Origin of the sequence: Pseudoalteromonas sp. DSM 26666, from assembly GCF_900116475.1 — a bacterium.
Taxonomy (GTDB): domain Bacteria; phylum Pseudomonadota; class Gammaproteobacteria; order Enterobacterales; family Alteromonadaceae; genus Pseudoalteromonas; species Pseudoalteromonas tetraodonis.
Map to the genome: position 1 here is coordinate 1 of NZ_FPAR01000006.1, position 57,671 is coordinate 57,671.

General features: G+C 38.2%; 50 protein-coding genes, 1 rRNA gene and 2 pseudogenes (1 of these 53 running past the window's edge). 13 read left to right on the top strand and 40 right to left on the bottom strand.

Features of this window, described 5'->3' with window-relative positions; all coding sequences use genetic code 11:
• Together BM380_RS11910 and BM380_RS11920 are read right to left on the bottom strand one after the other, a co-directional pair.
• Positions 1-167, bottom strand: a 16S ribosomal RNA gene (locus BM380_RS11910); the annotation flags it as partial.
• A 614-nt stretch (positions 168-781) separates the two neighbouring features.
• On the bottom strand, positions 782-1,639 hold the full coding sequence (locus BM380_RS11920; RefSeq protein WP_090494505.1) for a tetratricopeptide repeat protein: 858 nt from the start codon (positions 1,637-1,639) through the stop codon (positions 782-784).
• Positions 1,640-1,748: 109 nt separating this feature from the next.
• Between BM380_RS11920 and BM380_RS11925 the strand changes: the two genes are divergently transcribed.
• Complete coding sequence (locus BM380_RS11925; protein ID WP_090494507.1) at positions 1,749-3,059, top strand: M20 metallopeptidase family protein; 1,311 nt, start codon at positions 1,749-1,751, stop codon at positions 3,057-3,059.
• 28 nt (positions 3,060-3,087) lie between these two features.
• Here BM380_RS11925 and BM380_RS11930 read toward each other — a convergent pair.
• The 7 genes and pseudogenes from BM380_RS11930 to BM380_RS11955 all read right to left on the bottom strand — a co-directional run.
• Positions 3,088-4,707: pseudogene (locus tag BM380_RS11930) on the bottom strand (DNA topoisomerase 3); the annotation flags it as partial.
• Positions 4,708-4,896: 189 nt separating this feature from the next.
• Positions 4,897-5,112, bottom strand: coding sequence for a hypothetical protein (locus tag BM380_RS11935; RefSeq protein WP_090494509.1), 216 nt, complete (start codon positions 5,110-5,112; stop codon positions 4,897-4,899).
• A gap of 19 nt (positions 5,113-5,131) precedes the next feature.
• Positions 5,132-5,479, bottom strand: a complete 348-nt coding sequence (locus tag BM380_RS11940; protein WP_090494511.1) for a hypothetical protein — start codon at positions 5,477-5,479, stop codon at positions 5,132-5,134.
• Positions 5,480-5,509: 30 nt separating this feature from the next.
• On the bottom strand, positions 5,510-5,683 hold the full coding sequence (locus BM380_RS18335; RefSeq protein ID WP_175527464.1) for a hypothetical protein: 174 nt from the start codon (positions 5,681-5,683) through the stop codon (positions 5,510-5,512).
• A 13-nt stretch (positions 5,684-5,696) separates the two neighbouring features.
• Positions 5,697-5,999, bottom strand: a complete 303-nt coding sequence (locus tag BM380_RS11945; RefSeq protein ID WP_090494513.1) for a hypothetical protein — start codon at positions 5,997-5,999, stop codon at positions 5,697-5,699.
• Positions 6,000-6,026: 27 nt separating this feature from the next.
• Positions 6,027-6,233 carry a hypothetical protein gene (locus BM380_RS11950; protein ID WP_090494515.1) on the bottom strand — a complete coding sequence of 69 codons (207 nt, stop codon included), beginning with the start codon at positions 6,231-6,233 and terminating at the stop codon, positions 6,027-6,029.
• An 18-nt stretch (positions 6,234-6,251) separates the two neighbouring features.
• Entirely contained in the window at positions 6,252-6,455 is a 204-nt protein-coding gene (locus BM380_RS11955; RefSeq protein ID WP_090494517.1) for a hypothetical protein, read from the bottom strand.
• A gap of 328 nt (positions 6,456-6,783) precedes the next feature.
• Between BM380_RS11955 and BM380_RS11960 the strand changes: the two genes are divergently transcribed.
• Positions 6,784-8,088, top strand: a complete 1,305-nt coding sequence (locus BM380_RS11960; RefSeq protein ID WP_090494518.1) for a hypothetical protein — start codon at positions 6,784-6,786, stop codon at positions 8,086-8,088.
• A 302-nt stretch (positions 8,089-8,390) separates the two neighbouring features.
• Here BM380_RS11960 and BM380_RS11965 read toward each other — a convergent pair whose 3' ends face one another.
• Positions 8,391-8,924 (bottom strand): hypothetical protein, encoded by a 534-nt coding sequence (locus tag BM380_RS11965; RefSeq protein ID WP_090494520.1) that lies wholly within the window; start codon positions 8,922-8,924, stop codon positions 8,391-8,393.
• A gap of 95 nt (positions 8,925-9,019) precedes the next feature.
• Here BM380_RS11965 and BM380_RS11970 point away from each other — a divergent pair, with 95 nt between their 5' ends.
• Positions 9,020-9,322 (top strand): helix-turn-helix domain-containing protein, encoded by a 303-nt coding sequence (locus tag BM380_RS11970; RefSeq protein ID WP_090494522.1) that lies wholly within the window; start codon positions 9,020-9,022, stop codon positions 9,320-9,322.
• A 539-nt stretch (positions 9,323-9,861) separates the two neighbouring features.
• Positions 9,862-11,718: a retron Ec67 family RNA-directed DNA polymerase/endonuclease gene (locus tag BM380_RS11975; RefSeq protein WP_254772068.1), complete on the top strand. Its 1,857-nt coding sequence runs from the start codon at positions 9,862-9,864 to the stop codon at positions 11,716-11,718.
• 7 nt (positions 11,719-11,725) lie between these two features.
• Here the strand turns inward: BM380_RS11975 and BM380_RS11980 are convergent, their stop codons facing one another.
• On the bottom strand, positions 11,726-12,481 hold the full coding sequence (locus BM380_RS11980) for a metallophosphoesterase (protein ID WP_139232431.1): 756 nt from the start codon (positions 12,479-12,481) through the stop codon (positions 11,726-11,728).
• A 14-nt stretch (positions 12,482-12,495) separates the two neighbouring features.
• Here BM380_RS11980 and BM380_RS11985 point away from each other — a divergent pair, with 14 nt between their 5' ends.
• Positions 12,496-13,296, top strand: a complete 801-nt coding sequence (locus BM380_RS11985) for a hypothetical protein (protein WP_090494526.1) — start codon at positions 12,496-12,498, stop codon at positions 13,294-13,296.
• On the opposite strand, the gene BM380_RS11990 is transcribed toward BM380_RS11985, so the two are convergent.
• The 11 genes and pseudogenes from BM380_RS11990 to pomA all read right to left on the bottom strand — a co-directional run bounded on the left by BM380_RS11990 (position 13,277) and on the right by pomA (position 26,153).
• On the bottom strand, positions 13,277-14,470 hold the full coding sequence (locus BM380_RS11990; RefSeq protein WP_090494527.1) for a hypothetical protein: 1,194 nt from the start codon (positions 14,468-14,470) through the stop codon (positions 13,277-13,279). The two genes, BM380_RS11985 and BM380_RS11990, sit on opposite strands and share 20 nt — an antisense overlap.
• Positions 14,470-15,387: a serine/threonine protein kinase gene (locus BM380_RS11995; RefSeq protein ID WP_090494529.1), complete on the bottom strand. Its 918-nt coding sequence runs from the start codon at positions 15,385-15,387 to the stop codon at positions 14,470-14,472. The genes BM380_RS11990 and BM380_RS11995 overlap by 1 nt, the downstream gene beginning before the upstream one ends.
• Before the next feature lie 542 nt (positions 15,388-15,929).
• Entirely contained in the window at positions 15,930-17,861 is a 1,932-nt protein-coding gene (locus tag BM380_RS12000; RefSeq protein ID WP_090494531.1) for a DNA topoisomerase III, read from the bottom strand.
• Positions 17,858-18,322 carry a hypothetical protein gene (locus BM380_RS12005; protein WP_090494533.1) on the bottom strand — a complete coding sequence of 155 codons (465 nt, stop codon included), beginning with the start codon at positions 18,320-18,322 and terminating at the stop codon, positions 17,858-17,860. The genes BM380_RS12000 and BM380_RS12005 overlap by 4 nt, the downstream gene beginning before the upstream one ends.
• An 8-nt stretch (positions 18,323-18,330) precedes the next feature.
• Positions 18,331-20,232, bottom strand: coding sequence for a site-specific integrase (locus tag BM380_RS12010; RefSeq protein ID WP_090494535.1), 1,902 nt, complete (start codon positions 20,230-20,232; stop codon positions 18,331-18,333).
• A gap of 2 nt (positions 20,233-20,234) precedes the next feature.
• The gene (locus tag BM380_RS12015) at positions 20,235-22,031 is read right to left on the bottom strand and encodes a site-specific integrase (RefSeq protein ID WP_090494537.1); all 1,797 of its coding nucleotides are present in this window, start codon (positions 22,029-22,031) and stop codon (positions 20,235-20,237) included.
• Between the two features lie 4 nt (positions 22,032-22,035).
• Entirely contained in the window at positions 22,036-23,361 is a 1,326-nt protein-coding gene (locus tag BM380_RS12020; protein ID WP_090494539.1) for a tyrosine-type recombinase/integrase, read from the bottom strand.
• A 75-nt stretch (positions 23,362-23,436) separates the two neighbouring features.
• A pseudogene (locus BM380_RS12025) lies at positions 23,437-23,754 on the bottom strand (toprim domain-containing protein); the annotation flags it as partial.
• 75 nt (positions 23,755-23,829) lie between these two features.
• Entirely contained in the window at positions 23,830-24,315 is a 486-nt protein-coding gene (locus BM380_RS12030; protein ID WP_090494543.1) for a hypothetical protein, read from the bottom strand.
• Between the two features lie 147 nt (positions 24,316-24,462).
• A complete protein-coding gene (locus BM380_RS12035) occupies positions 24,463-25,383 on the bottom strand; it encodes a flagellar motor protein MotB (RefSeq protein WP_028834921.1) in 921 nt (306 codons plus the stop codon).
• Between the two features lie 2 nt (positions 25,384-25,385).
• Positions 25,386-26,153, bottom strand: coding sequence for a flagellar motor protein PomA (pomA, locus tag BM380_RS12040; RefSeq protein ID WP_016900636.1), 768 nt, complete (start codon positions 26,151-26,153; stop codon positions 25,386-25,388).
• Between the two features lie 303 nt (positions 26,154-26,456).
• Between pomA and xseB the strand changes: the two genes are divergently transcribed.
• The 3 genes from xseB to dxs all read left to right on the top strand — a co-directional run bounded on the left by xseB (position 26,457) and on the right by dxs (position 29,567).
• A complete protein-coding gene (gene xseB / locus BM380_RS12045; protein WP_008110204.1) occupies positions 26,457-26,699 on the top strand; it encodes an exodeoxyribonuclease VII small subunit in 243 nt (80 codons plus the stop codon).
• Positions 26,700-26,701: 2 nt separating this feature from the next.
• Positions 26,702-27,589: a (2E,6E)-farnesyl diphosphate synthase gene (gene ispA / locus BM380_RS12050; RefSeq protein WP_013464235.1), complete on the top strand. Its 888-nt coding sequence runs from the start codon at positions 26,702-26,704 to the stop codon at positions 27,587-27,589.
• A 115-nt stretch (positions 27,590-27,704) separates the two neighbouring features.
• Positions 27,705-29,567, top strand: coding sequence for a 1-deoxy-D-xylulose-5-phosphate synthase (gene dxs, locus BM380_RS12055; protein WP_090494545.1), 1,863 nt, complete (start codon positions 27,705-27,707; stop codon positions 29,565-29,567).
• Between the two features lie 62 nt (positions 29,568-29,629).
• Here the strand turns inward: dxs and BM380_RS12060 are convergent, their stop codons facing one another.
• From BM380_RS12060 to BM380_RS12125, 14 genes are all read right to left on the bottom strand, one after another.
• Positions 29,630-32,716, bottom strand: coding sequence for a ligand-binding sensor domain-containing diguanylate cyclase (locus BM380_RS12060; RefSeq protein WP_024600857.1), 3,087 nt, complete (start codon positions 32,714-32,716; stop codon positions 29,630-29,632).
• Between the two features lie 31 nt (positions 32,717-32,747).
• A complete protein-coding gene (locus BM380_RS12065) occupies positions 32,748-33,233 on the bottom strand; it encodes a phosphatidylglycerophosphatase A family protein (protein ID WP_008110211.1) in 486 nt (161 codons plus the stop codon).
• Entirely contained in the window at positions 33,230-34,204 is a 975-nt protein-coding gene (gene thiL, locus BM380_RS12070; RefSeq protein ID WP_008110214.1) for a thiamine-phosphate kinase, read from the bottom strand. Before thiL ends, BM380_RS12065 begins: the two co-directional genes overlap by 4 nt.
• 84 nt (positions 34,205-34,288) lie before the next feature.
• Positions 34,289-34,702, bottom strand: a complete 414-nt coding sequence (gene nusB, locus BM380_RS12075) for a transcription antitermination factor NusB (RefSeq protein ID WP_008110215.1) — start codon at positions 34,700-34,702, stop codon at positions 34,289-34,291.
• A gap of 15 nt (positions 34,703-34,717) precedes the next feature.
• The gene (ribE, locus tag BM380_RS12080) at positions 34,718-35,182 is read right to left on the bottom strand and encodes a 6,7-dimethyl-8-ribityllumazine synthase (RefSeq protein WP_008110216.1); all 465 of its coding nucleotides are present in this window, start codon (positions 35,180-35,182) and stop codon (positions 34,718-34,720) included.
• Between the two features lie 93 nt (positions 35,183-35,275).
• Positions 35,276-36,388, bottom strand: a complete 1,113-nt coding sequence (ribBA, locus tag BM380_RS12085; RefSeq protein WP_013464232.1) for a bifunctional 3,4-dihydroxy-2-butanone-4-phosphate synthase/GTP cyclohydrolase II — start codon at positions 36,386-36,388, stop codon at positions 35,276-35,278.
• 28 nt (positions 36,389-36,416) lie between these two features.
• The gene (locus BM380_RS12090; RefSeq protein ID WP_008110218.1) at positions 36,417-37,070 is read right to left on the bottom strand and encodes a riboflavin synthase; all 654 of its coding nucleotides are present in this window, start codon (positions 37,068-37,070) and stop codon (positions 36,417-36,419) included.
• 24 nt (positions 37,071-37,094) lie between these two features.
• Positions 37,095-38,222: a bifunctional diaminohydroxyphosphoribosylaminopyrimidine deaminase/5-amino-6-(5-phosphoribosylamino)uracil reductase RibD gene (gene ribD, locus BM380_RS12095; RefSeq protein WP_090494547.1), complete on the bottom strand. Its 1,128-nt coding sequence runs from the start codon at positions 38,220-38,222 to the stop codon at positions 37,095-37,097.
• Between the two features lie 2 nt (positions 38,223-38,224).
• Positions 38,225-38,674, bottom strand: coding sequence for a transcriptional regulator NrdR (gene nrdR / locus BM380_RS12100; protein ID WP_010390928.1), 450 nt, complete (start codon positions 38,672-38,674; stop codon positions 38,225-38,227).
• Between the two features lie 107 nt (positions 38,675-38,781).
• Positions 38,782-40,038, bottom strand: coding sequence for a serine hydroxymethyltransferase (gene glyA / locus BM380_RS12105; protein WP_013464229.1), 1,257 nt, complete (start codon positions 40,036-40,038; stop codon positions 38,782-38,784).
• A gap of 268 nt (positions 40,039-40,306) precedes the next feature.
• Positions 40,307-41,590: a threonine synthase gene (gene thrC, locus BM380_RS12110; RefSeq protein ID WP_090494549.1), complete on the bottom strand. Its 1,284-nt coding sequence runs from the start codon at positions 41,588-41,590 to the stop codon at positions 40,307-40,309.
• An 11-nt stretch (positions 41,591-41,601) separates the two neighbouring features.
• Entirely contained in the window at positions 41,602-42,537 is a 936-nt protein-coding gene (gene thrB / locus BM380_RS12115) for a homoserine kinase (RefSeq protein ID WP_090494551.1), read from the bottom strand.
• A gap of 9 nt (positions 42,538-42,546) precedes the next feature.
• Positions 42,547-44,964: a bifunctional aspartate kinase/homoserine dehydrogenase I gene (gene thrA / locus BM380_RS12120; protein WP_090494553.1), complete on the bottom strand. Its 2,418-nt coding sequence runs from the start codon at positions 44,962-44,964 to the stop codon at positions 42,547-42,549.
• 230 nt (positions 44,965-45,194) lie between these two features.
• Positions 45,195-45,563: a response regulator gene (locus BM380_RS12125; RefSeq protein WP_024601555.1), complete on the bottom strand. Its 369-nt coding sequence runs from the start codon at positions 45,561-45,563 to the stop codon at positions 45,195-45,197.
• Between the two features lie 376 nt (positions 45,564-45,939).
• On the opposite strand from BM380_RS12125, the gene BM380_RS12130 reads away from it, so the two are divergent.
• On the top strand, positions 45,940-47,706 hold the full coding sequence (locus BM380_RS12130) for an ATP-binding protein (protein WP_013464224.1): 1,767 nt from the start codon (positions 45,940-45,942) through the stop codon (positions 47,704-47,706).
• Positions 47,707-47,779: 73 nt separating this feature from the next.
• A complete protein-coding gene (gene rdgC / locus BM380_RS12135) occupies positions 47,780-48,691 on the top strand; it encodes a recombination-associated protein RdgC (protein WP_008111993.1) in 912 nt (303 codons plus the stop codon).
• Positions 48,692-48,922: 231 nt separating this feature from the next.
• Here the strand turns inward: rdgC and BM380_RS12140 are convergent, their stop codons facing one another.
• Positions 48,923-49,762, bottom strand: coding sequence for an HDOD domain-containing protein (locus BM380_RS12140; RefSeq protein WP_090494555.1), 840 nt, complete (start codon positions 49,760-49,762; stop codon positions 48,923-48,925).
• Between the two features lie 281 nt (positions 49,763-50,043).
• Here BM380_RS12140 and BM380_RS12145 point away from each other — a divergent pair, with 281 nt between their 5' ends.
• Positions 50,044-51,744, top strand: a complete 1,701-nt coding sequence (locus BM380_RS12145; RefSeq protein WP_090494557.1) for a dipeptidyl-peptidase 3 family protein — start codon at positions 50,044-50,046, stop codon at positions 51,742-51,744.
• Positions 51,745-52,128: 384 nt separating this feature from the next.
• On the opposite strand, the gene BM380_RS12155 is transcribed toward BM380_RS12145, so the two are convergent.
• Positions 52,129-52,659 carry a protein tyrosine phosphatase family protein gene (locus tag BM380_RS12155; protein WP_090494559.1) on the bottom strand — a complete coding sequence of 177 codons (531 nt, stop codon included), beginning with the start codon at positions 52,657-52,659 and terminating at the stop codon, positions 52,129-52,131.
• Between the two features lie 31 nt (positions 52,660-52,690).
• A complete protein-coding gene (locus tag BM380_RS12160; RefSeq protein ID WP_013464220.1) occupies positions 52,691-53,089 on the bottom strand; it encodes an HIT domain-containing protein in 399 nt (132 codons plus the stop codon).
• Between the two features lie 107 nt (positions 53,090-53,196).
• Here BM380_RS12160 and BM380_RS12165 point away from each other — a divergent pair, with 107 nt between their 5' ends.
• Both BM380_RS12165 and BM380_RS12170 read left to right on the top strand, forming a co-directional pair.
• The gene (locus BM380_RS12165; protein WP_069439227.1) at positions 53,197-55,422 is read left to right on the top strand and encodes a S9 family peptidase; all 2,226 of its coding nucleotides are present in this window, start codon (positions 53,197-53,199) and stop codon (positions 55,420-55,422) included.
• Positions 55,423-55,695: 273 nt separating this feature from the next.
• Entirely contained in the window at positions 55,696-57,333 is a 1,638-nt protein-coding gene (locus BM380_RS12170) for a methyl-accepting chemotaxis protein (RefSeq protein WP_090494561.1), read from the top strand.
• 80 nt (positions 57,334-57,413) lie between these two features.
• On the opposite strand, the gene BM380_RS12175 is transcribed toward BM380_RS12170, so the two are convergent.
• Positions 57,414-57,671, bottom strand: the final stretch of a protein-coding gene (locus BM380_RS12175) for a M17 family metallopeptidase (RefSeq protein WP_090494564.1). The gene runs 1,278 nt beyond the window's last position; the window shows 258 of its 1,536 coding nt (coding positions 1,279-1,536); the start codon falls outside the window, past its right edge — the gene reads right to left on this strand; the stop codon is at positions 57,414-57,416.

The following is a 57,671-nucleotide window of genomic DNA, read 5'->3' on the forward strand; positions in this document are numbered from 1 at the left end:
GCAGTCGTTTCCAACTGTTGTCCCCCACCTCAAGGCATGTTCCCAAGCATTACTCACCCGTCCGCCGCTCGTCAGCAGATAGCAAGCTATCTCTGTTACCGCTCGACTTGCATGTGTTAGGCCTGCCGCCAGCGTTCAATCTGAGCCATGATCAAACTCTTCAATTAAAAAGTTTTATGTCTTTCGACAGCTCAATGAATTCTGAATTTATTTAATATCTTTCGATATTGAATTGACTGTGCTGAATAATTACCGAAGTAACTATTCTGTTGGTCACTCAGTTTCAATTGAGACTCTAAATTTGTTTGCCTCGTTACTTGCTCAATAAAGAGCGAAGTAGCTTGGCTGTTAGAACTCAATCTGTACGAGTGCCCACACAGATGATTGCTTTATATTGTTAAAGAACGTTGCGATTAAAGCGTTTAACTTTATCTCGCTAGGGCTGCACATATTACGCTTTCCTATTTTTTTGTCAACACTTAATTTTGTTAAACTTAAAAGTTTTTGAAACTAAGTTTTACTCGACTAACTAAGTAACTCGTGCCTCGCTAAGCGTTGCCGTCCCCCGTCTCAGTGGGGTCGCATTATAGGGCGAATCGATTTTAACGCAAGCGTTTTTAAAGGCTTTTTTGCATTTAATTTTTACCCCAAAGATACCCCACCTAGACACACACGTTACCCACAAAACCCTGTGGATAACCCTGCATTTATCCTCTTTTTAAATGTAGAAAACAAAAAAGCATCTTTAGTTAGATGCTTTTATAAAGGTTCTAATTAGCCGTTAATATAAAATACTATAGAGCTTGCGGCGATATTTAGCGGCTAATGCATCGCCGTCAGGTAAAGAGGCGATTATTGCTAAGAAGTTTGGTTTGGCTTCATCATAGTTAAGATCCTTTTTAAGGATAGTAAAGAGTGCTTCTAATGCCTCTTCTTTCCTTCCCGCTTCATTTAAAAGGTTACTTAGCTGCATTTGCAAATCAAGTTCATTTGGATGTTTAGCGACTTTTTCTTGAAGTTCTTTTATCTGCGGTGAATCGGTTGCCTCTAATGCGGCCTCACATTTTGCCTTAATATTATTAAAGTATGCATCTTGCTCTTTTACATCTATTGTTTCTATTAACGCAGCGGCTTCATCGAGTTTGTGGATTTGTATACATATATCTGCCAGTACTAATTTAATCCTCGCATTTCGACTATCAAGTTCATACGCTTGTTTGGCATAAGTAAACGCGGCATTTAAGTCGCTATTAATCAGTGCTTGCTTAGCCTGCTCTAATAATAAGTCTTGTTGAGCTGGTAAATGTTTAGATAATGCATCACGAACTTGGCTTTCTGTTTGAGCACCCGCTAATACATCAACTGGAGCTGAGTCTTTTAATAACACTAAAGTAGGTAAGGTTTGCAATCCAACTTGTTGGGCAAGTTGAGAGGCAAGTGCCTGCTCTGCATCGCAGTCTAAGTTTGCGACTACTATATAGTTTCTGTATTCAGCAGCTAACTTATCTAAAATAGCTACTTGGCTAATACACTCTGGGCTTTGTGGAGAAAAAAAGTTAAGTAGTACTAACTTTTGTTGTGATGTTTCACCCAATACTTGCTGAAGGTTTTGTGCGTTAAGACTAACTATATTGCTCATTGAATTATTGCCATGTTCATCTATTTAGGTTTTTATATGGTGATGAAGATAATAATTACAAGTCATCTGTTTAAATCATTTAAATACAATAGAAGGTAGTGAGGGAAATATGAAATTAGCGTATGTAAGTGCATTGTGTTTATTAGTCAGCCCATTATTGAATGCGCAAGCACTTAAGTTGGATCTTGATACCAGCATGCCGGCAATAGAAAAACTTTACTTAGACCTACATCAATCACCTGAATTGTCATATAAGGAAAAGCAAACAGGTAAAAAAATCGCTGAACGACTTCAGAAATTAGGGTTTGACGTAACCGATAATGTAGGTGGCTATGGTGTAGTCGGAATTTACAAAAATGGTCAAGGCCCTACCGTCATGATCAGAACTGATACTGATGGCCTGCCTATAACAGAGCAAACAGGCAAAACTTACGCATCAACTATTACCACAATTAATGATCAAGGTAGTGAAGTTGGCGTTATGCATGGCTGTGGTCATGATATTCATATGAGCTCTTTTATTGGTACTGCTGAGCAATTAATTACGCATAAAAATAAGTGGCAAGGTACTTTAATGATGGTTGCTCAACCCGCTGAAGAAGTAGGCGGTGGTGCAAAAGCAATGCTCAAGGAAGGATTATTTAACAAATACGCTAAACCAGATCATATTATTGCTTTGCATGTAAGCGCTAGCGTTGCTGCGGGTAAAGTGGCAATGAAAAATGAATACACCATGGCCAGTGTTGATTCTGTTGATATTAGTATAAAAGGCAAAGGTGGCCATGGTGCTTACCCGCATACAACTATCGACCCTGTGATCATCGCAGCTCGAACGATACTTGCACTACAAACAATTACTAGTCGTGAGCTTTCTCCACTTGAGCCTTCAGTGATAACGGTGGGTTCCATTCATGGTGGCTCTAAACACAATGTTATTTCTGATGAAGTTAAGTTACAACTTACGCTACGCAGCTACAATCCAGATATACGTAACGCACAAATAGCGGCAATTAAACGTATTACTGCAGGTATAGCACAAAGTGCAGGCCTTGAGGAAACTCTCTACCCTGTAGTGAAAGTTCATGAAGATGAATCAATTCCATCAACTTACAATAACCCAGTACAAACTAACCTTGTTCGAAACGCTATAAAAAGTGCGATAGGTGATGCAAACGTGCTCGAAACAGAAGCGGTAATGGCCGGTGAAGACTTTGGATTATATGGGCGCACCGACGAAAATATTCCTATCACCTTATTTTGGCTAGGTGGCGTTAACCAACAACAGTACGCCAAGGCAATAAAAAATAACGAAACACTGCCCTCGTTACATTCAAGTAAATTTGCGCCTGATTATAAAGTAGCACTGCCTACAGGAATAAAGGCTATGAGTAACGCCGCTGTGGCACTATTCAATCAGTAACCTTCAACGCTATATGTAAGCCCTGCGATTAATTTACCGCAGGGCTTTTTTTATAACTCGACTTTTTATACGGCGCTTTTTTTGTACGTTTGGCAAAGCGCTTTTTAGGTGACGTTTTAGGTAACAGTGCAAATGCCTGACTATTGCAGTTCGCCGCTTGGCTTACAAAATTAGTTAAATCGGCTAATAAAGGTTGTATAAACTGCTGATAACTCATTGCTTGCTGTGCAATATCACCTAAACTCGACTCCCATTTTGCAGTTAAGTCGGGGCTTGATAATCCCTCTGGTAATACACTAATTAATGCCAGACCTGTTTCAGTTGCTTTAATTGCTTTTCCCTCACGTTTTAAAAAGCGACGTTTAAATAACAGCTCAATAATGCCGGCACGCGTTGCTTCTGTACCGAGGCCATCTGTTTCTTTTAATATTTTTTTGATTTGCAGGTCTTTTACATAACGGCTAATTCCCGTCATAGCAGCAAGTAAGGTTGCATCGGTAAAATGAGCCGGAGGAGATGTATGCTTTTGCACCACTTCACCTTTAGTACAAGTAAGTGCCATGCCTTTTTCTAAATAAGGTAATGTAGCTTCTTCTTTAAGTTCCGACTTACCCATGAGCAATTTAAAACCTAAGCTTACATCTTGCTTTGCACTTGCTTTAAATAAACCACCGGCTATGGTTACCTCTACTTTACTTTCGTTGTAAATGTAGTCGGGATAAAACTGAATTAAATAGTGTCGACTTATTAACTGATAAATTTTTGCTTCATCATTGGCTAAACTCACACTTTTTAACTGTTTAGCTGTCGGCACAATGGCGTGATGAGCGGCCACTTTTGCATCATTAAAACATTTACTACGTTGTTTTGCATTTGCCTCATTTACCAGCTCTACTGACTGCCCACCATTTACGGCTATCGCTTTTAAAATAGCAGGTGCATCTTGGTGATGCTCTCTCGGTAAGTAACGGTTATCTGAGCGTGGGTAGGTAATTAATTTATGACGTTCATATAAAACTTGGCAAATATCGAGTACTTTTTGTGCTGGCATCCCAAAAGCTTTAGCAGCATCTATTTGTAAAGCAGATAAGTTATAAGGAAGCGGCGCGGCTTGTTTTTTTTGCTTTTGCTCAAGCGCTGTTACATTTGCGGGCTGATTAGCAATGCGTGAAGTCACATTTTCGGCTAAGGCTTTATTAAGTACTCTGCCCTCTTCATCTTGATATGGTTCGCACGCTTTACTCGGTATCCACTTAGCAGTAAATGATTGCTGCTCAGGTGTAACAAGATGAGCAAGTACTTCATAAAATGGTTTGGATACAAAATTTGCGATTTCATTATCACGATTTACAACTAAACCTAAAATAGGTGTTTGTACTCGCCCAACCGACAACACATTACCAAAGCCCGCTTTTTGCCCAGCTAGCGTATAAGCTCGCGTTAAATTCATACCAAACAACCAATCAGCACGAGACCGCGCTAAAGCAGATACACTCAAAGGGATAAAATCACGGTTAGCCCGCATAGAGTTGAGTGATTTTTTTACCGCAGTTAAGTTTAAATCACTAATCAATAAGCGTTGAATACTTTGCTTTTTGGTTTGACTAATTTTTGTTTGCTCGATTACTTCATCAACCAGTAGCTGACCCTAAGCATCAATGTTACAAGTTATTTTTTATAAAATGTTTAAATAATTGTTTTATATTAACTATTTAAAATTTCATCTTTTTCCTGCTTTTCAAGTTTTTATACAATAAAAAGAGTGAAAAGCAAGCCGTGAACTACGTTAAGTTTCACACTTACAAAATATACTTTAGTTATTCAAACCGCTCCAGAGCTAATCATTAGAGAAAGTTACTTTTGCAAGTTCAATATTTTCAGCAGGTCTCACGCCAAAAATGGATTCACGGACATAGAGGAAGTTAAAAACTTTATCTGTATAAAACGCGCGATTAGCAATATAGTCTTTCTCTAGCAGCTCTTCTAATTCATCTGAGTACTCTATGTCTTTTGTTCGTTCACAATACTCAAGAACGAGTTTAGTTTTGCTCATACCCTGTTTCTCAATATGTTTAATTTGAGTTGTCTGACAATGACTTTACAGCTTTTTTAATAGAGAATGGTCTTACTTCATCATTAGAAAAATGAGTTTTATAACATGGATGTGTTGCCCAGCCTCCATTTACAATACGTTTTTCATACTCAACACTGAAACCAGCAATCAAGCGACCGTTCAACTCATAACCAGGCGAGTTGTTACAGTAACGTTCATAAAGATCTTTTAAAGCGTCGAAAAAATTCCCCTCCTTCATCATACCTTCTGGTAGTAACTCTTTTTTCTGGTTATTGAAAAAATTCACTGCATCGCCTTGTGTATCAAAGTGTTTCCCTGCAATAGTTACTGGCTTGGCTTTACCCATAATTAGATTCTCCTGTATTGTTCCAATGTCCTATTCATCAATATCTTCAGATGATGCTTCGAACTGAATGAATGTATACGGTGGCTCATGGTAAACTTGTGTGATGCTCTGGGGCATCCAATCTCCACCAGTTACAACCTCAGAATCAAAAGGAACAGATTTGTCTATTTCTTGTAGCTGCTTTATTAGTTCGGATAATTTCATTGATCTTTCTCTTTTATAATTGGATCTTACTAACTTCAAATTGAATGTAGGTATAGCCAGTTAAATTAACAGCCTTTGCAGCTTCTCTAGCATCAGTTTTTTTCATAAATAATGGAAGGCCAGCTTTCAGTAAAGTTTTAACACAACGCTCATGCTCAAGAACAACCTTTGTAAAACCACCAAAGGCCATAGATATTCCATTTGTGCTTTCAAGCTCGCCTGCATGAGCAAATCTTAAATCACCAACAATCTCATACTGCTGCGACTGAAAGTTATAAAACTTCAATGCTTTATCTACTTTTATAACCGCCCACATAATTAAATCCCTTTTAGTTTTCAGTGCTTAGTCACTGTTTGTATCTAGCAGTACATAGTTTATGCCATTTGATAAAAAATAATCTAAAAGTGCGTTAACTGGTTTTGTTTTTCTATAAGTTTTTGCATCCGATATGTCAGTTGTTCCTGCGAAGCTTTTACTGCCTCTTTTAATGCTTTTCACATACCAAAACTTGATGCTATCACTTGGAGTAAGAACTTTAATTTTGAACATAGTTATATTCCTATAAAGCTAAGGAGTAAAATCTTCGTCAGAATTTTCTAGCTGAGATAACTTTTTGTTTTTCAGTCTATTGGCTAAATTTTCGTCTTCCTTAAGCTTTTCTATCAATGAGTTAGCTTCTTGCTCTGTTGGCTTTAGCCCTATAGGTACGCCATCAATAAATACAGTGTACTGAAGCGACTCTTCGCTTGCTTTATTTTTACTAAACTCCATGTTTCTTCCACTATTATCTGTTTGTTAATTATTTCACTACCATAAAATCGATTTTAACTTTCTAACGTAAGAAAAGTTGGCGATTTTGATAATTTACGTTTGTAGCACCCAAATATAAAGTTTTCAATCCAACAATCATACTGGTGAGCTTTTCTCTCAATTTTAAAAACAATTATTTTTATATCCTTCCTCTATTGCCAAATATGAGAGCACATCTCATTTTGCATACTGCACAAAATTTTATTGGCGCTCACTTTATTTTTACAATAAAAGAACTAACTTTATAAGCAGTACAAATTTCAAACAGAAAAAATTTAGGATAGTTCAAATGGATTTAATAAAAAGCTCAAACCTAACGCTCGTCACGACATTAATTCTTGTGGGATGCAGTACTCCCCTTGATAAAAACTCTAAAACAGACTCTGAAAGTACGGGGAAGAGTAAAGTTGTTAAAGTACAGTTTTTAGATGTATTACAATTCACTAATATCGAAGAAATTAAAGAGGAAACAGCATCCACAATACCGATGAATGGCTTATATACTCGCTTAAAAATATTACCTATCTATTCACAAAATGATTGTAATGATGATAATTGCGCAAGTACCCCTTACCCTTACTCACAAAGGAGTGGCTTTGCTCGATTTTTTATTAACAAGAAAGTATCCATTAATGCAAACATAATTTTTTCTGCAGGCAATTATAAAAGCACCATCCCGCTAACAACTATTGAAAACATCAGCACATGGAGTGAAGGCAATAGCTGGTTAAGAAGCCTTACTTATTCAAATACCCACGAGCCACTATTTTTAGTCCCAAATGGCACTACTTCAGCAAGCACCACTTTTCGACTTCAATCTGTAGAAGAAAATGCTCCACAGTCCAGCGCTATTTTAGGTTTAGCAGTAAATGCTATTGATCTTGTAGCTCCAACAGCCGGTATTCTTACGAGCATTAATCAAAATGATTTTAAAGCTAAAGCAGCCGCAATAGACTCAACACTTGAAGGCGTCTTTTCAAAAGATTTAAAAGAAGATGTCACATTTTCGATCAATCTTGCAAATTGGTCTGATGAAAGAAAATATTATGCCCAGCTTGAGCTCCCCTTAGAAGGTGAAGGTTGGGACAGTACAGAGAGAGGTGTTGTTGGAAAGTGGGAGATCGCGGCAGAAGCACCTAAACCCAGCATCTTTTACGACATTCATATCTGCCCAGATGGCAAAAAGTTAGGATTAATATGCGAGTCTAATACAGATAAAGCGGTCTCAGCCGTATTTAAACAATTTAAAGCTGCGCCAAAATACGCTGAAGTCTTAGGTAAGCCACTCGGTGCAAAAGATACAGATGAGTTTACCTCTATAAAAAGTATCGTAATACAATTACCAGAAGTATTTAAACTCCAATCTAGTAAATATATTAAAAGTTTAGATCAAGAAAAACTAACTAACATTAATGCTGCATGCGCTGCTATCGCAAACAAAATGCACTCCATAGGCTTATCACAGTTTGATAGCCAGCTAGTAATTTGGTCAACCTTAAATGGCATCCCTAGTATTCCATTAATGCCCAGTGAACTCATTAAGAACAAAGAAAAATTGAAAGCCTGCAAAATCACAATAAACAATCTCAGTTAACGGGGTCAATTCCCCTTAAACCATCAAGTATTAAATCCTGAAAATCAGTTGGGTTCAATGCTCGATAGCTTTCTTGTCTAGCTGTTATAATTTACTGCTCCTTGTAAGTAGTTAACAGAGGAGGCTAATTTAGCGAAGTTAAGAGCTTGACTAACAATACAGTAACACAAGCTTAATTAACCTGTAGATACATCATCTATCTCTAATAGTTTCCTCTTGATGCAAGCTAGTTAAATCAGCCAACGCACTTATTAGATGCATTACTGCGCAAGTTAGGTTGTTTTTTAGAATTTTTAATAACTTTATTCCTCAACCACAGCTTGTTGGATGTTATTCAATGCTGCTAACCTTCCCTTAATTGATAGCAGACGTACTTGCCCTTTTTCCAAAAACACTACTATTGCATCATAGCAGTTAGGGTTTGCTTCTATAAGCCGCTTATACTCTTCGAGCTCACTAACTAATACAGCCATTTCTGACTCATGTGTTTTTATAGCTTCATGAAGCTCATTGTTAAAGCTTTTATCAATAACTTGAGATTGTGAAAGGTTTGTAATCGAGTCATTTGTTACGCTAGTGAATATTGATGTTTTAAATAACGGCGTTTTACTATATTGAGCCCGTTTAGGGCTTGGGTTTTCATCCCTAACTAGCAAACCTTTATTAACCAAGCGCATTACCTGCCTGTAAACAAAGCGCCTAGCCTCATCTGGATTTTTATAAGTATCATTAAGCGCTTGCAAAGTATTGCGCAGTGCAGTGATAGTGAAATGGTTAAAATTTTTTTCTACTAAAAGATGATAGATATCTTCATTGAGCTTAATTGCTTTGATCATTTGGAGTCACCAACAGAACTTAGGATTGCTAAGTATACTAATATAAGTAAAACTTAGACAATCTAAGTTATTCAGGTGAACAAGATGAAAGCTAAGTGTCTAAACCAAACCCTATTCCAATCAGGCTTAAAGAAGCTCGTAAGCGAGCGAACATGACTCAAAAAGAATTAGGTATTCGTATTGGCATGGATCAAAGTTCAGCAAGTAGCAGGATGAACCATTACGAAAAAGACAGGCACACTCCTGACATACAAACATTACAGCGCATGGCTGATGAACTAAAAGTACCTTTGAATTATCTATTTTGTGATAGTGCAGAGTCAGCTGAACTTGCCTGCTTAATAAGCAATCTATCAACTGAAGAAAAGAAAAAATTAATTAAGCTGCTAAGTAAATAAGTACACTTAACTTCTAAAATTTTATACTTTTGCTTTATAAGACGCATTATATCGGTTAGATAGTCCAAAATAATTGCCAGAATACAGCTGCACTTGGGATTAATTATTTTTGGGTGAGTTTGATAGAAGGCGAGTTTTTACATTATGTTGACCACTTAAAGCGTAAAAACGATAATTCAATAAAAATTACTACAATTAGAACGCCTCACATTATACCCAAGCCATAATTGACTATGATTACTAATCAACATTATGGTTCTGTTTTTTTGTATTTAAAACCATGTAACTCATTGTATTAAGATTCTTTAATGTGTTTTATCTCCAAATTTATCACCTTTGGGTTATGCCTAAAAAACTATAAACATAAACCTGTATTTATGTTAGTTTATATTCTGGTTTATGGGCAGATTTTTGGTCGCGTCTCGCGATCTGTGAAAAAATTGTTCGAAAGAACTGCCTATTAGTAGATTATCATCATTATGAGGCTACCTGACGAAAGTGCCTAGGAGTGCCCATAAACCACTATTGAAAAGGAATTAATGTTGAGTAGGCTCAAGAATTTAAAGGGTGCAGTAACTAAGCCTCAATTGGCTGCTATTTTGAATGTAAGCCCTGTTTTTCTTACAAAGTGTTTGTATATTATTAAGCCTGAGAACCAATATCATCACTTTGAAATAAACAAAAAATCAGGTGGTAAAAGAAAAATAACAGCCCCAAATGAAGATCTCAAAAGTCTTCAATCAAAACTATCTGAGTTATTGATGGACTGTATTGATGAGATAAATGCATCAAAATACCCGAAATCACAGTTAGCATCTCCCAAAAAAAACACCTCAAAGAAAAATGATTCTTCCGCTGAGGTTTTGAAAGTTAAAATTTCAAATGCAGCTATGAAACAACCCTCATTGTCACATGGCTTTACGCGGCAACGTTCTATATTGACTAACGCAATTATGCATTTAGGACAAAAGAATGTGTTAAATATTGATCTTGAAAACTTTTTCGATTCTTTTAACTTTGGTCGTGTAAGAGGTTTTTTTATAAAAAATAAAAATTTTGAGTTATCACCATCTATTGCAACAGTAATTGCCCAAATAGCTTGCTACAAAAATACGTTACCTCAGGGGAGTCCATGCTCTCCCGTAATCACCAACTTGATCACACATCATTTAGATATTCGCTTGGCTTCATTAGCTAACAGATACAAATGCACATATACGCGTTATGCCGATGATATTACTTTTTCAACTAGATTATCCGTGTTTCCGCCGGAAATAATGTGTGATGAGCTCAATGGGTTTGTTGCAGGAAAAAGACTTAAAAGAGCGATTAAGCATGCAGGATTTTGTATTAATGAAAGAAAAACTCGCATTCAATATAAGAATTCTAGACAAGAAGTGACAGGTTTAATTGTCAACAAAAAACCAAGTGTGAAAAAAGAATATTGGCGTACAGCAAGAGCCAAATGTAATTCATTATTTAATAAAGGTCATTTTACTACAGAGAAAGGTGGAAAGTTAGTTGAAGGTAATATCAATGAGCTTGAGGGACAGCTTAACTTTATAGATCAAGTTGATCATTACAATCGAATGAGACAAAAGCCCCCATTAATTCCAGAGTACTCTCTTAAGAGCTACGGTAAGCGTACAAATGGTTTATTATCAGGAAGAGAGGTCGTTTTTAGTAAATTTTTATTTTACAGATTATTTTATGCTAATGAAAAGCCAACTATATTGTGTGAAGGTAAGACCGATAATATCTATTTGAAGTCTGCAATTAATAAGCTACATGATCAATATAAACAATTAGTTAAAACAGATGGGGACCAGTATGAGTTACTAATTAGATTTGTAGAATATTCGAAAAGAACAAGGTTTTTATTAGAGCTTTATGGAGGAGCTGATTATCTAAGAGGTTTTATCGATACATATGCAGTAAAAAGTAAGGTTTTTAAAGCACCAAAGCCACAAAATCCAGTAATTATTTTTATAGATAATGATGATGGGCCTAAACAAATAGAGAATTTATTACAATCTAAAAGTTTTAATAAAAAGACAACTTTGCTCCCTAGTACTTTAGACCCTAAAAAAGACGTAAGAAAAGCTGAATTTATACATGTTATTAATAATCTATATGTCGTTTTTACACCGCGAGGAGTCAATGATGAGGACACTGATATTGAATACTTTTTTGGAGACGATGCTAGACTAAAAAAACATACAAATGGACTGTTCTTTAATTCCATCCATAATCGGGACGAATCGAAAGACCTCAGTAAGGACGCATTTGCAAACCATATAATTAAAGCCCAAAAAAAACATATCAGTTTTAATGGACTCATTCCTTTATTAAACCGTATTGTAAATGTAATAAATCATTACAACTCTATAAAGTGATTGGATTTCAACCATCTATTGAAATATATTTTGGCTCATAACCTAAAGAATGTAGTTTTAGGTGTTTTTCACTTACTTCACATATGCTTAAGTGAGGTGAGTAAATGCTTTCATTTGGAGGAGAGCCCGCGCCAGTATCAAGGAATAATTGATTACCAAGTAAAACAGGAAGAGCGACACTAGTATGACCTGAAATTATTAGCTTAGCTCCTTTTGTATAAAATACTAACTTGTTCTTTATAATGTTTCTTCCCCACAGTGCTTGATGTAAAAGCTCTTTATCTAATTCACTTATATCTTCCTTGGGCCAAGTTCTAAAAGGGTACTCAGCATGTATAATACCGACAAGCCCTATATGGGTATTAACAGTTAAAGTTAGTTTCATATTATTTACTATTAACTGCCTTGATAAGATCTTTTCTTCATCTGTAATGGAGTGAAACCAGCTCCCGCCATTTTTTTTCCAGATCATGTTTTTATATAAATTATCATCATCATATTCCAACAAAAAAAGTTCATGGTTACCTAATACAGAAAAAAACCAATCTTGATTTAAAAGCTTCAAGCATTTGAGGGAGTCGCTCCCTCGATCAATTAAATCTCCAGTTGCAAACAATCTATCACTAGAGAAATTAAAGTTAATTTGTTTAAGTAATTGTTGTAGCTCTTTAAACTCGCCATGTAGATCACCAACAAAAAAATCACTCCCTCTTTTGTTTTTGGGAAAATACTCATGACATCGTACTGGAGGGCTCGTATACATAAAGATACTCACTAGTGACTAGGTTTATAGAAATTCATAGCTTAATAGCCTATAATAACTCCTCAAATATTTACTTTAAACAAGAAAATTTAAAAATGGATTTATCAGTTAAAACAATAGGCTGTGATTATGTGTTTGATGATAAACCTGAGCCATTTACAACTGAATTAGAACTAGTTGATAAATTTGAAAAATTGCTTGATGTATTTTCTCACAAAAAAGTGTTAGTTGAGCGTGAATTTGATTGTGGTTATGGGATTGCGGACGCTGTAATATTTAACTATAAAAGTGATTCTTCATTACTTGATTTATCAAAAATTCAAGACGACTGGGCCTATACTTTAAAATCACTACCATATAGACAAAATTTTGATGTATACCTTTTGGCTGAAATGTCAGGAGCCTCTTTAGCTGTGTCAAAAAAAGCGCTTAAAAAATTCATTGAGGCAGGGTATTGCGAAGAAAGAAGTAATGGGCTCTATGTTAAACTTCGTCAACCAAAGTTACTTTGTACATCTATGATAGCAATTGAAGCTAAGCTTAGGGATTGGAAAAAAGCTATTTGGCAAGCAAACAGATACAAAATATTCTCAAATGAATCATGGGTTTTGTTAGATAAAAAACACTCCAGTGCAGCCATTAAGAATTTAAATGAGTTTAAAAGGTTCAATACTGGACTCGCAACATTTTCTCCCAAAGGTTGCTATGAAGTGCACTTCTCCCCTAAAAGAGAAGCACATAAATCGGATTTTGCTTTATGGCGAGCAAATACTTTATTAGCTAAATCCTTAATAGCTAAAGATGATTCTTTTTAAATATCTCAATTGCATTTTTCCACGGTATTAAGTGAGAATCATCACCATGTTTATCTAGCTGGATGTTTATATTATCTATCAGTTTGTGTAACTCTAGCGATTTTTGTATCCAGTTTTTGATTAATTCATACCTACTTATTAAATCTAAGGAGGATAACTCATTAAGTTGTTCAGAGAATGTTTGAAAGTAATGTTTGTAAAGTATCGGGTTATTAAATGTCGGTGACTTAGTCAATTTGAGCGCTTTTTCTGAATTATCTGTTTCCGTATATATTTCATCCCAAACTTCAGGGCTATGCTCTTTAATTAATTTTGCATCTTCAAAATTAATCCAATTTAATAACTTTGGCATATAGATTCTTGCTTTCGGCCCTCGTCTTTCTTCATCAGATACAACAAACTTGTCTAATGAAAAGATACGAGTGTTTTCAAAAGCACCGATTGTTAGAGAAAGATCTTGACCTGCCAATGAGTAAAGTAAGGCCTCAGTGTTCGTATATCCCACTATAACCTTTAAATCAGCTTCTATAGTTGAGCGAATTACATTCATATATTCTATTAGAAATTTAGCATCATCAATTTGTTTTTTTGGTCTATCAAATTGGCAAATAAAATAAACCCCATCAATTTCAGGGTAACTCGTGAGCCAATTCAATATGTTTGTTTTATATTCCTGTATGTTAAGCATATGAGACGTTATCGGTACAGTAAGGTATATCTCTTTTGTACCTAAAACCCCAGATTTTCTAATAGCATTAAGGAATGGACTCACAAATAGTTCACTTTGCTGTTCAGTATACTTTGGGTTAAGCTGCTCATAAAAACGAGCTGGTATAACAATATTTTTAAAATTATTTTCAACTTGGAAAGAAATGCACCTTTTAGCTGATTCATTTGCAACTGAATTATAGTCAATAGTATTGAATCCCTGCTCCCCAAGAATTGTATTAGGAAAAAAATCATAAGACTTAAATTTTGGTTTCTCAGAGCTTGGTAAATAAAATTGAGGGTCAAAAATAGATGTTTCTTTTAAGCTCTTTGGAAGATCTTTCAGTTTGTTAGAAAGGATATGAACTGGGCTGTAAATTAAACCAGTACCTATTTTGTCTTTTTCAAAGGAGTCACGATTCCAATTTGAATTGTGACCAACTTGATGAAGTAATTTTATTGACATTATTTTTCCTTAAGTTTATTGATATCACAAATCAATTTATCTGTAGTTCTATATCTTTTATATGGTTCTTTGTTCATCATCTTAGAAATTATATCTGATAGCTCTTTAGATACACCGTAGTCTTCAAGTCTGAGCGGGAGCAACGAACAAACTCTCTCAAGAATTTCATCAACCAAATTATTACCATCGTTATTGAAAAAAGCTTTTTGTCCAGAAAGCATTTCATAACAAATAGTCCCTATTGAGAACTGATCGCTTTTAAATGAAATGTTCTTCTTGTCATTAATTGCTTGTTCTGGGCTTGCATAAAATGGTGTGCAAGGCCCTATAGGAAATAAGCTATTAGTAACACCCTCAGAGCCTTCCTCTCTCAAAATACCTAAATCAATAATTACCAAAGAATAATCATCTTTTATTAATAGGTTGTCTGGCTTCAAATCACGATGTACAAGCTTTTTGGGATGTTCCCATAATTCTTTCATTGCTGTTAATATTTGAGTCAAAAAATTAACCACCTTTTTTTCATTATTATATTGAATCATAATATTTGATAAGGGAGTTGCATCTATTTTCTCTTCGATACTTATAAACCTTATTGGGGAAATAGGGTCATCTGTAATTGGATCTTTTGCTACCACTTCAGTAAACAATAACTTAGGGAAGTAAATACTTTCCAGTGAATTAAGAACTTCAGCCTCTTTCTGGATATATGAGATTGCTGTTCTTGAAGTTGCCTCACTTATTTTCAGAACTACTTCACCCCAAGCGTTACATTTATCTGGTTCGTATTTTGTTCTCGAAGTAAAGCGACCAAAGAAAACTACTCTTTGCCCTGATTTTTTTGCAACATCCATAATGACGAAACTGGGATATAAGCTTTTTATAAATATTCTTAGACTATCGGAGTCTTCTAACACATGTCTTCCTTTCAGGTTAGTTATTTACAGCGATGTTGTTGCTATAGTAATTAAAATCTTAGTATGAAATTTATTCTACATATAGTTTGAAATAAATAAAGATATTAAAGTTTTAGCTTTAGCTTTTTTGCATATTTTTTGCTTTATCTTGATACGCTTTAGTTACATTTTTTTCATCAAACTATATTTAATTTCTTTTTTGTCAGTTTTAACTACTAAGGTGTATTGGGCCAGACATAGGAGTGCATATGTGCTTTCCCATGTCTTAAATGCCAAGTTTAATCAAATTTTTGATTCCGAGTATCTATTACTATATCAATTACTTTAAAGCTTTAAGACCTGATAAGAACCTGTTACAGGGATATTACTTTTAAACAAGTTTATTAACTTACGAATCCAATGCCCCTCACGCCAAATTTTTTTACTTCGTGATGAGGGGTATCTAAATTTGCAGAAAATCATAGGCTACAAGCGGCTGAAAATAGAACCCAAAGAGATTTAATGAAGATGAAAACACCACGTTAATTTTAAGGGTGTAAATTTTACAACTTAAGCTTCGTTTTTTTCGCTTTCTGTTTAAAAGACCCTCTAGGTTTATAAGGCTTTCCCTTACCTTTTAACCCACTAAAAGTGACTGTTTTCACCTCAGTGATAAGCGTATCTATACTTTGCGTAATTGGATCCATAAAGTGAGCGTATTTAATTTCTTTTTGGCTGATAGCCTCTAATTGAGATTCCCAGTGAGCTGTCATATCAGGTATTGTCATTCGTTCAGGCAAAGAACATATTAATTGCGTACCAACATCAGTTGCTCTTATATCCTTACCTTTACGAGTCAAAAATTGACGCTTAAATAACAGCTCAATTATCCCAGCCCTTGTAGCCTCAGTTCCCAATCCATCAGTATCACGTAATACTTTTTTAATTGAAGCATCAGTTACATACCGAGCTATACCTGTCATAGCTGAAAGTAATGTAGCGTCAGTAAAGTACTTAGGTGGTGTAGTTTGCTTTTCTATTAAGTCAGCTTGCTGGCAATGTACTTCATCATTTTTTGAAACATTTGGAAGACTAACGGCTGAAAATTCACTTTCACCCTGTGATTTTTGTTTTGAAGGGAACAAAATTTTCCAGCCTTGTGATACCACATCTTTTTGTTTTGAAATAAATAAACCACCCGACACTTCCGTATCTATTTGCTTATCTACGTACTCAAACGGAGGGTAGAACTGAATAAGATACTGGCGAGCAACCAGTTCATAAATATTATTTTCAGCAGGTGATAAGCGGCTTAAATCAGTTGATTTTGATGTAGGAATTATCGCGTGGTGGGCACTTACTTTTGAGTCATTCCAGGCTTTACTTTTTAGACTAAGATTCGCGTTTTTTGCGGCATCACTTAAAGCTGAGCAAGATTTACCAATAGCGCCTACGACTTGCTTAACATCATTCAAATGTTCTTTAGGTAAATACCGGCAATCTGAGCGAGGGTAAGTAATTAATTTATGTCGTTCGTATAATTGCTGACACGTATCAAGTACTGATTGTGCGCTCATACCAAACCTTTTTGCCGCATCAATTTGTAAAGCAGATAAACTATAAGGCAATGGCGGAGGGGTTGCTTTTTTTGCTTGAGTTACATTAACTACTTTTCCTGCTTTATTTTGTACCTTTGAAATAACATTTAATGCTAATGCTTTAGACAGCACCCGATTATCTTCATCCATGTAAGGCTCACATGCTTTACTTGGCCTCCATTTAGCCTGATACGCCTCACCTTTTAAAGTAAGAAGCGTACAGATAACCTCATAGAATGGTTTTGATACAAAATTCGCAATCTCTTGGTCTCTGTGGACAACTAAACCTAAAACAGGTGTTTGTACCCTACCAATTGATAAAACGCCATTATAGCCAGATTGGCGGCCTTGTAGCGTGCATAGGCGAGTCATGTTGATGCCATAAAGCCAATCAGCTCTTGCTCGTGCTAATGCAGATGTAGCAAGCGGAATGAAGTCTGTATTTTTACGTAAATTGTTTAACGCCTTTTTTACTGCTGCGGGATTTAAGTCACTAATTAAGCACCTTAAAACCTGTGTTTTTTTTGCTTTAGACACACCACAATGATTAATCACTTCGTCAATCAGGATTTGACCGACTCGATCTGGATCGCCCATATTAACTAGCGTATCGGCTTTTTTTATTAATGTTTTTACTACTGTAAATTGCTTTCTTGTTTTACTTTTAACAACAAGCTTCCATTCATTAGGAACAATCGGTAAATGCTCAACTGCCCATTTTTTATAATCAGGGTTATACGCCTCTGGCTCCGCTTGCTCTAATAAATGACCTATACACCAAGTAACAACATCGCCATTACCAGCGGTGATATAACCATCACTTTTTTTATGTGGTTTAGGTAATATATCTACTAGTGCCCTACCAAGGCTTGGTTTTTCTGCAATAAACAATCTCAAACTTTTTTACCTGTAATTGGACTAACTTTATATATTTCTAGTTGTTGCTCTAACAAAGATATTTTTTCTAACGCTTCAAAAAGCGTGAATTCAAGCTGAGCGTTATGAGCTACAACTTGATCACTAAAAGCTTTTATCTGGTCGCGCTGCGTTTTATAACGCTCTTTTAATTCTTTTTCTTTATCACGCTGTTCACGTAACTTACTTTCAACCTGTTTACTTTTTTCACTTTTACCTACAGCTAAGCTTTGCTTTAATAACTGAATTCTTTGATTAGCAACTTCTACAAATTCTGAATAGTAATAAATACCACCAGAACTTAAACCAGCTTCATCATTGATTCTTTTTAAGCTAATGCGTCCATCTGGTTTAGTATTTAATGGCTTACCTTCAATAAGCCTATTTAATGCTTGCTCTAACCTGATTAAGGTTTCTCTGCCTCTATCTGATTGTTCAGTCATAGGTGCTCTTATAAAAGTGTTTGGTTAATGTCATGTGTGAACACATCAAAGGTAATATTATGATCTTTAAAACATTGTTCTATCGATTTAATCTCATAATAAAGCTTCGACAATATGTTAGGCATTTTCAACCCAAACTCGATTAATGATTCAAATTTGGTGATCAATAATTGCCTTTTGGGGATAAGCTCTAATGCTTTAGCTTTAGTGACAACCGCATACTTACAGACTGGCGCATCACAAATACGATCACATCGAGGGTTAGTACAATGGCCGACAGGTGTTTCTATTATGGACATTTGGCCATCTCGAACTTGCCTTGATATTTCATCACGACTCAAATAAATGGTACTTCTATCATCACCACGTAAGTTTGCGATTCGTTTACCTTCAGCACCAGACAAAGACTCTGCTTCATTATAGATATGGTAAAAAGTGTCGGTCATGAAATCATGATTTTCTTGTGCTATGTCTAAAAGTAATTCTTTATCTAGCATCATATCGAAATAGCCTGCGACATTGGCTTGGTTAGAATACCAAGATGTCATAGCTATATTGATATGTTTAAATTGATATTTTAACTCTAAAAGTGACGCAAGTTTATTACGAACAAGGAATACAGCAAAAGTTCTTCTGAAACAGTGCGGGTTTGGCGTTAACAATTCGCCAATTTTTAATTCACCTTTTCGTGATGGATTTAAAAGATTAAATTCAGCAACATCATGTGGGTTAGCTCTATAATTAACATACTTAACAAAACTCTTTAAAGACTTATCGATTGCTTGCCTGCCTGCTGCAGGATATTTTGCTGTAGGGGAGTATGATAGAAAAAGGGAGTCGGCTTCTTGAATCATTTTATTTTGCTCATCTATGTGAGAACAAAGCAGAGCACGCTCTTTCCAATTTTTTCTTGAGAACTCATAAATATCCCATATAAGCTCAATTGCTAGTTTAACAGCAGGAATAGTCACCCAACTTGTTTCTCTTTCTACCCCTGCGATATTAACTTTGGTATGAACCCCATTAACGATAGGGATAGTCATACCCGCATATTTTTTTTCTTGGTAAGACTCTTTGGTTAAAGACTTAATTTCACCATCTCTACAGCCAGTAAAACCAGCTATTACAGTGTAACAAGCACCTCTTATCCAAGTTAACCATACGCCTGTTAAATCTAGTTTGAACTCTATTGTTTTAGTTTGTTCTAGATAATTTTTTTGAGCATAACCCCTAGCTGTAGGAACACCATACCCTCGCTGAATATTTTTATTATAATCCTGAATAAAGCTTTCATATGTATCACTAATAATTTTTCTACTTGGGTGATACTTAGCAACAATATCTAATGCAGCTTTAAAATAATTAGATGCTATTTTTTCTGGTAAAGCTATTGTTTGATGTGAAATCCGCTGGCTATTTGAGAGTAAAACAGCTAATTCATCAGCATTATCAATTACTCTGGTGATAATTTTTTCTTTTTTTAAGACGCTAAGAATTATTAAGTAGTTTTTCCATGTTTTGTATTTTAAATTATGACTTTGGGCTACTTTTATAAACTCTCTAAATCCTCTTTCTGAATTTATAAAAGTAAAATCAGTACCGCCACATTCAATAATACACTTATCAAAAATTGAAAAAGCTTGTATATACTTCATACCTATACTTTTTTTACTAATGAGATCATCACTATTTAACAATTTAAAAATCAATCTTTTACAAACTGATTTAAACCCATCACTAAGATTTCCAAAATTCAACTTAACGTCTTCATTAATAATTAACCAAATATCATCTTCGTAATGACTGAATGGTTTTCCATCTGAAGAGTAAGAAACAACTGTGTTATCAGTATTCATTACTTTTGGATGTTCGGTATTAATGGAGTCTAGAGGCTTAATTAACTCATTCATTATTAATTTAACTCCATCAAGACATTAAAATCCGTTTTATCAGCCCAAAGAGGATGCGGAAGCTCAGAATATTTCACCTCAGCACTTTTATATACGCGTGGAAACTCTCGCCTCAACCGCTCTAAAATTGACTCTACGGTATTAGTAACCTTGGCTAATGTAGTAGTGGGTATTGAGTTAATTGATGGCTGACAGGCGACCTCAAGGATTACATCTCGAAATGAAAGCATAAGCCAGATATCGTCGACTTCAGCAATAACTGCATGATACGGGCAACCAAAACATTCTAAAAACTTATGACATGCGACTTTATTTTTTTGCTTAGCTAAACCCGCTTTAACGAGTGATTTTTTTAGCTGCTTAGCTTTTTCACCGAAAGAATCCTTACAACGGAGTCCATTGGATAGAGTATTTGGTATAGTTAATTTATTTTTTAAGTAAAATTGCTCTCTCACAGGATCTTTAAAGTGATAAGCGCTTTCAATAACCGCTTCATCTAATGTCTCCCCTTGAAGTGTCCGCTGCCTAACATCAAGTGCTCCTGCAATCGAGAACTCCATTAATTCAGGTACACCATTAGAATAATGTTTTGATACAGTATCAGGACTATTATTTAAGCCTTCAGCAACAGAAAAAATGCTTTCGGTTGCTCTCATTATTAAAGTAGCTTTAGTTTTTCTAAATCGGTTTGTACGTAGTGCCGGTAATTCAAAATATCTAAGCTTTTTATTGATCGAAGTGGCAAACTGATTTTCTAACATTACGGTATACTTTTTCTTTGAGTAAACTGAAAAAACATAATCTGAGGTATTATTTGTTATCAATTTACTTAAAGACAACCATGTATCAAAAAATTCTTTCGCTCTTTTGCTAAAACCCACTGTCGTAATATTTTTTCTACCGCGCTGCCTGTACTTTGTTGTAGATAGCTTATAAACACCATCAGATGTTCGTTCAAAATGCTCATTTGAAAAATCAGAAAACTTAATTGCTAACAGTTGGCTTTCATTTAATCCCGTGTAAAAAGACGTCAGATAAAGAGCTACTTTCACAAGCTCATTCTGCCAAGTATAGCTAGGCCTCACGACGGAGAAAATATGCTTTCCGTTAAACGGGTTACCTAAGAAGTCATTTCCTAAATCATCACACAGTAAAGGATGAACTGTAGGGTTAGTCCCATTAAGTAAATGAGTTCTATACTTATTAAATATCACGTAAAGTAGTTTAACAATTTGTTTTAATTCTAAATCAGTATATGGCTTGGTACATTCATGACTGTCTTTTATAAATAGAAAATCACCTCTTAGCTCATGAGTTAAAACTGGCTCAATTTCATTTAAAAACATTTTAAATGCGCCTAAAGTACTATTTATCGTCGTACCTCTAATGTTTTCTAGACAACGTTTTTTTAAGTCGTTAATAAACGGAATAATAGTTGTATGGTTGAAACCAACTTCGAGCTCATTTTTATCGCAATATTGAAAAAAAACGACTAAAGAATTAAAATAGACGACCTTAGTGCGATCCCTTCTGTCCATTAGTAATATCGCATTATAACAATGTCGAATTAACTCCCATCGTCGCATATCAATTAACTCAGCATTAGGTGAAAGTTTAAACTCTTGGCCACTTGTACCAATCTTTATTTTTGGGCAATTTTTATAAGCTAGACGTTTAAAAAAACAATTCCTGTTGCCAGCACTAATCACCAACTTGTCTATTGGTAAAGGTAACACCGCTGGACTATCGGTTATTTCAGCATTAATAACTTTGCGCTTTTCATTTCCGATAAAAGCCATAGACCTACTCCTCGACCTTTAAAACCAGATCAAGGGCTCGCTCATAAACTTCATTAGCCTTCAATGTTTGGTGACAAAATTTTAAATAATGCAGAAGTGTACTTCTTGATTTATGTCCCATTACAGATTGAATGTAATCAAGAGCGTCACCTTCTTTTACCCCTTGATTTAACAGTTCTTTCAAACGAGTTACTGCATAGGTTGAACGTAAGTTATGAAATTTATGATTAAAACTTGGATGGCTGTTTTTTACCGTATTTCGAACTTCGCACCACCGAGCATTAAATGTCCTAGAGGCGTAATGATGTCCATTCTGTGAAATGAATAAAGGTGGATTGTTTAATTCATCGGGGTTATTTACTTCGAAGAGTTTTCTACGTTTTATGTAACGCTTTGAATTAATATATTGATGTAATTGAAGCATTACCGATGAAGGCATCTCAATTGTTCTACTACCAGAGCCTTTAGTGTTTACTCCCTCTTGCGGTGAGATGTGCACGCCATTTGAATGGATTAAATACTTCTGACGAAGCTGCTCAGCTGTTGGCTTATAAATAAACTTTGATCTAAAAGTAACAATCTCTTCTCTACGTAATCCTGTATGTCGTGCTAAAGCTACGGCAAGCTTAAATTCCTCTGATAGATTTACGAAAGCAGCTCCACTTGAAGTGTTTGAATTTACCTTTCCCTGACGACATATTTCATCGACCAAAGTCCATTCGTGTTCACTCAAAGGAACAAGCTCTCTTGGCATACCAAAGTTACTTTTATCCTTAGGTAGGTTAAGCCTGATGTCTGTCGAGTCGACAAAGACAAACTTACCTCTGCTAAACTCATGCCCACCATCAACATTCACTTTAAGCGTTTTATAGTTAAATGGCTTATTTATAAATTCGTAGCCTTTGTTTAAATAAAATTTATAAAAACTGACAATTGAGCCTAGGTAATTATTGGCTGTTGTTCTAGCAATAGCTCCATTCATCACCGCATCTTTAAGATGTTTACTGAACTTATACGTAGGTTTATTTCTTGAAGTGATGGGCATCTCGTCCCACTCAAGCCCTATTTCATCTAGAAAGATAAAGTAATGCAGTAATGCCTGAGCTTGAGTATTTACGTGTTTTCGATGTATAGAAGTTTTTAGATAAATAAGCCAATTATTTACAACACTAACGGGTAAACCATTGTCTTGATATAACAATACTACATCCTGAAGATCGTGGCCTTTTCCATTAAAGTTAAAGCTGATTTCACCCGTGTCTGAATTAACTGACTTAGATAATTTTTGGTCAATAGTTAAACTTGGTACTGTCCATAAAATGTAGTTCATAAGTCAGATCCTACTTCACACTTTTAACGATATTTATTGTAACAATGAGTTTTCATTAAAATATCGTAACAGTGCACGATCAGGATCGCCAGCATGTACGAGTGTTGTTGCCTGCTTAATTAATTTTTTTAAAATGGTAAGCTGCTTACGGGTTTTTGTTTTAGCTTTTAATTGCCAGTGTTCAGGCACAATAGGTAAATGCTCAAATTGCCATTTTTTAAAACGCTCATCATAGTCATCGGGTTCTGCTTGCTCGAGCAAATGACCTATGCACCAAGACACACAATCACCATTCGCCACTTCAATATAACCATCGTGTTTTTTATGAGGTTTTGGAAGCGCATCTGCAATAGCACGCCCTAATGAAGGTTTTTCAGCAATATAAAGTTTCATAATCAAGCTCTGACACTGTTCATATAAACAGTAGTCTAGCATATCATTTTAAAACGAGGGGTATTTTTGTAGTTATTAGCTTAAAGCCTTATTTCGTTTATTAACAAAAATATATAAAAGAGGCAGGTAACACACTATAACTGTGCCAACATTAATGAGTGGCAGTAAAGTTTTATAAATATAAGTGCTATATGATAATTCCCAAAGATGGCGGTCGACTAAACGAAACAATTGTAAAATGGGTGCACCAATAACCACAAGCTGACCCAGTACGCATTGCCACAAATAAACTTTATCTTTGATACCTAAATAAGCAATCAAAGCCATCCAAGATAGATCGTTTAATGCCCAAACTACATAACGGTATATGTAAGTGCCGTCATCAAACTCTTTGAGCGATGAATGAATTAAAGCACCAAAAAGAAAAAAAGAAGCCGTTATTAAAGTAAACCTTAAAGCACAGAGATCTTTTCGTAAATAAAAAACAAAAATAGCTGGGCTCAAAATAAGCACCCAGCTACTGTTTAAAATTTCTAAAATTTTATCAAACCAATCAGGCATGATTACTTAGTAAAATTCGTTTTTTTATCATCGTCATCGCCAGTACCGTTACCAGGCATACTACAATACTTAGTCAACATATTCGCCCCATTACATTTGTTAAGAATGTTGCATTCTATGCTAAAAAAGGTACATAGCCAAGTCATTCTATCTTACATCAATTGGCGCTGACTCTTTTGCCTTGCCTTGTAAAATTGATATTTCCACACGGCGGTTACGTCTTCGATCTTCGCGGGAATCGTTCGGCACTAAGGGCCTAGTTTCTGCACGTCCTACCACCATCATTCTGGTTTTATCAAAACCTGGAACTTTTTGTAATTCACTCGCTACCGCAACTGCGCGTTTAGATGATAAATCCCAGTTATTAATGTAAAGCTCGTTGGAAACCTGAAAATCATCCGTATGACCAGACACCGTAATTTCACCGGGTACATCTTTAAGTAATCGGCCAATATCTTGAATGATAGGTTTAAATTGTGGTTGTAAAAATGCACTCCCCGATGGAAACGAGCCATTTTCTCTAATACGAATTATGATTTGCTGCCCTAAAGATTCAAGCTCAATAGCCCCATCAATAATTTGCTTTTCAAGCTGTTGCGCAATTTTTTTAACTAAGTCATTTATTTGCTCTTGATCAGCAGCAGACACTGCCGTAGCTGCAGCAACTTCCTCTGAGGTACTACTTGATTCACCACCTCGCTTTTCACCACGTTGCTCTTGACGTCCACCTGCGGAGCTTTCATCTCCCGCCTGAAACTCAAGCATTTGTTGGGTCATTTCAACCGTTTGTTGCTGAATGGTTTCTATAGGAGTTGGCTCAGGTTTACCCGGCGTAAACTCCATAGCAATAACAGATGTCCCTTTTGGAATGTCTTTTACTTCTATTTTATTTTGTACACCAAAAGCAAACTTCATTGAGCCTGCAATTTGTTTAAATTTAAGTACATCCATTTCAGAAAATGCGAGTAAAAGTACGAAAAAGCACATTAATAATGACATTAAATCGGCAAACGTTCCCATCCACGCAGGAAGTCCTGGAGGTGGGCATTTGCACTCTTCATCTGACATAATTATTCCTCAGTATTGACTGCGCGTTTTGATTCAGCTAGATAATTTTTCAAGATCCCTTCAATTACTTTAGGATTTTGCCCGTCTTGAATACCTAATACTGCATCTAAAATTAAGCGCTGATTCATGGCCTCTTCGTCTTTACGCAGTTCAAGTTTTACCTGAATAGGAATGGCTACAACGTTTGCTAAAAATGCACCGTATAATGTGGTTAACAACGCAACCGCCATTGCCGGTCCGATAGCTTTGGGGTCATCCATGTTCGAGAGCATAGCCACTAAGCCTATCAACGTACCGATCATCCCCATTGCAGGTGCAATATCACCTAATGATTTAAATAAGGTTGCCCCCATTTCATGGCGAGTGGTGGTTAACGAAATATCTTTTTGTAATGTTGCACGTACCACATCAGCATCATGTCCATCTACTAGCATATCAACGCCTTTGCGCATAAAAGGATTTGGGATTTCGGCTTCTTCTAAGGCTAAAAACCCGCCTTTTCGAGCAGAGTCAGCTAATTCTACCGCTTTTTCGATTAATGCTTCAGGAGGCTCAATTTTAAACATAAATGCTTTTGCACATACTTTACCAATGCCAAGAAATTGCGACATGGTAAAATTAGATAAAACGATAAAAAGGGAACCACCAAATACAATAACCACAGAAGGGGTATTGTAAAACATAGCGACTTCACCGCTACTACTCATAAACATGGACATGACAATTAAGCCAATTGCGCCAAGGATCCCAATAATGGTTGCTAAATCCACATTCCCTCCAAAGGTTTTATATTTTTTCTTCGCAAGCGTTGTTATTAATTGTTTATCGGCAAGATACTGAAATACTTAAGTGATTTTTATGATAAACGGTAAAATTAAGATTAGTTATATTTTAGATCAACATAGGTAATCAATCTAATTAATCAAAATTAATAATTTTAAAAAATAACGTTGAAACGCAATAAAACCCAATCAACAGCATTTATCTATCAAAAAACAATATCATTCTTTGACCTAGTTTAGCATTCCCCCTAAAATTGGCGTCTAAATTTATTATGTAAGTTGAAAATAAAGATGGCGACTAAAAAACCTGAAAATTTAAGTTTCGAACAAGCACTAGAAGAGTTAACAACAATTGTCAGTGAAATGGAACAAGGTGATTTATCGCTTGAACAGTCTTTAAAGCAATTTGAGCGAGGTATTGCACTTGCGAGCGCATCTTCAGGCAAACTTCAACAAGCTGAGCAAAAGGTGTCGATATTAATGGGTAATGACGAAAAAGCACCGCTTACTCAGTTTGATAACGATATGGAATAATCGTGAGCATAAAAGAACAAATAAAACTCGCTCAAGATGATGTAGCTAATACGCTCAACCTTTATTTTGAACAACCTCTTGAAAGCGACAATACTATAAAAGAAGCCACACATTACAGTGTAATGAATGGTGGTAAAAGACTGCGCCCGTTTTTAGTGTACACCACAGGTAAAATACTCGGTGCTGACAAGCGTGATTTAGATGTACTTGCCGCAGCCATTGAATGTATTCATAGTTATTCATTAGTGCATGACGACTTACCCGCTATGGATGATGATGATTTACGCCGTGGTCGCCCTACATGTCATATTGTATACGGTGAAGCACAAGCGATTTTAGCTGGAGATGCACTGCAAACTTTAGCATTTGAACTTATTGCTAAGCACACATTTAAATGTTCGACTGAAGCACAATTAAAAATGATCGCAGCACTAGCGCATGCATCGGGGTTACAAGGTATGGTTGCCGGACAAGGCCGCGATATTGCAGCAACCGATAAGGTTATTACTGTTGATGAGTTAGAACGCATTCATAAACTTAAAACCGGTGCGCTAATAAATTGTGCGATCACTCTTGGCGCACTGTGCGCTCCTAATACAAGCCAACAAACTTTAGATAACTTATCAACTTTTGGATACGCTATAGGGCTTGCATTTCAAGTTCATGACGATATTTTAGATGTTGAGGGCGATACGCTTACTTTAGGCAAGCCACAAGGGTCAGATATTGCAGCGAATAAAGCGACATACCCCGCTTTATTAGGTATGCTAGGCGCTAAGCAAAAAGCACAAAATTTAATACAACAAGCCCATGAGGCATTAGCTAACATTGACGCAGACACAACAGATTTAGCGGCATTGGCTAACTATTTAATTGAACGTGACCATTAAATACAGCTAAAACGTATTAACTCTTAGTATAAAATTATTACTGAATATTAAGTCGCCTTTTAAACCTCGTTTGTTTTGAGGAGGGTTAATATTAGCGAAGGATATATAAAAAACCATGACACTTGATAGCAGCAAGTATCCATTACTTGATTTGGTGAACGAACCAGCCCACTTGCGAGACTTAGCACAAGATAAGCTTCCTGCATTTAGCCATGAATTGCGTGACTATTTACTCAATTCGGTATCGCAAAGTAGCGGCCATTTAGCGTCTGGTTTAGGAACCGTAGAACTTACCGTTGCACTACATTATGTATACAACACACCCGATGACCGCTTGGTCTGGGATGTGGGTCATCAAGCTTATCCGCATAAAATACTGACTGGCCGTCGTGATCAAATGCATACCATTCGCCAAAAAGACGGATTGCATCCTTTCCCTTTTAGAGATGAAAGTGAATACGACACCTTTAGTGTTGGCCATTCAAGTACCTCAATTTCTGCGGCGTTAGGTATGTCTATTGCTGCACAAAAAGAAGGCAAAGGGCGCAAAACAGTCGCGGTAATAGGCGATGGCGCAATTACTGCTGGTATGGCCTTTGAAGCAATGAACCACCTTGGCGATGTTAAATCAGACATGCTGATCATTTTGAACGATAACGAAATGTCGATATCTGAAAATGTCGGTGCGTTAACCAATCATTTTGCGCGTATTTTATCAGGTAGCTTTTATACCAACATCCGCGAAGGCAGTAAAAAGCTGCTCTCTGGTGTACCGCCGGTAAAAGAGCTTGCCAGCCGTATGGAAGAACACATTAAAGGGATGATGATCCCGGGTACTTTTTTTGAAGAATTAGGTCTAAATTACATTGGCCCAATTGATGGACATGATGTGAATATGTTGGTTGATACGCTGCGCAATATGCGTAACTTAAAAGGCCCACAGCTTTTACATATAAAAACCCAGAAAGGCAAAGGTTACAAGCCTGCCGAAGCCGATCCGATTGGTTATCATGGCGTACCAAAATTTGATCCTGCAACATCAAGCTTACCAAAATCTAAGCCAGGTGCGGCGACTTTCTCAAATGTGTTTGGTGATTGGCTTTGTGACATGGCCGAGCAAGACAGTAAGCTCATGGCAATCACGCCAGCTATGCGTGAAGGTTCAGGCATGGTACGTTTTTCTAAAGAGTATCCAGAACAATACTTTGACGTAGCAATAGCAGAACAACACGCTGTTACTCTTGCTGCAGGTTTTGCTTGTGAGGGCTTAAAGCCCGTTGTGGCTATCTATTCTAGCTTTTTACAACGCGCGTACGATCAACTAATTCACGACGTTGCACTGCAAAATCTACCGGTATTATTTGCTATAGACCGCGCCGGTATTGTTGGAGCCGATGGTGAAACCCATCAAGGCGCCTACGACTTAAGCTTTATGCGCTGTATACCTAATATGGTCATTATGGCCCCAAGTAATACTAACGAATGCCGTCATATGCTTTATACAGGCTATCAAGCTAATTGTCCTGTTGCTGTTCGTTACCCGCGTGGTAGTGCAGGCTCAGCAGACATTCAAAGCACTATGCAACAACTTGAAATGGGTAAAGCGAATGTAATTAAAAAAGGTACTAAAGTGGCTATATTGTCATTTGGTACCTTGCTTGAAAACGCACAACTTGCCACTGATGAGCTCAATGCCACTCTAGTTAACATGCGATTTATTAAGCCACTTGATACGGCATTAATTGATGAGCTGATTAATGATCACGATATTATTGTAACCCTTGAAGATAACGCTATTGCGGGCGGTGCAGGCTCTGCAGTTAATGAATATTTAGCGAGCATTAAAGCCGATGTAAAAGTGCTTAACTTAGGTATTCCTGATGAATTCATTAAACATGGCACACAACAGCAAATGCACGATGAAATGGGGTTAGGTGAACACGGTATTTTAACTTCAATTAAATCATTTATGAGCTAACACTTATCGTGTTTAATAAAAAAGGAGCCATTGGCTCCTTTTTTATTGCTCATCTATAACCTCTAGCGCATCCATACCTTAATATCGGCTAGACCATTGCTTTGTAACAAACCAATTTGCTGTTCAACATTGGGGTTTTGCTCAAACTCAAATGCATCTAATTGCTCGTCAAAGGTAATATTAGCGACGCCATCGCCGCCACGTTTTTTAACTTGATGTAATGCTATGTCAGCTAGATTAATTGATGTTTCCCAGCTAATAACTTGCCCACCTAAGAGAGGTAACGGATAGAACGACCACCCGACTGACGCTGTTATATTGGTTGTTTCACCGTTAGGAAGCTGAAACGAATAATCTGCAATTGCTTGGCATAATTCAGATACATAGCTGTCGATTAAATTACATTTAAAATCGCGCAATAACAGTAAAAACTCATCACCACTCCAACGGGCAACATAATCAGAACCTTGGGTACGCGAGTTAAGTAATGCCGCTACTTGTTGTAAACAGCTATCTCCAGCAATAGGGCCATAGGCATCGTTAATGCGGCTAAAGTTATCTAAATTAATAATTAACAACACCAACGATTTACCTTGAGCCTGCAATGACTGCGAGTTACGCTGAAAATGCTCAATATCTTTTGGTAGTTGATCAAACAAAAAACGGCGACTTCTCAGCCCTGTTAGCTCATCAGAGTGACTAACAAGTTTAAGCTGAGAGTTTACTTGGTTTAATTTATCGTTTGCTTGGCGAAGCTCAAGGGTTCGCTCAGTAATAAGCCCCTCAAGAACTTGCTGCTTACGTCGCTCTTGAACTTTAAATACCCAAAACACCAAATAAAAGAGCAACACAAAACCACTGGTGATCAGTAATCTAAAATATATAGTTTCACCAAATCGCTCAGGCACCACAAAAGCGTATTCGGCCGATTGCGCTTTGCCCCAATCTTCACCTTGACGTTTTGTCTCTAATTCAAATAAAAACATACCTGCTGGTAAGTTAGTGTAAATTGCTTCTCGGCGGGTATTTGCATAGCGCCAATCATTATCAAGTCCATTGAGTTTATACCTAAACTCTATACTTGCAGGTGCATAATAATCGATAGCGGTATAGGTAAGCGTTACATCACGCTCGTCAGTTTTAAGTACTGGCTTTTTACCTAACGCAGCCGCAGCAAGTTTTCGTGATGGCGTGGTTAAAGTTTCTATAGTTGGTTTAAGTGAACGCAGTCCAAATAATTCTACGTCTTTAGGAATTTCTACAACACCTTGCAAGCTGGGATACCAAATTGAATTATCCATATCAACCACCGCATCATGGCCTAAACCATTACAGCATTGACTTGCTTTACCATCGAGCTGTCGATCAAATGAAGAGATCACTTCCTCCACTTTTAGGCTTTCAATGTTGGCTTTGAATTGCTCAACCGGCATGCGATAAACCCCTTTCATGGTGCTTACCCAAATGCGTTTTGTAGTATCATCGTACTCAAGACTAAATATAGAACCATATGGCAGCCCATTGGCGGCATCTAATTGCTGCCACTGCCCTTGTCCACTGCGATAAAACAAACCATCGTTAAGCGAGCCAATTAAAATCCCCACGCCTTTAATGTGTAAAATACTAGTAACGTACGCACTTTCCAAAGTGGTTTGGTCGCCTATTTTTTCTATCCCGCGTTCAGTAAAGTAATACGCCCCTTTACTGGTACCAATCACCCCAAAATTTGGTTTATCTAAAACATAGGTTACAAACTTACTGCCTAAAAAAGCATTGTACGCAAAAGGGTTTAACCCGTTGTAATTTAAACGATATAAGCCTCGCCCAGTGCCCACCCAAAAGCCGCCTTTAGTCGACGTACTAATAGCAAATACAGGATTATCACTCAGCGCACGGGCAGGGAAACTGTATAAGGTATTCGACTCGTAAAAAAACAAACCTCTACCAGTGGCAACATAAAGACGATTGCCGTCAAACTGTAAGTCATGTACTGAGGCATTACCATACTTGGCACTGTTGATGACATTGATAAACGTTTTATCGGCATCGAAATAGCCTACGCCGCTTTTGTTGGCAATCCATAACTTACCATCTGGTGATTTACTAATGGCCATAACCGCTTCGGTCATTTTAGAAATGGCTGAATGGCGCTCTATTCGCCCTTCATGAGCAAGCCAAAGTCCCTCACTAAAACTCGCTAACCATATATTATTTTCATCATCTCTAAATATATCGGCAAACCAAATACTTTGATCTAATTGACTGGGCTCAACCCATTGCCAATCATCCGACTTCCCTCTGAACAATAAGCGCCCATAAGTCGATACCCACAAGCCACCATTGCCATCACTCATAAACTTATAAACGGCTGAGTTGTTAGCGTTAGGCAGCGGAAATGGGCGTAGCTCATCATCTAAATCTAAAAAGTAAGCGCCTAGCTCAGAAGCAAGATATAAATTGCCATTTAAAAAGGATAAGTCGTGAACAATTGTTTGTGCTAAACGATCAGGCAAGGCCACTTTAGCGGTAAGCTCTAAGCGCAATTTAGAAAAATCAGACGCGCTTTGCGTCAAGCGCAATAAATTACGATCGTTAACCAGCCAAATTCCCTCTGGTGAGAGCGCCATTTTACTGACTGACCCTACTATTTGGGTGATCGCAGTGGCATTTACGATAGGGCTCGGATTGTTTAGCTGGTCGCGCAGCTCTATCTGGCCTCTGTCTATGTAATAAAGCCCATTAGCTGCTATCCAAATACTGCCTTTAGAGTCTTCAAGAATATCTCTAACAGGGCCTTTAATATTAAACTCTTGTGCGGTTAGCTTTTCTGGGTCTATAACAACGAGGCCGTTTTTCGTGCCTATCCATAATAGTCCTTGGCCATCAATCAGTAATTTATTGATGCCATTGCTCGGTAAAAACAGACTATTTTGAGTGTTGTAATTAGTAAAAGTGTTACCATCAAATCGGCTTAATCCGAATTGCGTACCAAGCCACATGTAGCCTTGGTTATCTTGCACCACACTTTTGAGGGATTGTGAGGGAAGTCCGTCTTTAATGTTCCATTGTTTAACTACGTAATCAGTAATTGAAGCCGTACTTGGCATGGCACACATCAAGAGTACACAAACCAATAAAAATCGCATCATAGTGCTGCCACCTAGTTAAACAAATAATAAATTAAAAGGGTAGTAAACCTACTTTTATCAATGCTTGCAAACAAATAAGCGAAAAAATACCTGCAAGTACATCATCGGCCATAATACCAAACCCACCATGAGCACGTTTATCAAGTATACGAATCGGCCCTGGCTTTGCTATATCAAAAAAGCGAAATAGTAAAAAGCCCACTAATAATGTTTGCCAATTCAGTGCTGCACCAATCATCGTTATATAGTAACCAGCGACTTCATCCCAAACAATAGCTGGATGATCATGAACTTGAAGGTCATCAGCTGTTTTTCCACATGCCCAAATACCAAATATACTGATCACCACCGCAAATACAATTTGTAACCATAACGGAAAATGCATGGTAATAAAAATAAATGGTAACGCCGCTAAAGTACCAAATGTACCAGGGGCTTTAGGCGCAAGCCCTGTACCAAAACCCAAACCAAAAAATTGATGTGGGCGTTTTAAATTAAATAATCGGTTTTTATTCAAACCTGCTCCTTGGAAAAGTGCTCAAAGCCTTTGTGCTCAAAAACAAACTTTTCACCTTGGTGTAATAATTCTATATTCCCGTCACCACTTTTGATTTGGCCGATACAGGTTGCTTCTACACCGTATTGGCGCAACTTAATATCGAGCATACTCTTATTACTGTCTGGGACAGTGTAAAGTAGTTCATAGTCATCGCCATAGTTGAGTATAAAAGGAAGCTGTTGCTCAAAATCAAGACTCGCTTGCATCGCATCAGAAGTAGGTACATTTTCAATATTGATTGTTGCACTGACCTGTGACAAATCCAAAATGTGACCTAAATCAGCAAGTAAACCGTCTGAAATATCAATAGCTGATGACGCTAAGCCACGCAAAGCTTGTCCGGCGGCCACGCGTGGCGTTGGAAAGTTTAAACATTTATTAATATGCTTTAAATGTTCAGGTGCAACTGGCAAACCTTGTTTTTTTGACTCAATTGCCAAACCAGCATCACCTAGCGGTCCGGTTACAAAAATCCAGTCGCCCACTTTTGCGCCACTTCGACGCAGTGCTTTACCTTCAGGAACCGTGCCTTTTGCACAAATAGTAATACTGAGTGGGCCTTGAGTCGTATCGCCACCAATAATTTGTACATTAAAGTACTCAGCAATTTCATGCATACCGTCAGTCAGTTCTGCAATCCATTGTGGATCGATACTTGGCAACGTGAGTGCAACCGATACCCATGTAGGCTCTGCACCCATGGCAGCTAAATCACTTAAATTTACTGCCAGAGCTCGATGCCCTAATGCGCGAGGAGAGATATCATGAAAAAAATGCACCCCAGCAACTAAGGTATCTGTTGTTACAGCAAGCTGACAGTTTGCTGGTACAGTGACAAGCGCACAGTCATCTCCAATCCCTAAATTAACATCGCGACGAGTGATACCGCGACCTTTAAAGTAGTGATTAATTAATTCAAATTCCTTCATACACAAAAAAGCCGACCTATGCCGGCTCTCCTTTTTAACGGTTATTTATAACAACTCACTGAAATTAATATGCAGCTTAAGTTGTTATGACTTGCGTAACTGTTTTACAGCTTTATCAAGTACACCGTTTACAAATTTATGGCTATCTTCAGCGCCAAACATTTTCGCTAATTCAATGCTTTCATTGATAGCCACTTTGTAAGGAACATCTTCACGAAATTTAAGCTCGTAGCTGCTTAAACGTAAGATTGCACGTTCAACTTCGTCTAATTCATCAAATGGACGAGTTAAATGAGGCGATACAGCTTCGTCTAGTTGCTTATGATTTACGGCAACTCCACGCGCTAAATCTTTAAAATATTCAACATCAATTTTAGTCACATCGTTTTCGATCAACATTTGTTGTTCGATATCGGCAATTGCATTGCCGCTTAATTGCCATGAATACACGGCTTGAAGTGCTAAGATACGTGCTTTACGTCTTGCTGCTGGTTTCACAAAAATTCCTTAAACTTAAATTTTATCTAACACATTAACCATTTCAAGCGCACCTAAAGCAGCTTCGCCGCCTTTGTTACCCATTTTGGTACCTGCGCGCTCAATTGCTTGCTCAATGCTTTCAGTGGTTAATACGCCAAATGCAACCGGGATATCATACTCAAGCGATACTTGTGCAAGCCCTTTATTTGACTCGCCAGCGACGAGATCAAAGTGAGGCGTGCCCCCTCTGATCACTACACCTAAGGCGATAATTGCATCATATTCTTTTTTTGCTGCAACGCGTTTCGCTGCTAAAGGTAATTCAACCGCACCGGGTACGTAAATCACGGTAATATCGTCTTCTGATACTCCACCAGTACGTTTTAGCTCATCAACAGCACCTGCAAGCAAGCTACTACCAATAAAGTCATTAAAACGAGAAATGACAATGGCAAACTTTTTGCCTGGAGCGTATTTATTACCTTCAATAATTTTCATTTGATAACCCTAAAAATAAGTTTAAGCGATTTCGGTTGCACAAAAATTGATGCGCATTATACCACATAAATAAAATAATAACCTAGCGCGTAATTATTGTGGCTCTACGTAGTCAACCACTTCTAAATGGAACCCTGATAATGCATGGTATTTTTTAGGTAAACTCATCAAACGCATTTTTTGAATACCTAAATCAGCCAGAATTTGCGAACCCACACCGACGGTGCGCGAAGTACCTTGAAATTTACGTGGCGTCACATTTTCACCCGCATCAGCTGCGGCAAACGCTTTTACTGTGGCTTCTAACTCTTCAGTGCTTTCTTGCTTACCTAAAATAACTAAGGCGCCATTATGCTCAGCAATATAAGCCATTGCTTGCGATAAACCCCAACTACGGTCAGCATTGCGATCAGAGAGTAAAATATCGTTAAAGGTACTTTGTAAATGCACACGTACTAAGGTCGGTTCTTGTTGCTTTATTTCACCTTTAAGCAATGCATAGTGTAACTGCCCATCAATGGTGTCTTTGTAAGTCACTAAGTCAAACTCACCATGTTCAGTTGGCAATTTACATTTTGCAACTTGCTCAATTGTGGTTTCGTTTAGGTTACGGTACTCGATTAAATCAGCAATGGTGCCAATTTTAATATCATGTTGCTTAGCAAATACTTCTAAATCAGGACGACGCGCCATGGTGCCATCTTCATTTAGGATTTCTACAATCACTGATGATGGCTCAAGCCCTGCTAAACGCGCTAAGTCACACCCCGCTTCTGTATGCCCGGCACGTGTTAACACGCCGCCTGGTTGCGCCATAATAGGAAAAATATGACCTGGTTGTACAATATCGCTTGGCACAGCGCCTTTCGCGATGGCAGCTTGAACAGTGCGGGCACGATCCGCTGCAGAAATACCTGTGGTAACCCCTTTTGATGCTTCAATAGACATAGTAAAGTTAGTTGAGAATGCAGCACCATTATTTTTTACCATTAATGGTAAATCAAGCTGCGAGCAACGCTCTTGAGTCATGGTTAAACAAATTAGTCCACGGCCATGAGTCGCCATAAAGTTAATGGCTTCTGCACTAATGTGCTCAGCAGCAATAATTAAATCGCCTTCATTTTCTCTGTCTTCATCATCCATTAAAATAACCATTTTACCGGCTTTAATGTCATCAATTATTTCTTGTGCGCTGTTTAAATTCATAAGTTGCTCGTATAAGTTGTCAATGTCGTTATTTTATAAAGCCCGCTTTAGCGAGTAAGCTCATCGAAATATCTGAACCCGTAGGTTGTTCAGCCCCTCTAACTAGGCGCTCTAAATAACGTGCTATTTGGTCGACCTCTAAATTCACTTTGGTACCGACTTGAAAATCAGCTATGGTCGTTTGCCCGCTGGTGTGGGGCACAATCGTCAGTTTAAATTTATTACCTTCAACTGCATTAACCGTCAGGCTAATACCATCAATACAAACCGACCCTTTGTAAGGAATGTATTTCATTAAATTTTCATCGGTGGCTAACCAATATTCTGTTGCTCGCGCATTGGCATTAATTGCTGTGATAGTGGCAATGCCATCTACATGGCCAGACACTAAATGACCACCGAGGCGCGAAACAGGTTGCATCGCCTTTTCTAGATTAACGGTTTGCCCTAATGCGTAATGTGCAAACCCTGTTAAGCTAATCGTTTCATTTGATAAGTCAGCACTAAAGCCATCAATATGCTTATCAACAACCGTCAGGCATACACCATTAGTTGCAATACTGTCACCTAACTTAACATCACTCATATCAAGGTTTTTACTTTGGATACGAATAGCTAAATCACCTTGTTTTTTTTGTAATAACGCAATTTTACCTGTCGCTTCAACTATTCCAGTAAACATAGTGCTACTCTTTATATAAAATGATTAATGAGCTTTTTTTAGTGCTGTGATACGTAAATCATCACCGATTGGCACACACTCATTAAAAGTTAAATTAATGGTATTTTGCATACTCATTAACTCTGGGAAATTTAGTAAACTTTTAGCATCGCTGCCCATTAATTTAGGAGCAATGTAAAAAACAAACTCATCAATTAAATCAAGTTCTGTCATTTTACCGGCCAGTGTTGCTCCGGCCTCTAGCCACACATTATTAAACTGCAATTGGGCAAGCGTGTGTAACACGGCCAGTAAATCTACTTTATTATTATTTTCAGGTACTTCAATCTGTTTAACAAAATGAGGCCACTGATGCGATTTATCAACCTTGGTGGTAAATATTATCACCTCACTTTGAATTGAAAATAAGGCAAGATCAGGGGTAAGTCTATTTTGTGAGTCAATAACAACGCGAACCGGTTGGCGCAGTGGTAAATCAGTTGGTAAAGAATACGGTAACTCTTCTGGGCGCACATTTAATTTTGCATCATCCATTAATACCGTATCGGCACCGGTTAAAATTGCACAGCTTTGTGCTCGGTATAGTTGCACATCTTGGCGTGCTGCGGGGCCAGTTATCCATTTACTTTGCCCGTTTTTAAGCGCCGTTTTACCATCTATACTGGCGGCCATTTTGCAAGTCACAAAGGGTAACCCCTGCTCCATGCGCTTAAAAAACCCAAAGTTTAATGCGCGAGCTTGCGCTTCAAGTAATCCGTGAGCAACTTCTATACCAGCATCCGCTAAAATTTTCAGACCTTTGCCTGCAACTTGCGGGTTGCTGTCAACCATTGCGGCAATCACTTTTTTAACACCGGCTGCTTTTAGCCCTTCAGCACATGGCGGTGTTCGACCATAATGACTGCAAGGCTCAAGTGTTACATAAGCGGTTGCGCCTTTGGCATTTTCACCAGCCATAGCCAGTGCGTTTACCTCTGCATGACCTTGACCCGCTAACTGATGAAACCCTTCACCTATTATTTTATTATTTTTTACGAGTACGCAGCCAACATTAGGATTAGGGGTTGTCGTAAAGCGCCCTTTTTTTGCCAGTTCAATAGCGCGAGCCATGTAGCGTTTATCATCCTCTGAAAACGAACTTTGCTTGGTCATTACTATTCCCCTAAGCGGGCTATTTCTTCACCAAATTCGCGTATATCTTCAAACGAGCGATACACAGAGGCAAATCTTACATAGGCCACTTTATCTAACTTTTTAAGCGCTTCCATAATGCACTCACCCACCAAATGGCTAGACACCTCGCGTTCGCCAGTGGCACGTAACTGCGACTTAATAATATTAACCACTTCATCAACTTGCTCAGTGCTTACGGGGCGTTTTTCGAGGGCGCGAGTTAAGCCATTTAGTAACTTATCTTCATTAAACGGTTCGCGGCTGCCATCTTGCTTGATGACCCGTGGCATCACTAATTCAGCCCCTTCAAAGGTGGTAAATCGTTCGTGGCATTCATTACATTCACGACGTCTACGTACTTGGTGTCCCCCACCTACAAGGCGAGAATCAATAACTTTAGTATCTTTGGCGGTGCAAAAAGGGCAATGCATAACTGTGTGTTTCCGTTTTAAAAACAAAAAATGGCCGCTGTAATAGCGGCCATTATCATAACAAAAATGTGTGCAGTTGTGATCTAAATTACTATTTTACTCTTGGGTTAAGCGTAAACAGGTAATTTTGCACAAATTGCTTTCACTTTTTCTTTTACTTGCGCTTGCACTGACTCATCTTCGATGTTGTCTAGTACGTCACAGATCCAGCCCGCTAACTCTTTTGATTCAGCTTCTTTAAAGCCACGACGAGTGATTGCTGGTGAACCAATACGCAGACCAGAGGTAACGAATGGTGAACGTGGATCGTTCGGTACTGAGTTTTTGTTAACCGTGATATTCGCATTACCTAGGGCAGCATCTGCATCTTTACCTGTGATATCTTTGTCGATTAAATCAAGTAAGAATAAGTGGTTGTCAGTTTTACCCGATACTACTTTGTAGCCGCGCTCTTGTAATACCGCAACCATTGCTTGTGCATTTTTAACAACTTGTGCTTGGTATGTTTTAAACTCAGGTTGAAGTGCTTCTTTAAATGCGACCGCTTTAGCAGCAATAACATGACATAAAGGACCACCTTGGCCACCTGGGAAAACAGCGCTGTTTAGCTTTTTGTAAATTTCTTCATCGCCACACGCAGAGATGATTAAACCACCGCGAGGACCCGCTAATGTTTTGTGTGTTGTGGTTGTTACAACGTGAGCAAATGGCACTGGGCTTGGGTAAACACCCGCAGCAATTAAACCTGCAACGTGCGCCATATCAACAAATAAGTAAGCACCTACTTTGTCTGCAATTTCACGGAACTTAGCCCAATCAACAATACCTGAGTATGCAGAAAAACCAGCAATGATCATTTTTGGTTTGTGCTCAAGTGCTAACGCTTCAACTTGTGCGTAATCAATTTCGCCAGTTTCTTCGTTAAGGCCATACTGAATTGCGTTGTATGTTTTACCAGAGAAGTTAACGTGTGAGCCGTGCGTTAAATGACCACCGTGCGCTAGGCTCATGCCTAATACAGTATCAAGTGGGCTTAAAAGAGCTTGGAAAACAGCAGCATTCGCTTGTGAACCGGCATGAGGCTGTACGTTTGCGTAATCTGTACCAAATAATTCATTTGCGCGGTCAATAGCAAGTTGCTCAACCACGTCTACGTGCTCACAGCCACCGTAGTAACGTTTGCCCGGGTAACCTTCAGCGTATTTGTTAGTCAGCTGAGAACCCTGCGCTTCAAGTACGCGTGGGCTACAGTAGTTTTCAGATGCAATTAACTCAATATGCTCTTCCTGACGTGATGTTTCTTTGCTCATCGCGTCAAATAACTCTGGATCAAAGTCCGAAATATTCATGCTACGTTCTAACATTGGGGTCTCCTGGGCAACGTGTATGGGTATTTTTTAGAGGCTTTATTGTACGCTTAAAACGACGTTTTGCCTACGCTCTTAAGTTGAGGATATTTAAACAGGGATTGAAACTATTTCACAGCATTTTGATGATGATATTTTTTTATAAACTAATAACAATTTTAAATGAATTCTATTTACTACATTTATATAGCTTATGCGTTATGTCTAAAGCGATGCATAAATAAACAAAAAAAGCGGCCTAAGCCGCTTTTATTATCTGCCTTTTTTAGGCAAGCTTTTTAAACAACTCTGTACGCAAAATATCATAATCGTTGTGCATATCAGTGGCTAAACACGGTTTTGCTAATGCATCAGCTAACGGCTTTGGCATATCTAATTCAACATTAAGGATATCCTCAACGCTGTCTTTAAATTTGGCCGGATGCGCAGTCGCTAAAAAAATCCCCACAGCATCTGCTGCCTTATTTTCTACAAGACCTTGGTAAGCAATTGCGGTGTGAGGCTCTGCAATATAGCCAAGCTGTTGAATTTTTTTCATCACTGTTTGTGTTTGCTGCTCATCAACACTCACCGAATAAAAGTTATCATAACTAAACCAGTTATTATCTAACATTGATTGCACACGTGGCCAGTTATTAGGTTTACTCACATCCATTGCATTTGAAAGCGATTCAATTGTCGCATTAGGCGTCCAATTTTTATCAAGCATAAAGCGCGGTACTGTGTCGTTTTGGTTTGTAGTCGCACTTAGTTTACCAACTGGCATACCAATAACAGCGCCAATCATAGCCGCACACACATTACCAAAGTTACCACTCGGTACTGAAATATGCGCTGTAGCACGCTTTTCTTTTGGCAGCTGTGCAATGGCTTCAAAGTAATAACACACCTGCGCGACTAAACGGCTAATATTAATTGAATTTGCTGAGTTTAAACCTAACTTCGATTTTAGCTCTTCATCTAAAAATGATTTTTTAACCAACTCTTGGCAATCATCAAAACTACCCTCAATCGCATAACAGTGAATGTTGTCACCAAGCGTTGTAAATAACTTTTGCTGCGCTAATGAAATTTTACCTTTAGGGTATAAAATAACGACATCAATATTTGGTTTGTTATAAAAAGCATGCGCTACGGCAGCCCCGGTATCACCCGATGTTGCAGTTAAAATAGTGACTTTTTCACCTTGATTAAATTGCGCCAAGCACTCGGCCATAAAACGGCCACCAAAATCTTTAAATGCCAGTGTTGGGCCGTGAAATAACTCTAAGCAATAGGTATTATCTTCAACTTCCACCAGCTTAACCGGAAAGTTAAACGCATTCTTAACCATCTGGGCAACAGTATCACTTGGCAGCTCGTCACCAATAAGGTGCGATAAAATTTTGCCGCTGCGAGTAACAAAGTCCATATCTAGTAATGCATCAACATCACTTAATGGCGCTAACGACTCTGGAAAAAACACACCTTGATTACGCCCTAGTCCTGTTTTTACAGCTTCAATAAACGACACTTTTTGTGAATATTCTTTTAAATTATGTAATTGCATGACTCTTTATCCTATAAAACATTTAATTGACGCGTGCCGTCGTTATCTAATTTACAAATATGGCAAAAGCCTTGCTCGTTGATGTAATTTTCCTCTAGCCACTGCGCGCATTGCTCTGCCGCTTCAAGCGTTTTACATACACTAAACAAGGTCGGCCCTGCGCCTGAAATACTCACAACTTCAGCACCCAGTGCTGGTAAGCTTGCTTTGGCATCACTAAAGCCGCTTATAAGTGGCGCACGGTATGGCTCTGCTATTTCGTCTTTCATAATGCTTAATGCATCATCAAAACGCCCTGTTAGCAGTAAGCTACTAAACGCCGATAAACGCTGAGCAAACTCAACCCCGGCATGCATACTTAGCTCTTTTGGTAAAACAGAGCGCGCTTTTGCGGTATTGAGCGAAAAACCCGGAAATGCGGCAACGTAATACCAGCTTTCATCAACAGGTAAAGCAATAGATTTATCAGGAATTAAATCACCGGTTAACTGTAAGCCACCTAAATAACACGGTGTGATGTTATCGTAATGGCGCCCCCCACTTACAACGGCTTCAAAATCTGCCATAAGCTCAATGAGCTCTACTTGGCTTAAATTAGTTTTGGCAAATTTATCCAGTGCTGCAAATGTCGCCACCACAGAGCAGGCACTTGAGCCTAATCCCGAACCAATCGGCAAATTTTTCCTAAGTTCGAGCTTTACCGCAGGCATATCAGGCGCAACATGCGCTCTAAAGTGCACTAAACACTGATACGCTAAATTTTCTTGCGCATCACTAGGTAGCTTATGTGCATAGTCGCCTGTACAAATAAATTCATCACTCGATGCGGCACTAACAACCGCCACATCACCTAATAAACCGCCATCAATGGGCGCAAGTGCGGCGCCCAGCGCATCAAAGCCAACGGTAAAATTACCAATAGACGCCGGAGCATATACTTCAATCATGACTGACTCCTAGCGAGATAATGTTTTTAATATGTCTGCAAATACACCCGCTGCCGTTACTGCAGAGCCAGCCCCATAACCACGAATTACAAACGGACGCGGTTGGTAGTATTGGCTTAAAATAGCCAGCGCATTTTCACCATCACGAATAACATTCAATGCATGTGATGAATCCACCGCTTCGATTCCGACTTTACAGTGACCATTTTTAATTGTGCCTACATAGCGAAGTACTTTACCTTCACTTGCTGCACTTTGAACACGGTCGTTAAAACCAGCATCTAAGCTAGGTAATTTCGCCATAAACTGCTCAACATTGTCACCTTGGGCAAAACCTGGCGGTAAAACCGACTCCACTTCAATATCGCTAAGCTCTAATTTCATACCGGCTTCGCGTGCAATGATCAGTAATTTACGTGCTACGTCAGTTCCCGATAAGTCATCGCGTGGATCGGGCTCTGTAAACCCGCTTTCTTTGGCTTTAATTGTTGCTTCAGAAAGTGATAAACCATCTTCTAGCGCACCAAACATGTATGAAAGCGAGCCTGATAAAATACCACTAAACTCAAGTAACTCATCACCTGCACCAAACAACGATTGCAAGTTATCGATTACAGGTAAACCTGCACCTACGTTAGTTTCGTATAAAAACTTACGATTATTTTTATGTGTTGCTGCAATTAAATCTTGGTAATACGTATATGAACTCGTGGTGGCTTTTTTATTGGCAGCCACAACATGAAAACCTGCATTTAAAAAATCTACATATTGTGCAGCTAAGGCATCTGATGAAGTACAGTCAACTAGCACTGGATTAACTAAATGATTTTGCTTAACAAACTGCTCGACCAGTTTTAAATCAAACGCTTGCTCTGACTGCGCCAGTTTTTGCAGCCAATCATCAAACGCAATCCCCTCACCATCAAGGTGTAATTGACGAGAGTTGGCAACACCATATAGGTTTAATTTAATATTACGCTTTTCAAGCCATGCTTGTTGACGTTCAAGTTGGTTAATTAGCTCTTGGCCGACTAAGCCACAGCCCAATAAAAACACATCAATTGAAGGAACATGAGTAAAGAAGTTTTCATGGCAAATTTTAACCGCGTCATTACATAATTCACCGTCAATAACGGCTGAAATAGCACTTTCTGTTGAATCTTGCGCTATGGCAACAATGTTTACTTGCGCTTGTGCAAGCGATGCAAAAAACTTAGCCGCTAACCCCTTATGGGCACGCATGTTATCACCAACTAACGTTACTATTGCTAAATTACGTTGCACATTTACCGGCTCAATGAGCCCCGCTTTTGACTCTAAGTCAAAGGCTACTTGCAACGCACTTAACGCTAGATTTAAATCGCTTTCATGCACACAAAAGCTAATACTAAATTCACATGATGATTGAGTGATCAGGACGATTGACACGTTATCATGCGCTAATGCATTAAATACTTTCGATGCCATGCCCACTTTGCCCTTCATACCAGGGCCTGAAACGGTCAACATAGCTAAGTTTTGTAGGCTTGAGAGTGCTTTTACTGGTTCATCAGATACCGTATCGTTACTAATTAGTGAGCCTTGCGCATCTGGGTTATGGGTGTTTTTAATTTCGCATGGCACCCCTGCTTTTGCACACGGTAAGATAGTTTTAGGGTGCAATACTTTAGCGCCAAAATAAGAAAGTTCCATCGCTTCTTTATAAGATAGGAAATCAACCTTAGTGGCTTTTTTGATATAACGCGGATCGGCGCTGTATACACCATCAACGTCAGTCCATATTTGGCACACTTGCGCCTCTAAACACGCCGCAGCAATCGCCGCCGAGTAGTCAGACCCATTACGACCAAGCGTTGTGAGCTCCCCTTCATCATTACTTGCAGTAAAACCAGGCATAATGTAAACCGTCGCAGGGGATTCTTTTAACACGGCTTGAAAACGTGCCTTACTGGCCACTAAATCCGCTTCTGCGTCTATGTATCCGCCGGTTGAAACAATACAATCTGTTGCTTGTAAATAATGCGCGTTATGATCGGCTAATAGACTTTGCATTAGCGATACGCTAACACGCTCACCAAAGCTAATAATGAACGCTCTGACCTGATCAGGGCAGCACTTTATCAGTGCAATACCATCAAGCTTATTTTTAAGTTCGTTAAAGTCAGGCCAGTTTTGAACTGCTCCTTGCTTTTCCTCTACCGCTGCTTTGAGCATGTTGCATCGGCTAGTCAGTGAATGCCATTGTTCGCTAAAGTCATGCCCCTGCTCTGCAGTACTAGCTAAATTAACTAACGAGTCAGTCATGCCACCTGGGGCTGACAATACCAGTAACATTTCATCTTTTAATTGTGCCTTAGCGAGTGCAGCAACTTGCTCTAAACAGGCAAAATCAGCGAGCGATGAGCCGCCAAATTTTAATACGCGCATTTTTTATGTTTCCTCATTCCATAAAACGAAAAAAGGCCTGTGTTCTAAGTGAACACAGGCCTTTAAATTTGTTGCACCGACCTATGCCACTATCCAGTAAGAATGGTGGTTGTAATAATAATGGTCGTTACAAGACTAAATGTTTTCATAAGCTTAAGACTGCCTTAACACAGGCTATTCTGTCAACCCTAAATTAGCAGATAAAACAGTCTTTTTCATCATGAAATTTATTAATAAATGCCAAACTTATGCAAAACTGTACTCAGTTGTGTTTTATTAATTGGCTTATGAATAAAATCGATTGCGCCTAGTTGCGCGACACGTGCTTGCATTTTTTGTTGGATATCAGCAGAGATCACTAATACATAAGACTCTATTTTAGAAATTTTGATTTGCTCAAGTACTTCAATACCATCAACTTCAGGCATGGTTAAATCAAGACACAGGAGATCGAAATGCCTTTGACGCAATTGCTCCAACGCCTCTTTACCGTTAGTTGCTTGCTGAATATCGGCATCAATACATTCTTTTAAACAGCGCATTACCTGTTTGCGAGCAACGGTGGAATCATCACAGACTAAAATAGAAAAACGCATCATAATGACTCATTAATTAAACTCATACAAAACACCTAGACCCACTGTAAAATTAGTTGGTTGCCCAATCCGCAACAGTCAAAATTATAACCAAATTAGCAACGAGCAGATTATTTATTGTAACTTTTATTAACGTTATCAATAAAATGCTTAATTGCACAATACAAATTAGTAAATTAACTATTTCCAAGTAAAAAACAGCCTATCCAAACCAACAGTTCTCAAATAGAAACCCCATGGATATAGAACAGAATGATTGCTTATTTAACAACGCTAAATAGCAATATTATAAAATATATGTTTATTTTTAATCATTTATTAACTAATGTTTATAAGCGTACATTAACAGTTGAATAATTTAAGGAAATATAAGCCTCCCATGCCGCAAAAAAGTCTTTCAACAAAGTTACTCACTCGGGTTTTATCAGTTTATTTTATACTGACCTTTGTGGTGACCTGCGGGCAAATTTTCGCAGAGTACGTTAATACTAAAGATTACATACGCGATGAACTTGGCACATTACAAAAGACCTTTGGTAGAAGTTTAACCAGAGCAATTTGGGAGCTAAATATAAAGCAAACCACCACAACCGCCGAAGGATTGCTCGATATACCTATGGTTGAGGGGGTTATTATTCGTGACGATAATGGCGCTATTATTTCTCAATTAGGCCGCGCGCTAAATATTCACAATCTTTACAGTCAGCAACTTGTGCAAGAAGATGTCATGGTAGAGGACACCAAAGCCGGTTTATTTGGCTATACATTTCCACTTATTTTTGAGTTTTCAGGACGAGCAACGCAAGTAGGCGATGTTACTTTATTTTCTAGTCGCGATGTAATTTTTAGTCGCATTATGCTCTCTATCTACTTTTTGATTGGTAATGCCATGATTAAAACTACTTTTTTAATCATCTTATTTTTAATTGCATTTAGAAAGTTACTCACCGAGCCCCTTACTCAATTAACCGAGCAAATTGAATACCTTGAGTTAGAAGAGCTTGATGGTCAACAGGTTAAAATAGTCACCGATGAAAATAACGAGCTTAAAGTAATGGAACGCTCTTTTAACAATCTGATTTCGAAGGTTGTTGAGTATAAAAAAGAGTTAAAACAAACTCAGCATGACCTAATTGAAAGCAATCAAAAACTGGATCAACAAAACTTACAACTTGAACAGGATGTTGCGCGTAAAACATCAAATTTAAGCCAAGCAATGATCGATCTACAGCAACAAAAATATGAACTAGAGCGACAAAAAGCAGTTTTAACAGAGGAAGTCGATTTACGAAAGCAAACCGAACAAGAACTGTTAAGCAAACAAACTCAGCTGCAAAGCTCGCTCGATGAATTAAGCTTTGCGCAAGAGCAACTGGTTGGCTCAGAAAAAATGGCGGTATTAGGCGGCTTAGTGGCGGGGATCACTCATGAAATTAATACCCCTATTGGTATCGGCGTTACTGCCACCTCTTTTTTACAAGAGCGATTAACCGAAATAGAAACTGCGTATAAAAATAAATCATTATCGTCTGCGGCTTTAGAAGGCTTTATTAATGATGCAGCGCAAAGCGCTCAACTACTCTCTCACAACTTAGAACGTGCCTCAGATTTAATAACCAGCTTTAAACAAATTGCGGTAGATCAGGCCAGTGAAGCTCTAAGAACAATTAACTTTAAAGACTACATCAACGAAGTTATACGCTCTTTGCACCCACAAATTAAAAAAACATCTCACAGCATTCGCCTACATTGCCCAGATGATTTAATTATTAACTTACCTGCGGGAGTCATTAGCCAAATATTTACGAACCTAATTATGAACTCATTAGTGCATGGTTTTGAAAATATAAACAGCGGCCAAATCACCATAGATGTAAATACTGATGAAAACGACCTCATCATTAATTATCAAGATAACGGTTTAGGTTTAAAACCGGCTCAACTAAAGCGTTTATTTGACCCATTTTTTACCACCAAGCGTGATGAGGGTGGCAGCGGCTTAGGTGCCCATATTATTTTTAATCTAGTAAAACAAACGCTCAATGGTAAAATTGAAGTAAGTAGTGAGCCTGGGCAAGGGTTACACTACCGTATTTCGTTCCCTAAAAACATGTCATCTCCCCTGCCACTTTTTAAACTCGATTAAGCTAAATCAGCCGTTTCTAGAAGCGGCTTTTATTGCTATGATTGCACAAATTTTTTAAATGGATCATTCCCCTATGTGGTTTAGTAACCTTATATGCTATCGCTTTAAACAAGACGTTTCATACACACAAGAAGACTTTGATAAGGCATTAGAGCAAGATCTATTTCGTCCTTGTACTGGCCAAGAGTTGGCAACATTTGGTTGGACAAAAGCATTTGGTAAACATGGTGAAACTCTGTCTCATTTCTCACAAAAAAGTATTTTAGTGTGCGCTAAACGTGAAGAAAAAGTATTACCAGCCTCGGTAATAAATGAGCTGGTAGCAGAAAAAGTTGATCAGATTGAAGCCGAAGAAAATCGCCCAGTAAAGAAAAAAGAAAAAGATGAATTAAAAGAAAACATCTTACACACCTTATTGCCACAAGCATTTAAAAAATCGAGCTTGCAGTTTGCTTTTATAGACCAAGAAAATGGGTGGGTGGTAGTTAATAGTGCAAGCTTTAATAAAGCAGAGGAACTACTTGCTCTATTACGTAAATCATTAGGGACATTACCCGTTGTTCCTGCGTTTGCTAATTATGATTTAGACGTATTTTTAACTGACTGGCTTACTAACTTTAGTACTCCAGAGGGCTTTGCAATTGGATCAGACGCTGAACTTGAAGAAGCTGATGACAGTGGCGCCCAGGTAAAACTTAAAGGCCATGACCTATCGTGTGACGAAGTGAAGTCGCACCTTGAAAGTGGTAAGCGCGTTACTAAGCTTGCCCTTGATTGGCAAGAGCGCGTTAAATTTATGCTACAAAACGATGGCTCAATTAAACGTTTAAGCTATTCAGAAACACTTAAAGAAGAAAATGCCGATATTCCTAAAGAAGATATGGCGGTTAAACTAGATGCTGATTTTATTCTTGCATCTGAAGAAATTAAGCAATTGCTAGAAGAGCTTACACAGGGCTTAGGTGATGCTGACGATTTAGCGTAAAAGCTTTATTAAATAGTATTAAAAATAAAAGCACGGTATTAATCGTGCTTTTTATTATTCAAAAACAAGTTATACCAATTCATTAAATTAGTGATCTATTATAGCGACAAAGAAATAAGTCGATAACAAGGCAAAAATTATGATACATAGTTGTTCTATATAAATAATTTTTAACGCAGGTAGCGGATTATTTAATACGCTAGAATAATCATGTTTTTAATAAAATTGGTATTAACTAAACATTTCTTTTACGTCTTCAACCATATGCAAATACTCTTCACTCTCTAATATTTCTAATGAAGGAAATATGCCTTTATCAATATACGTTTGCAGCGCTGCTGACTTATCAGATACTTGTAAGGTTCCCTCAAGGATTGCACCAACACGAATAAAGTCGATATAACTCACCTCAGCAGTACGATGATTCACATCTGCCCAGTGCTGCGCGACCTCAACAAACACATCAGGAAATTCCCACGCTTTCATGATTGAACCACCAATTTTACCACTTAAACGTTGAATCGCATGGGCTAAAAAGCTGGGGCTTGCAAACACTTCAGGGTGACGCTCTGCTTCAGTTAAAATGGGTAACACCCCAATATTATAAACTAATGAAGCTAATGTAATGGCATCACGATTTAGCGATGTATGGGTATTTCTTTTTAAGTAAAACTCCATTAATGAAATAGAGTGCGAGGCCACATGCAGCGTTTTATGCCACGCCTTTCCCATGTAGCCTTTTATTAACTCGTTGTTAGATACAAATAACTGCTCCATCGCCATGGCTGTGGCAATATTTTTTATTTGCCTAAGCCCAATACGTGTAACGGCTTGGTGCAAGTTAGACACCTTTACAGCTCGGCCCATAATTGCACTATTTGCGACTTTGATCATACGCGCCGACAATGCAGGATCATGTGCTATCACATCTGACATTTGCATCAAATTAACATCGGGGTTATCTGCGGCTTGGCGAACCTTAATCGCTACCTCAGGTAACGTAGGCAACACCAGTGTGTCGTTGTTAATTCTGTCAACTAAAATAGTGAGTAAGGCATTTTCTGTAGACATAAAATATCCCTTTGCTTAATGACCTACACTTTACAGCAAGTCTTATATTATTAATTATTTCAAAGCTTAGTAGTATTAAACATATACCTAAAATAGAAAGAATTGTAGATAATTATTGATTATTTACCAGCGGCCCCTCATTAGTGCACTCTAACGTCTAATACTTGCTATTTGCTAGTATGTTTTGCTTTAATGCAAGCATGCTAAGGCACACTAATACTCATTCAGTACCTTAACTTACAGTATACAAGTTACAAAATAGACTTTTTAAAGGCAATATAATGATCTTAAATAAAATTAGCCAAGCAATACTGCTCTCTGGCATCGTTTTTCTTAGTGCCTGTTCTGAGCAAGCACCGTCTTCAAACAATACGCCGCAAAGCTCAGCGCCAACGGCTTCTCAAGCGCCTTCAGGGCCAACACTCGTTAATATTGACCGTCAACGCTTAGACATATACACAGACTTTAGCTTACAAAGCGATTTGTCACACTTATCTGAGAACCAAAAAGCCATGGTTGCCAAGCTTATTGATGCTTCAAAAATTATGGACGATTTATTTTGGAAACAAGCATTTGGTGAAGATAAACAAAGCTTTTTAGCACAATTAGATGATGAAAAAGTACGTCAGTTTGCAGATATAAACTACGGCCCATGGGATCGCTTAAATGGCGATGAAGTATTTTTATCTGGCTACAAAGAAAAGCCGCTTGGGGCAGGTTTTTATCCGGCCGACATCACCAAAGAAGAGCTTAATAACGCTGATGTAAAAGATAAAACAGGGCTTTACTCACTTATTAAACGCGATGAACTAGGTAATTTATACAGCACGCCTTATTCAGAAGAATATGCCGTAGAACTTGCCCAAACAGCTAAGTTACTTAGAGACGCTAGCAAATTAGCTGACGACAAAGAATTTGCCAACTACCTAAACTTACGAGCTGACGCAATACAAAGCGATGATTTCCAAGCCTCTGACTTTGCTTGGATGGATATGAAAAATAATCCTATCGATGTTGTTATTGGCCCAATTGAAAACTACGAAGACCAATTATTTGGTTACCGTGCTGCCTATGAATCGTATGTACTAATTAAAGATTTAAAATGGAGCGAACGCCTGGCTAAATTTGCTGCCTTTTTACCTGAACTACAAAAAGGTTTACCTGTAGATAGCAAGTATAAGCAAGAAGTACCTGGTTCAGATGCTGACTTAAATGCCTACGATGTTGTTTATTATGCTGGGCACTCAAATGCCGGCAGTAAAACCATTGCAATTAACTTACCAAATGATGAGCAAGTTCAGCTAGAAAAAGGCACACGTCGCTTACAGCTTAAAAATGCAATGCGAGCGAAGTTTGATAAAATTTTAGTCCCTATCGCAGAGCAGTTAATTGTGCCAGAGCAACGTAAACACATTACCTTTGATGCATTTTTTGCTAACACTATGTTCCATGAAGTAGCTCACGGTTTAGGTATTAAAAATACTATTACCGGCAAAGGTACCGTTCGCCAATCTCTACAAGAGCATGCTAGCGCCTTGGAAGAAGGTAAAGCAGATATTCTTGGTCTGTACATGGTTGAACAGTTACTTAAAAAAGGGGAAATCACTGAAGGAACGTTAGAAGATTACTACACCACCTTTATGGCGGGTATTTTCCGCTCTGTGCGTTTCGGTGCTTCAAGTGCACATGGTAAAGCAAACATGATCCGCTTTAACTTTTTTGCTCAAGAAGGTGCCTTCTCTAAAAATGAAGACGGCTTGTATAGCATCAACATGGATAAAATGGGCGACGCTATGGCTAAATTATCGCGCCTTATTTTAACCCTGCAAGGTGACGGTGATTACGAAAAAGTTGATCAACTGATTGCAACTCATGGCGATATTAAAGCGGAACTAGCTAAAGATTTAGAAAAGTTAAGCAAAGCGAACATCCCTGTAGATGTAACCTTCAAACAAGGTAAAGATGTACTTGGCCTTAATTAATATGCGCTAAATTAGCTCACATAAAAAAGCGTTACACTGTAACGCTTTTTTTATCTAGGGTCTGTTGACCTTTGCGGATTAAAATTTGTTCAAACTAGGGGCGGTTTAATCGCGGCGCGAGGTTTGTAACCTAGTGGGCTAAGTAAAAACCAAGCAAAGCTTCCGCGTCCTGCTCACGCCCCTTACCTACATCCATGTAGGCAACAAAGAGTAAATCGCCCCTAGGCAGAACCCAAAGGGCAGCGCCTGTTTGGCATTGATGCTGCGTTATCGCCTATTTATGGGGAATAACACCACATAGGCTCTGCCTTGCCTAAATACCAAACAGACTGCTGCAAATTCAACCTTGAAAGGTCAACAGACCCTAATTACTTATCAGTCTAATTATTTATCACTCATCACTTTACGAACAACCGGCTCAAGGCTTGCCATTCCCCACTGCTTGCCTGTTTCAATTGCAGACTCAATATCTGCACCTTGTTGATGGGCTGAAATAGCCATTAGCGCACCAACACGATTACTGCTCGCACAATGAACAACCACTGACTCACCTTTAAGTTCTTCTAAAAGGCTAGCTAATCGTTTTGCATTGTCGATGTTTACATCTTGTGCACCTGCAATCTCAATTGCGTGGTAATTCATTCCTAAAGAATTGACTAACGCTCCTTCATCCCAGTCTTGCTCATCTGCTGCACGTAAATTAATAACATGCTTAACATTAGCTTGTGACAATTGCTTAAACTGCGCATCACTGGGCTGCGCTGCTGAAAAAACCAAGTTGTTATGTGCTGCAAAGTTTTTAATATTAGCGTTATTTACCACATCTATAGCTACTGGCTGCTCGCCCGCTATCACTGTTGACACTGCAATGGCTGCAATAAATACACTTGTACAGAGTTGTTTGATTAATTTCATACTATCCCCTCAAAGTAACTCATTTTGATTTTTAAAAATGCGCTTTTAATTGCTCTATCTGCTCATTAGTATAAGGCACACTCGGAAACTTGCCCCATACCGGCGCAGGCCATGCAATATCTGTTTTAAAACGCGCGATATGATGAATATGTAGTTGTGGCACCATATTACCCAATGCGGCTACATTTAACTTATCAGGATTAAACACCTCCATTAACAAATGACTGAGTTTCGCTGACTCGTGTAAATAAGTAATTTGTTGCTGCTCGGTTAAATCAATAATCTCTTTTAAGCCCGCTATTCTGGGGACCAATACAAACCAAGGATATTGGCTGTCGTTTAATAGTAACACCTTACAAAGTGGCCAATCAGCCAGTTCAATACAATCTCTTTTCAGTTCAGGTGCTAAGGTAAATGATGTTTTGCTCATGTTAAAGTCCTTAGATTATTTTACCGCACACTTTATAGCATTTAGTTGCAGTTGCACACGCTTGTGCTTTACCATCGAGATAATTTTATGTAAGTAAAGGCAATCCTGTGTTAAAAAAACTAAAACACCTCTCACTGGCAATTCCCCTACTCGCGGGCGCATTAAGCGCAGAAGCTGAGCCGCTAACGCTTGAACGTATATTTGATGATCCGAGCTTAGCAGGCAAATCTCCGGTACAACTTAAGTTTTCGCCTGATGGTAGCCGGGTTACCTACTTACAAGGTAAAACCGATGACTATAACCGCTACGATTTATGGGAATATAATTTAAAAGATAATACCAACCGGTTGTTAGTTGATTCGGCGCAGTTATTTTCAGGCCCAGAAAATCTCTCCGATGAAGAAAAAGCACGCCGCGAACGCCAACGTATTTTTGGAAAAGGTATCCTTGAATATAAATGGTCAAAAGATGGGAAAGCACTGTTATTCCCTCTTAATGGCGATCTTTATTACTATGACTTAGATGCTAAAAATAGTAAAAAGCTGACTAACACAGACGCATTTGAAACCGATGCGCGTTTCTCTCCAAAAGGAAATTTCGTATCCTTTATCCGAGAGCAAAACCTATATGCACTAGAGCTGGCTTCAGGTAAAGAAATTCAGTTAAGTAAAGATGGCGGTGGCGTAATTAAAAACGGCATGGCCGAATTTGTGGCGCAAGAAGAAATGAGCCGTATGACCGGTTATTGGTGGGCAAATGATGAATCTAAAATCGCCTTTACTCGCGTTGATGAAAGCCCTGTTCAAGAAGCGATTCGTAACGAAATTTATGCTGATGAAGTAAAACTATTTAACCAGCGTTATCCATTTACTGGCACCAATAATGTTGACATTCAACTTGGGGTGGTAAAGCTTAATGATCAAGCAGTTGACTGGATTGACTTAGGCGACGATAAAGATATTTATATTGCCCGCGCTAAGTGGCTAAACGACAGCAATACGCTCTCTTATCAATGGCAAAACCGCTCGCAACATAGCTTAGAACTACGTTTTTACAACACTAAAACAAAACAGCAAACCGTTGCTTTAACTGAAAAAAGTGATACCTGGATCAACTTGCATTTTGACCTTGAATTTTTAAAAGATAAAAAGCATTTTGTATGGGCCTCAGAGCGCGATGGATTTAAGCACCTTTATTTATATCGTAATAACGGCCAACTTATCCGCCAGATTACCGCAGGTGATTGGGTCGTAGATAGCCTAAAAGGGATAGATGAAAAAAATGGCGTTGTTTACTTTGCTGCACGTAAAGATACCCCGCTAGAGAGCCATTTATACAGTGCGCCTTTATTTAAAAAAGGGGCTATGAAGCGCATTACTGAAAAAGGCCAATACCATAATGTCGTTCTAGCGAAAGATAATAAAACTTTCATTGATAATAGCTCATCGGTTAATAAGCCAAATTCAGCTGCACTGCGCAAAATTAATGGTGAGTTTATTACGTGGCTTGAAGAGAATAAGCTTGATGACTCTCACCCACTTACCCCGTATCTAACTGATTTAGCCCAGCCCGAATACGGCACAATTACCGCTGAAGACGGCCAAATTATGCATTACCGTTTATTTAAACCAGCAAACATGGCAAAGGGTAAAAAGCATCCGGTTATTGTCAACGTTTACGGTGGTCCTCATGCTCAGCGAGTAACCAATAGCTGGCGCAGCAAAAACTTATACTTTCAATACATGGCGCAACAAGGTTATGTAATTTTTCAACTTGATAACCGAGGCTCTTACAATCGCGGTAAAAAGTTTGAAGATGCGATTTATAAGCACTTAGGCGTTGTAGAAGTGGCGGATCAAATCAAAGGCGTTGAGTTTTTACGTACTCTTGATTACGTAGACCCTGCTCGCATAGGTATATACGGCCACAGCTACGGTGGTTATATGGCGCTAATGACCATGTTTAAAGCAGGCGATTACTTCAGCGCGGGTGTATCTGGTGCTCCGGTTACCGACTGGGCTCTATACGACACCCATTACACCGAGCGCTATTTGGGTCACCCAGATACTAATGCCCAAGGCTATATCGACAGTGCTGTGTTCCCATACGCTGAAGGCTTAAAAGGCCCATTAATGATTTACCATGGCATGGCCGATGACAACGTATTATTTACCCATGCCACTAAATTATTTAAACAGCTGCAAGATAACAATCAACAGTTTGAAATGATGACTTACCCGGGCTCAAAACATAGCCTTCGCGGTAAACAAGTTCAAACTCATTTACATCAAACTATTACAAACTTCTTTAACCGTAATTTTAATACAAAGTAACTAAAACCGGGTTAATTATTCGACTAAAGGCTGATATAAGTATCAGCCTTTTTTTATGCAGATAAGCTATATTGAAACGTCAACAAACAATAATTAAATTCATTATAAGCACCCGTTAAGTAAAAGTTCGGCCTATCCTTTTTATTGTATTTACGCAAACTAGTTAATAAAGAGAGTATTAAAAATACAATATAAGGAAAATAAAACCGTATTAGCCTATATTTTAACTATGCTTATTTAAGAGAAATAATGCTCTAATACGGGAACATGCATATGCCAAACCTCCGTCGTTTTACTATATTTCAACGTTTAGCCATTTTAGTAGGGATTGTAATTTTTGGTTTAATTGTATTGAGTATTTCGAGTTTAAGTAATCAATATAAATCGCTTAAAAATGAGCAATATCTAAAAACTAAAAATGTGGTGGAAACTGCTTATAGCATCATTACACACTACGCAGCGCTTGAACAAAGTCAAACACTCACTCGTGCACAAGCACAATCTCAAGCGATGGCCTCAATACGCTCATTGCGTTACGATGATACTAACTATTTTTGGATCAACAATTATCAGCCAGCCATGGTAATGCACCCAATTAAACCAGCCCTTGAAGGGAAAGATTTAACGAATAATAAAGACCCTGATGGCACCCCTTTGTTTGTTGAAATGGTTGATGTTGTTAAAAAATCCGGCGAAGGCTATGTGCCTTACAAGTGGCCAAAACCCGGCAGCGACAAACCCGTAGATAAAATTGCGTATGTAAAAGGCTTTAATCAATGGCAATGGATCATCGGCTCGGGCGTTTACCTTGATACCATAGACAACACCTTTTCGCAGCAACGTACTATTATCGTTATCAATGTTGTTATTATGATTATTGTGGTGGTGTTATTTAGCTATTTTATTGGCCGAAGCATTTTAACGCCGACTCGTTTAGCAGCGCAGATGATGAAAGATATCTCTCAAGGTGAGGGGGATTTAACTCGTACTCTCAACGAAAATGGTAATGATGAAATATCTCAGCTGTCGCGGTCATTTAACTTATTTGTCTCTAAAATTAGAGAGTCTTTAGTACTGGTTGCCAAAAGCGCAAACGATGTAAACGAGCATGCCCATGCTGTAGATGATTCTAGCAAAACCAGCCAGTCGTTTATTGAGCTTCAAAACGACAGTAGCACCCAAGTAGCCGCGGCAATGGAGCAAATGACTCATCAAATTCATGATGTTAGCCGTAATGCCGAAGCTGCTGAGCAAGCCGCAAATGATGCTGCTAGTAATGCATCAACGGGTAAAAATGTAGTGTCGAAAACCATTACCGCCATTGAAACCCTCTCTAGTAATATAGAAACCGTGAGCAAAGTGACCGCCGACCTTGCTCAAGAGAGTAATAATATTGGCTCAGTACTTGATGTTATTAGAAGCATTGCTGAACAAACCAATCTGTTAGCGCTAAACGCAGCTATTGAAGCTGCAAGAGCAGGTGAACATGGAAGAGGCTTTGCCGTTGTAGCCGACGAAGTAAGAACACTTGCCAGCCGGACAGGTAAAAGCACTGATGAGATTCAAGCTATGATCGCTAAGCTGCAAGAAGGGGCTAAAGCTGCAGTTGAAGCGGTAAAATCTAGCCAAGAGATTTCTATTTCTACGGTTGAACAAGCCTCTTCAGCTAATGAATCACTTGATGAAATAGACAGGCTGGTATCGGTGATCACCGATATGAACGGCCAAATTGCTCGCGCCACAGAGCAGCAAACATCAGCCGCAGACGAGGTGAATTTAAGAATTAATGATTTATCACAATCTACAGAGCAATCATTGGGTAACACCAAAGATTTAACTCGCGCTAGCGACAAACTCAAACAAAGCAGTGTTGAGTTATCAAGCGTGGTATCGCGCTTTAAGCTTAGTTAACCTGAACTCCGGATAATAAATATCTTCCACCAATTAAAAAGCCCTGATTTTCAGGGCTTTTTAGGATTATTTATAGAAAATTATAAACAATAGCGGGCAAATAAACTGCTAACTGCCGCTGCAGTTGGTTTACCATGTTGCCAGTCGCCGCCTTCAACGCCACTACCAGCAATATCCATATGTACATAAGGAAGTGGTAAAGTAGATTCATTACCATGCTTATCTAATCCACCTACCACAGCTAAAAATGCCATAGGGAATTGATGGCCGCGCGCTGTGACAGCAGAAGCCGCATTATTACTAGAAAGCACATCGTCAGCTAAAGTGCGTGGTTTTAT

Coding starts and splice junctions, on each gene's coding strand:
- BM380_RS11920 (WP_090494505.1), bottom strand. CDS start 1,639: ATGAGCAATATAGTTAGTCTTAACGCACAAAACCTTCAGCAAGTATTG.
- BM380_RS11925 (WP_090494507.1), top strand. CDS start 1,749: ATGAAATTAGCGTATGTAAGTGCATTGTGTTTATTAGTCAGCCCATTA.
- BM380_RS11935 (WP_090494509.1), bottom strand. CDS start 5,112: ATGAGCAAAACTAAACTCGTTCTTGAGTATTGTGAACGAACAAAAGAC.
- BM380_RS11940 (WP_090494511.1), bottom strand. CDS start 5,479: ATGGGTAAAGCCAAGCCAGTAACTATTGCAGGGAAACACTTTGATACA.
- BM380_RS18335 (WP_175527464.1), bottom strand. CDS start 5,683: ATGAAATTATCCGAACTAATAAAGCAGCTACAAGAAATAGACAAATCT.
- BM380_RS11945 (WP_090494513.1), bottom strand. CDS start 5,999: ATGTGGGCGGTTATAAAAGTAGATAAAGCATTGAAGTTTTATAACTTT.
- BM380_RS11950 (WP_090494515.1), bottom strand. CDS start 6,233: ATGTTCAAAATTAAAGTTCTTACTCCAAGTGATAGCATCAAGTTTTGG.
- BM380_RS11955 (WP_090494517.1), bottom strand. CDS start 6,455: ATGGAGTTTAGTAAAAATAAAGCAAGCGAAGAGTCGCTTCAGTACACT.
- BM380_RS11960 (WP_090494518.1), top strand. CDS start 6,784: ATGGATTTAATAAAAAGCTCAAACCTAACGCTCGTCACGACATTAATT.
- BM380_RS11965 (WP_090494520.1), bottom strand. CDS start 8,924: ATGATCAAAGCAATTAAGCTCAATGAAGATATCTATCATCTTTTAGTA.
- BM380_RS11975 (WP_254772068.1), top strand. CDS start 9,862: ATGTTGAGTAGGCTCAAGAATTTAAAGGGTGCAGTAACTAAGCCTCAA.
- BM380_RS11980 (WP_139232431.1), bottom strand. CDS start 12,481: ATGTATACGAGCCCTCCAGTACGATGTCATGAGTATTTTCCCAAAAAC.
- BM380_RS11990 (WP_090494527.1), bottom strand. CDS start 14,470: ATGTCAATAAAATTACTTCATCAAGTTGGTCACAATTCAAATTGGAAT.
- BM380_RS12005 (WP_090494533.1), bottom strand. CDS start 18,322: ATGACTGAACAATCAGATAGAGGCAGAGAAACCTTAATCAGGTTAGAG.
- BM380_RS12010 (WP_090494535.1), bottom strand. CDS start 20,232: ATGAATGAGTTAATTAAGCCTCTAGACTCCATTAATACCGAACATCCA.
- BM380_RS12015 (WP_090494537.1), bottom strand. CDS start 22,031: ATGGCTTTTATCGGAAATGAAAAGCGCAAAGTTATTAATGCTGAAATA.
- BM380_RS12020 (WP_090494539.1), bottom strand. CDS start 23,361: ATGAACTACATTTTATGGACAGTACCAAGTTTAACTATTGACCAAAAA.
- BM380_RS12030 (WP_090494543.1), bottom strand. CDS start 24,315: ATGCCTGATTGGTTTGATAAAATTTTAGAAATTTTAAACAGTAGCTGG.
- BM380_RS12035 (WP_028834921.1), bottom strand. CDS start 25,383: ATGTCAGATGAAGAGTGCAAATGCCCACCTCCAGGACTTCCTGCGTGG.
- xseB (WP_008110204.1), top strand. CDS start 26,457: ATGGCGACTAAAAAACCTGAAAATTTAAGTTTCGAACAAGCACTAGAA.
- dxs (WP_090494545.1), top strand. CDS start 27,705: ATGACACTTGATAGCAGCAAGTATCCATTACTTGATTTGGTGAACGAA.
- BM380_RS12060 (WP_024600857.1), bottom strand. CDS start 32,716: ATGATGCGATTTTTATTGGTTTGTGTACTCTTGATGTGTGCCATGCCA.
- thiL (WP_008110214.1), bottom strand. CDS start 34,204: ATGAAGGAATTTGAATTAATTAATCACTACTTTAAAGGTCGCGGTATC.
- ribE (WP_008110216.1), bottom strand. CDS start 35,182: ATGAAAATTATTGAAGGTAATAAATACGCTCCAGGCAAAAAGTTTGCC.
- ribBA (WP_013464232.1), bottom strand. CDS start 36,388: ATGAATTTAAACAGCGCACAAGAAATAATTGATGACATTAAAGCCGGT.
- BM380_RS12090 (WP_008110218.1), bottom strand. CDS start 37,070: ATGTTTACTGGAATAGTTGAAGCGACAGGTAAAATTGCGTTATTACAA.
- ribD (WP_090494547.1), bottom strand. CDS start 38,222: ATGACCAAGCAAAGTTCGTTTTCAGAGGATGATAAACGCTACATGGCT.
- nrdR (WP_010390928.1), bottom strand. CDS start 38,674: ATGCATTGCCCTTTTTGCACCGCCAAAGATACTAAAGTTATTGATTCT.
- glyA (WP_013464229.1), bottom strand. CDS start 40,038: ATGTTAGAACGTAGCATGAATATTTCGGACTTTGATCCAGAGTTATTT.
- thrC (WP_090494549.1), bottom strand. CDS start 41,590: ATGCAATTACATAATTTAAAAGAATATTCACAAAAAGTGTCGTTTATT.
- thrB (WP_090494551.1), bottom strand. CDS start 42,537: ATGATTGAAGTATATGCTCCGGCGTCTATTGGTAATTTTACCGTTGGC.
- thrA (WP_090494553.1), bottom strand. CDS start 44,964: ATGCGCGTATTAAAATTTGGCGGCTCATCGCTCGCTGATTTTGCCTGT.
- BM380_RS12125 (WP_024601555.1), bottom strand. CDS start 45,563: ATGATGCGTTTTTCTATTTTAGTCTGTGATGATTCCACCGTTGCTCGC.
- BM380_RS12130 (WP_013464224.1), top strand. CDS start 45,940: ATGCCGCAAAAAAGTCTTTCAACAAAGTTACTCACTCGGGTTTTATCA.
- rdgC (WP_008111993.1), top strand. CDS start 47,780: ATGTGGTTTAGTAACCTTATATGCTATCGCTTTAAACAAGACGTTTCA.
- BM380_RS12140 (WP_090494555.1), bottom strand. CDS start 49,762: ATGTCTACAGAAAATGCCTTACTCACTATTTTAGTTGACAGAATTAAC.
- BM380_RS12145 (WP_090494557.1), top strand. CDS start 50,044: ATGATCTTAAATAAAATTAGCCAAGCAATACTGCTCTCTGGCATCGTT.
- BM380_RS12155 (WP_090494559.1), bottom strand. CDS start 52,659: ATGAAATTAATCAAACAACTCTGTACAAGTGTATTTATTGCAGCCATT.
- BM380_RS12160 (WP_013464220.1), bottom strand. CDS start 53,089: ATGAGCAAAACATCATTTACCTTAGCACCTGAACTGAAAAGAGATTGT.
- BM380_RS12170 (WP_090494561.1), top strand. CDS start 55,696: ATGCCAAACCTCCGTCGTTTTACTATATTTCAACGTTTAGCCATTTTA.